53 protein-coding genes and 1 pseudogene (1 of these 54 running past the window's edge) are annotated in these 55,271 nt (G+C 73.3%); 28 read left to right on the top strand and 26 right to left on the bottom strand.

The genetic code is table 11. The annotated features are described in order from the left end of the window. Positions 1-183: 183 nt before the first annotated feature. The gene (locus tag ACWEMJ_RS17315; protein ID WP_452137899.1) at positions 184-1,323 is read right to left on the bottom strand and encodes an LCP family protein; all 1,140 of its coding nucleotides are present in this window, start codon (positions 1,321-1,323) and stop codon (positions 184-186) included. A 139-nt stretch (positions 1,324-1,462) separates the two neighbouring features. On the opposite strand from ACWEMJ_RS17315, the gene ACWEMJ_RS17320 reads away from it, so the two are divergent. Together ACWEMJ_RS17320 and ACWEMJ_RS17325 are read left to right on the top strand one after the other, a co-directional pair. After that, positions 1,463-2,806: a UDP-glucose dehydrogenase family protein gene (locus ACWEMJ_RS17320; RefSeq protein WP_452137900.1), complete on the top strand. Its 1,344-nt coding sequence runs from the start codon at positions 1,463-1,465 to the stop codon at positions 2,804-2,806. Positions 2,807-2,834: 28 nt separating this feature from the next. After that, on the top strand, positions 2,835-3,242 hold the full coding sequence (locus ACWEMJ_RS17325) for a CoA-binding protein (RefSeq protein ID WP_452137901.1): 408 nt from the start codon (positions 2,835-2,837) through the stop codon (positions 3,240-3,242). A 7-nt stretch (positions 3,243-3,249) separates the two neighbouring features. On the opposite strand, the gene ACWEMJ_RS17330 is transcribed toward ACWEMJ_RS17325, so the two are convergent. The 3 genes from ACWEMJ_RS17330 to purE are packed head-to-tail and all read right to left on the bottom strand — an operon-like array spanning position 3,250 to position 5,865. Beyond that, positions 3,250-4,074, bottom strand: a complete 825-nt coding sequence (locus ACWEMJ_RS17330; protein ID WP_452137902.1) for a MerR family transcriptional regulator — start codon at positions 4,072-4,074, stop codon at positions 3,250-3,252. 47 nt (positions 4,075-4,121) lie between these two features. After that, entirely contained in the window at positions 4,122-5,315 is a 1,194-nt protein-coding gene (locus ACWEMJ_RS17335; RefSeq protein ID WP_452137903.1) for a dipeptidase, read from the bottom strand. A 19-nt stretch (positions 5,316-5,334) separates the two neighbouring features. Next, positions 5,335-5,865 carry a 5-(carboxyamino)imidazole ribonucleotide mutase gene (purE, locus tag ACWEMJ_RS17340; RefSeq protein ID WP_452137904.1) on the bottom strand — a complete coding sequence of 177 codons (531 nt, stop codon included), beginning with the start codon at positions 5,863-5,865 and terminating at the stop codon, positions 5,335-5,337. 58 nt (positions 5,866-5,923) lie between these two features. On the opposite strand from purE, the gene ACWEMJ_RS17345 reads away from it, so the two are divergent. Beyond that, on the top strand, positions 5,924-7,216 hold the full coding sequence (locus tag ACWEMJ_RS17345) for an RNA-guided endonuclease InsQ/TnpB family protein (protein WP_452137905.1): 1,293 nt from the start codon (positions 5,924-5,926) through the stop codon (positions 7,214-7,216). Here ACWEMJ_RS17345 and ACWEMJ_RS17350 read toward each other — a convergent pair. Continuing rightward, positions 7,206-8,363: a 5-(carboxyamino)imidazole ribonucleotide synthase gene (locus tag ACWEMJ_RS17350; protein ID WP_452137906.1), complete on the bottom strand. Its 1,158-nt coding sequence runs from the start codon at positions 8,361-8,363 to the stop codon at positions 7,206-7,208. The two genes, ACWEMJ_RS17345 and ACWEMJ_RS17350, sit on opposite strands and share 11 nt — an antisense overlap. Before the next feature lie 163 nt (positions 8,364-8,526). On the opposite strand from ACWEMJ_RS17350, the gene ACWEMJ_RS17355 reads away from it, so the two are divergent. Further along, positions 8,527-9,048 (top strand): GtrA family protein, encoded by a 522-nt coding sequence (locus ACWEMJ_RS17355; protein WP_452137907.1) that lies wholly within the window; start codon positions 8,527-8,529, stop codon positions 9,046-9,048. Between the two features lies 1 nt (position 9,049). On the opposite strand, the gene ACWEMJ_RS17360 is transcribed toward ACWEMJ_RS17355, so the two are convergent. Further along, positions 9,050-10,288 (bottom strand): ATP-binding protein, encoded by a 1,239-nt coding sequence (locus ACWEMJ_RS17360; RefSeq protein WP_452137908.1) that lies wholly within the window; start codon positions 10,286-10,288, stop codon positions 9,050-9,052. Positions 10,289-10,301: 13 nt separating this feature from the next. Then, entirely contained in the window at positions 10,302-10,976 is a 675-nt protein-coding gene (locus tag ACWEMJ_RS17365; protein WP_285740005.1) for a response regulator transcription factor, read from the bottom strand. 317 nt (positions 10,977-11,293) lie between these two features. Here ACWEMJ_RS17365 and ACWEMJ_RS17370 point away from each other — a divergent pair, with 317 nt between their 5' ends. Next, positions 11,294-12,802 (top strand): peptide MFS transporter, encoded by a 1,509-nt coding sequence (locus ACWEMJ_RS17370; RefSeq protein ID WP_452137909.1) that lies wholly within the window; start codon positions 11,294-11,296, stop codon positions 12,800-12,802. Here the strand turns inward: ACWEMJ_RS17370 and hutI are convergent. The 9 genes from hutI to hutH all read right to left on the bottom strand — a co-directional run bounded on the left by hutI (position 12,799) and on the right by hutH (position 22,434). Then, positions 12,799-13,965, bottom strand: a complete 1,167-nt coding sequence (hutI, locus tag ACWEMJ_RS17375; RefSeq protein ID WP_452137910.1) for an imidazolonepropionase — start codon at positions 13,963-13,965, stop codon at positions 12,799-12,801. The two genes, ACWEMJ_RS17370 and hutI, sit on opposite strands and share 4 nt — an antisense overlap. Before the next feature lie 83 nt (positions 13,966-14,048). After that, the gene (locus ACWEMJ_RS17380) at positions 14,049-15,401 is read right to left on the bottom strand and encodes a formimidoylglutamate deiminase (RefSeq protein WP_452137911.1); all 1,353 of its coding nucleotides are present in this window, start codon (positions 15,399-15,401) and stop codon (positions 14,049-14,051) included. Further along, entirely contained in the window at positions 15,386-16,573 is a 1,188-nt protein-coding gene (locus ACWEMJ_RS17385; RefSeq protein WP_452137954.1) for an allantoate amidohydrolase, read from the bottom strand. Before ACWEMJ_RS17385 ends, ACWEMJ_RS17380 begins: the two co-directional genes overlap by 16 nt. A 17-nt stretch (positions 16,574-16,590) precedes the next feature. Next, positions 16,591-18,258, bottom strand: a complete 1,668-nt coding sequence (gene hutU, locus ACWEMJ_RS17390) for a urocanate hydratase (RefSeq protein ID WP_452137912.1) — start codon at positions 18,256-18,258, stop codon at positions 16,591-16,593. Between the two features lie 107 nt (positions 18,259-18,365). Then, positions 18,366-18,683 (bottom strand): SHOCT domain-containing protein, encoded by a 318-nt coding sequence (locus ACWEMJ_RS17395; protein ID WP_452137913.1) that lies wholly within the window; start codon positions 18,681-18,683, stop codon positions 18,366-18,368. Between the two features lie 80 nt (positions 18,684-18,763). Then, entirely contained in the window at positions 18,764-19,351 is a 588-nt protein-coding gene (locus ACWEMJ_RS17400) for a hypothetical protein (RefSeq protein ID WP_452137914.1), read from the bottom strand. A 47-nt stretch (positions 19,352-19,398) separates the two neighbouring features. Beyond that, positions 19,399-19,740, bottom strand: a complete 342-nt coding sequence (locus tag ACWEMJ_RS17405; RefSeq protein ID WP_452137915.1) for a hypothetical protein — start codon at positions 19,738-19,740, stop codon at positions 19,399-19,401. A gap of 104 nt (positions 19,741-19,844) precedes the next feature. After that, positions 19,845-20,717 (bottom strand): MurR/RpiR family transcriptional regulator, encoded by an 873-nt coding sequence (locus ACWEMJ_RS17410; RefSeq protein WP_452137916.1) that lies wholly within the window; start codon positions 20,715-20,717, stop codon positions 19,845-19,847. A 148-nt stretch (positions 20,718-20,865) separates the two neighbouring features. After that, positions 20,866-22,434, bottom strand: coding sequence for a histidine ammonia-lyase (gene hutH, locus ACWEMJ_RS17415; RefSeq protein ID WP_452137917.1), 1,569 nt, complete (start codon positions 22,432-22,434; stop codon positions 20,866-20,868). Positions 22,435-22,528: 94 nt separating this feature from the next. Between hutH and ACWEMJ_RS17420 the strand changes: the two genes are divergently transcribed. Together ACWEMJ_RS17420 and fdhD are read left to right on the top strand one after the other, a co-directional pair. Continuing rightward, on the top strand, positions 22,529-22,972 hold the full coding sequence (locus ACWEMJ_RS17420) for a hypothetical protein (protein WP_452137918.1): 444 nt from the start codon (positions 22,529-22,531) through the stop codon (positions 22,970-22,972). Between the two features lie 28 nt (positions 22,973-23,000). Continuing rightward, entirely contained in the window at positions 23,001-23,831 is an 831-nt protein-coding gene (gene fdhD, locus ACWEMJ_RS17425) for a formate dehydrogenase accessory sulfurtransferase FdhD (RefSeq protein ID WP_452137919.1), read from the top strand. A 5-nt stretch (positions 23,832-23,836) separates the two neighbouring features. Here fdhD and ACWEMJ_RS17430 read toward each other — a convergent pair whose 3' ends face one another. Continuing rightward, positions 23,837-24,037, bottom strand: a complete 201-nt coding sequence (locus tag ACWEMJ_RS17430; protein WP_452137920.1) for an acyl-CoA carboxylase subunit epsilon — start codon at positions 24,035-24,037, stop codon at positions 23,837-23,839. A gap of 20 nt (positions 24,038-24,057) precedes the next feature. After that, positions 24,058-25,647, bottom strand: coding sequence for an acyl-CoA carboxylase subunit beta (locus ACWEMJ_RS17435; RefSeq protein ID WP_452137921.1), 1,590 nt, complete (start codon positions 25,645-25,647; stop codon positions 24,058-24,060). 229 nt (positions 25,648-25,876) lie between these two features. On the opposite strand from ACWEMJ_RS17435, the gene ACWEMJ_RS17440 reads away from it, so the two are divergent. The 4 genes and pseudogenes from ACWEMJ_RS17440 to ACWEMJ_RS17455 form a co-directional block, all read left to right on the top strand. After that, positions 25,877-26,254 carry a nuclear transport factor 2 family protein gene (locus ACWEMJ_RS17440; RefSeq protein ID WP_452137922.1) on the top strand — a complete coding sequence of 126 codons (378 nt, stop codon included), beginning with the start codon at positions 25,877-25,879 and terminating at the stop codon, positions 26,252-26,254. 55 nt (positions 26,255-26,309) lie between these two features. Next, positions 26,310-27,206 carry a biotin--[acetyl-CoA-carboxylase] ligase gene (locus tag ACWEMJ_RS17445; RefSeq protein ID WP_452137923.1) on the top strand — a complete coding sequence of 299 codons (897 nt, stop codon included), beginning with the start codon at positions 26,310-26,312 and terminating at the stop codon, positions 27,204-27,206. A gap of 184 nt (positions 27,207-27,390) precedes the next feature. Then, the gene (locus tag ACWEMJ_RS17450) at positions 27,391-28,491 is read left to right on the top strand and encodes an adenylate/guanylate cyclase domain-containing protein (protein ID WP_452137924.1); all 1,101 of its coding nucleotides are present in this window, start codon (positions 27,391-27,393) and stop codon (positions 28,489-28,491) included. 250 nt (positions 28,492-28,741) lie between these two features. Continuing rightward, positions 28,742-29,932: pseudogene (locus ACWEMJ_RS17455) on the top strand (diguanylate cyclase domain-containing protein); the annotation flags it as partial. 627 nt (positions 29,933-30,559) lie between these two features. Here ACWEMJ_RS17455 and ACWEMJ_RS17460 read toward each other — a convergent pair. After that, complete coding sequence (locus ACWEMJ_RS17460) at positions 30,560-30,988, bottom strand: DoxX family protein (RefSeq protein ID WP_452137925.1); 429 nt, start codon at positions 30,986-30,988, stop codon at positions 30,560-30,562. A 246-nt stretch (positions 30,989-31,234) separates the two neighbouring features. Here ACWEMJ_RS17460 and mmpB point away from each other — a divergent pair, with 246 nt between their 5' ends. Continuing rightward, on the top strand, positions 31,235-31,360 hold the full coding sequence (gene mmpB / locus ACWEMJ_RS17465) for a morphogenic membrane protein MmpB (protein ID WP_452137926.1): 126 nt from the start codon (positions 31,235-31,237) through the stop codon (positions 31,358-31,360). A gap of 19 nt (positions 31,361-31,379) precedes the next feature. After that, positions 31,380-31,991 carry a Maf family protein gene (locus tag ACWEMJ_RS17470; RefSeq protein ID WP_452137927.1) on the top strand — a complete coding sequence of 204 codons (612 nt, stop codon included), beginning with the start codon at positions 31,380-31,382 and terminating at the stop codon, positions 31,989-31,991. 7 nt (positions 31,992-31,998) lie between these two features. Here the strand turns inward: ACWEMJ_RS17470 and ACWEMJ_RS17475 are convergent, their stop codons facing one another. Continuing rightward, a complete protein-coding gene (locus tag ACWEMJ_RS17475) occupies positions 31,999-32,760 on the bottom strand; it encodes an alpha/beta hydrolase family protein (RefSeq protein WP_452137928.1) in 762 nt (253 codons plus the stop codon). A 257-nt stretch (positions 32,761-33,017) separates the two neighbouring features. Between ACWEMJ_RS17475 and ACWEMJ_RS17480 the strand changes: the two genes are divergently transcribed. Both ACWEMJ_RS17480 and ACWEMJ_RS17485 read left to right on the top strand, forming a co-directional pair. Next, entirely contained in the window at positions 33,018-33,770 is a 753-nt protein-coding gene (locus ACWEMJ_RS17480; protein WP_452137929.1) for a hypothetical protein, read from the top strand. A 218-nt stretch (positions 33,771-33,988) separates the two neighbouring features. Next, positions 33,989-35,764 (top strand): acetyl/propionyl/methylcrotonyl-CoA carboxylase subunit alpha, encoded by a 1,776-nt coding sequence (locus ACWEMJ_RS17485; RefSeq protein ID WP_452137930.1) that lies wholly within the window; start codon positions 33,989-33,991, stop codon positions 35,762-35,764. Between the two features lie 49 nt (positions 35,765-35,813). Here ACWEMJ_RS17485 and ACWEMJ_RS17490 read toward each other — a convergent pair whose 3' ends face one another. From ACWEMJ_RS17490 to ACWEMJ_RS17500, 3 genes are all read right to left on the bottom strand, one after another. Continuing rightward, the gene (locus tag ACWEMJ_RS17490) at positions 35,814-37,166 is read right to left on the bottom strand and encodes a condensation domain-containing protein (protein WP_452137931.1); all 1,353 of its coding nucleotides are present in this window, start codon (positions 37,164-37,166) and stop codon (positions 35,814-35,816) included. 67 nt (positions 37,167-37,233) lie between these two features. Then, positions 37,234-38,148 carry a DeoR/GlpR family DNA-binding transcription regulator gene (locus ACWEMJ_RS17495; RefSeq protein WP_452137955.1) on the bottom strand — a complete coding sequence of 305 codons (915 nt, stop codon included), beginning with the start codon at positions 38,146-38,148 and terminating at the stop codon, positions 37,234-37,236. Positions 38,149-38,334: 186 nt separating this feature from the next. Further along, entirely contained in the window at positions 38,335-39,789 is a 1,455-nt protein-coding gene (locus ACWEMJ_RS17500; RefSeq protein WP_452137932.1) for an NAD(P)H-quinone dehydrogenase, read from the bottom strand. Positions 39,790-39,907: 118 nt separating this feature from the next. Between ACWEMJ_RS17500 and ACWEMJ_RS17505 the strand changes: the two genes are divergently transcribed. The 3 genes from ACWEMJ_RS17505 (at position 39,908) to ACWEMJ_RS17515 (ending at position 43,192) form a co-directional block, all read left to right on the top strand. Continuing rightward, positions 39,908-40,345 (top strand): gamma-glutamylcyclotransferase, encoded by a 438-nt coding sequence (locus tag ACWEMJ_RS17505; protein WP_452137933.1) that lies wholly within the window; start codon positions 39,908-39,910, stop codon positions 40,343-40,345. Positions 40,346-40,502: 157 nt separating this feature from the next. Continuing rightward, entirely contained in the window at positions 40,503-41,333 is an 831-nt protein-coding gene (locus ACWEMJ_RS17510) for a purine-nucleoside phosphorylase (protein ID WP_452137934.1), read from the top strand. A 161-nt stretch (positions 41,334-41,494) separates the two neighbouring features. Beyond that, complete coding sequence (locus ACWEMJ_RS17515; RefSeq protein ID WP_452137935.1) at positions 41,495-43,192, top strand: phospho-sugar mutase; 1,698 nt, start codon at positions 41,495-41,497, stop codon at positions 43,190-43,192. 57 nt (positions 43,193-43,249) lie between these two features. Here ACWEMJ_RS17515 and ACWEMJ_RS17520 read toward each other — a convergent pair whose 3' ends face one another. Next, positions 43,250-43,915 carry a PH domain-containing protein gene (locus tag ACWEMJ_RS17520; protein ID WP_452137936.1) on the bottom strand — a complete coding sequence of 222 codons (666 nt, stop codon included), beginning with the start codon at positions 43,913-43,915 and terminating at the stop codon, positions 43,250-43,252. A gap of 206 nt (positions 43,916-44,121) precedes the next feature. On the opposite strand from ACWEMJ_RS17520, the gene ACWEMJ_RS17525 reads away from it, so the two are divergent. From ACWEMJ_RS17525 to ACWEMJ_RS17560, 8 genes are all read left to right on the top strand, one after another. Continuing rightward, positions 44,122-44,619, top strand: a complete 498-nt coding sequence (locus tag ACWEMJ_RS17525; RefSeq protein ID WP_452137937.1) for a SigE family RNA polymerase sigma factor — start codon at positions 44,122-44,124, stop codon at positions 44,617-44,619. Continuing rightward, positions 44,616-44,987: a hypothetical protein gene (locus ACWEMJ_RS17530; RefSeq protein ID WP_452137938.1), complete on the top strand. Its 372-nt coding sequence runs from the start codon at positions 44,616-44,618 to the stop codon at positions 44,985-44,987. The genes ACWEMJ_RS17525 and ACWEMJ_RS17530 overlap by 4 nt, the downstream gene beginning before the upstream one ends. 23 nt (positions 44,988-45,010) lie before the next feature. Beyond that, positions 45,011-46,222 carry a hypothetical protein gene (locus ACWEMJ_RS17535; protein ID WP_452137939.1) on the top strand — a complete coding sequence of 404 codons (1,212 nt, stop codon included), beginning with the start codon at positions 45,011-45,013 and terminating at the stop codon, positions 46,220-46,222. Positions 46,223-46,404: 182 nt separating this feature from the next. Further along, positions 46,405-48,108 (top strand): methionine--tRNA ligase, encoded by a 1,704-nt coding sequence (gene metG / locus ACWEMJ_RS17540; protein ID WP_452137940.1) that lies wholly within the window; start codon positions 46,405-46,407, stop codon positions 48,106-48,108. A gap of 135 nt (positions 48,109-48,243) precedes the next feature. Further along, a complete protein-coding gene (deoC, locus tag ACWEMJ_RS17545) occupies positions 48,244-49,230 on the top strand; it encodes a deoxyribose-phosphate aldolase (RefSeq protein ID WP_452137941.1) in 987 nt (328 codons plus the stop codon). A gap of 5 nt (positions 49,231-49,235) precedes the next feature. After that, on the top strand, positions 49,236-50,729 hold the full coding sequence (locus ACWEMJ_RS17550) for an aldehyde dehydrogenase family protein (protein ID WP_452137942.1): 1,494 nt from the start codon (positions 49,236-49,238) through the stop codon (positions 50,727-50,729). Next, entirely contained in the window at positions 50,722-51,624 is a 903-nt protein-coding gene (locus ACWEMJ_RS17555) for an aldehyde dehydrogenase family protein (protein ID WP_452137943.1), read from the top strand. The genes ACWEMJ_RS17550 and ACWEMJ_RS17555 overlap by 8 nt, the downstream gene beginning before the upstream one ends. Positions 51,625-51,839: 215 nt before the next feature. After that, entirely contained in the window at positions 51,840-52,475 is a 636-nt protein-coding gene (locus tag ACWEMJ_RS17560; protein ID WP_452137944.1) for an ATP-binding protein, read from the top strand. Between the two features lie 25 nt (positions 52,476-52,500). On the opposite strand, the gene ACWEMJ_RS17565 is transcribed toward ACWEMJ_RS17560, so the two are convergent. Both ACWEMJ_RS17565 and ACWEMJ_RS17570 read right to left on the bottom strand, forming a co-directional pair. Next, positions 52,501-52,974, bottom strand: coding sequence for a DUF6328 family protein (locus tag ACWEMJ_RS17565; protein ID WP_452137945.1), 474 nt, complete (start codon positions 52,972-52,974; stop codon positions 52,501-52,503). A 187-nt stretch (positions 52,975-53,161) separates the two neighbouring features. Next, the gene (locus ACWEMJ_RS17570) at positions 53,162-53,980 is read right to left on the bottom strand and encodes a SigE family RNA polymerase sigma factor (RefSeq protein WP_452137946.1); all 819 of its coding nucleotides are present in this window, start codon (positions 53,978-53,980) and stop codon (positions 53,162-53,164) included. Between the two features lie 270 nt (positions 53,981-54,250). Here ACWEMJ_RS17570 and ACWEMJ_RS17575 point away from each other — a divergent pair, with 270 nt between their 5' ends. Then, a complete protein-coding gene (locus tag ACWEMJ_RS17575; protein WP_100587346.1) occupies positions 54,251-54,928 on the top strand; it encodes a response regulator transcription factor in 678 nt (225 codons plus the stop codon). A gap of 28 nt (positions 54,929-54,956) precedes the next feature. Continuing rightward, on the top strand, positions 54,957-55,271 hold the start of the coding sequence (locus ACWEMJ_RS17580) for an ATP-binding protein (RefSeq protein WP_452137947.1). 1,188 nt of this gene lie beyond the right edge of the window; the window shows 315 of its 1,503 coding nt (coding positions 1-315); its start codon is at positions 54,957-54,959; its stop codon lies beyond the right edge, outside the window.

Raw genomic sequence — 55,271 nt, forward strand, 5'->3', positions numbered from 1 at the left:
CCGCCGCGAACGGGGCGATCTTCGCCTCCGCCAGCGAACGCACCGACTCACGGAGCATCTCGTGCTCCTCGCCCAGCCGGTAGAGGTCGAAGTCCGCTCCGGAGTTGCCCGCCATCTGCTCTGCCCCTTGCGCTAGTTACCGCCGAGTAATGAACCGGGGCCATCCTAGGCTCGCGGGGCCCGTCAGTCGACGCTGTCGCCGAGGGTGTCCGCGCTGGTGCGGTGCTGGGCGAGGTACTCGTCCATCCGGTCGCCGCGCATCGCGTCCCAGAGCAGGCCGGCCGCGCCGCTGTCCATCCGGACCACGGACTGGCCGTCGACGGAGTCGAAGCCGCCGAACGGGGCGTTCAGGAAGTGGACGCCGTCGGGGCGCACCCCGCGCAGGCTCCAGGCGAGGTCGTAGAGGTCGGTGTTGCTGAGCCGGTCGTCGACCGAGACCACGTCGCCGACGGTGCCGAGCAGGCCGGTGAGCCTGCCGGGGCTGGAGAGGGTGCCGGAGTCCATGGTGCGCAGCATCAGCGCGCGCAGGAAGTTCTGCTGGCGCTTGGTGCGGTCGAGGTCGCCGTTGGGCAGGCCGTGGCGTTCGCGGACGTAGAGCAGGGCCTCGGCGCCGTCCATGTGGTGGGTGCCGGCCAGCCACTCGCGGGCGTCGCCCTTGGCCTCGATGGTGCGCGGGATCGTGATGTCGACGCCGCCGACGGCGTCGGTGAGGGCGCGGAAGCCGTTCCAGTCGATCACCGCGACGTGGTCGATCCGGATGTGGGTGAGGTCCTGGACGGTCTGCACCATCAGTGCGGGCCCGCCCCAGGAGTAGGCGGCGTTGATCTTCGCGTTGCCGTGCCCGGGGACGGGCACCCAGGTGTCGCGCGGGATGGACACCACCGAGACCGACTTCCGGTCGGCGGAGATGTGCATCAGCATCATGGTGTCGCTGCGCTGCGCGCCGAGCTGCCAGGCCGGGGCCTTCGCGCCCTGCCCGGTGGTGGCCTGGTCGGCGCGGGCGTCCAGGCCGACCAGCAGGAAGGTCTGGCCGGTGTGCGGGACGGCGGTGGGCTGCCCGGCGGCGCCGGTGGGGAAGGCGTTCGGGATCCGTTCCACCGAGGACGCGTAGTGGTCGGCCGTCCACGCCAGGACGCCCAGGCCGCCGCCGAACAGCACCAGCAGCACGGCGAGGGTCCACAGCAGCAGCCGGCGGCCCCGGCGGCGGCGCGGCGCGGTGTCGGCGTCCGGCCCGGTCTCGTCGAAGGAATCGTCGTCGCGGTCGAAGATGCTGAGCGGTGCCTGGTCCTCGTCGGCCCGGTCCGGCCGGTCCTCGGCAGTCATGCGCGCATTGTGAACCTTTCGTACGGGCTTTCGGGCGGAAACCGTGAAATCGGCGGATCCGGCAGGTGACAGCGGTACCGATACCATCTGTGCGTGCGGCCGTCGCACTGCCTGAACGGCCCGAACGAAGGGAACGCCCGTGGCTCCGCGCATCACGGTGATCGGTACCGGCTACCTGGGCGCCACGCATGCCGCGTGCATGGCCGAGCTCGGCTTCGAGGTCCTCGGGCTGGACATCGACCGCGACAAGCTGACGGCGCTGGCCGCCGGCCGGGTGCCGATGTTCGAACCCGGGCTGTCCGAGCTGCTGCTCAAGCACGTGGCGGGGCACGAGGGCTCGACCGGGCGGCTGCGGTTCACCGACTCCTGGGAGGAGGTGGCGGCCTTCGGCGACGTGCACTTCGTCTGCGTGAACACCCCGCAGCGCAAGGGCGAGTTCGCGGCCGACATGAGCTACGTGGACAGCGCGGTGGACTCGCTGGCCCCGCACCTGGACCGGCCCGCCCTGGTGGTCGGCAAGTCCACCGTGCCGGTGGGCTCGGCGAACCGGCTGGCGGAGCGCCTGGCGGCGCTGGCCCCGGCCGGCGAGCAGGTCGAGCTGGCGTGGAACCCGGAGTTCCTGCGCGAGGGCTTCGCGGTCGGCGACACCCTGCACCCGGACCGCCTGGTGGTGGGCGTGCGCAGCGAGCGCGCCGAGCAGGTGCTGCGCGAGGTGTACGCGGGCCCGATCGCGGACGGCGTGCCGTTCGTGGTGACCGACTTCGCGACCGCCGAGCTGGTGAAGGCCGCCGCGAACTCCTTCCTGGCCACCAAGATCTCGTTCATCAACGCGATGGCCGAGGTCTGCGAGAGCGCCGGCGCGGACGTGGTGCAGCTGTCCAAGGCGCTGTCCTACGACGCCCGGATCGGCGGCAAGTTCCTGAACGCCGGGCTCGGCTTCGGCGGCGGCTGCCTGCCCAAGGACATCCGGGCGTTCATGGCCCGGGCCGGGGAGCTGGGCGCCGACCAGGCGCTGACCTTCCTGCGCGAGGTCGACTCGATCAACATGCGGCGCCGCTCCCGGATGGTGGAGCTGGCCCGCGAGCAGTGCGGCGGCGGCTTCCTGGGCCGCCGGGTCGCGGTGCTGGGCGCGGCGTTCAAGCCGAACTCGGACGACATCCGGGACTCGCCGGCGCTGAACGTCGCCGGGCAGATCCAGCTGCAGGGCGCCCAGGTGACGGTGTACGACCCGAAGGCGATGGACAACGCCCGCAAGATGTTCCCCAGCCTGTCGTACGCGTCCTCCGCGCTGGAGGCCGTGCAGGGCGCGCACGTGGTGCTGCACCTGACCGAGTGGCAGGAGTTCCGCGAGCTGGACCCGGCGGAGGTCGGTGCGCTGGTCGCCGAGCGCCGCCTGCTGGACGGCCGCAACGTGCTGGACGGCGAGGCCTGGCGGGCCGCCGGCTGGACGTACCGGGCGATGGGCCGGCCGTTCGCGGAATGACCGCTCCGGTGGCGTCGTTGGCCCTGGCATGAGCTACGGAGACGACGCCACCGTCCGGAAGATCCTCACCTCCTCGGGCGACACCTGGGCCGTGGTCGGCCTGTCCACCAACACCGGGCGCGCCGCGTACGGGGTGGCCCGGGTGCTCCAGCAGGCCGGCAAGCGGATCGTGCCGGTGCACCCGAAGGCCGAGACGGTGCTCGGCGAGCAGGGCTACGCCTCGCTCGCCGAGATCCCGTTCCCGGTCGACGTGGTGGACGTGTTCGTCAACTCCGAGCTGGCCGGCGAGGTCGCCGACCAGGCGGTGGCGAAGGGTGCCAAGGCCGTCTGGTTCCAGCTCGGGGTGGTCGACGAGGCCGCCTTCGACCGCACCCGGGCCGCCGGGCTGGACATGGTGATGGACCGCTGCCCGGCGATCGAGCTGCCCCGCCTGTAGCGGTGCGTCAGGCGCCGACGGGGAAGGCGATGTCGCAGACCTCGTCGGCGGGGGCGGCGCTCGCCCAGTCGGCGAAGTACACCTCGCGGCCCGGGCCGGTGCGCCGGGTGCCCGCCTGCTCCATCCAGGCGCACACCGCGTCGTAGGCGGACAGGATCTGCGGGTACTCCACCTGGGCCTTGGTGATGGTGGTGTACGCCTCCCGGTGCGCCGGCTCGATCCGGTGCGCGGCGGTCAGGCCCTCCGCGCGGGCCGGGTCGATCGGGACGCAGACCTCGACCGGGCCGTCGTTGTCCTCGTCGACCTGGCCGTGGTAGATCACGAACGGCGCGGCGGCGACACCGCCGTGGGCCGCCGCGATCGCCGCCAGCCGCTCGGTCGCCTCCGGGATGAAGGCGTCCAGCTCCTGGGGCTTGGCCCGGCGCTGCTCGGTGAGCACCAACTGCTCGGGCACGTCACGCTGTTCGATGCGGTACATCTCGTCGATTCCTTCCAGACCGCTGAGTTGGACGCGGAGGTGATCGGCCAGCGCCCGCTGCGAGACGGTGCGCCGTTCCACGGCCGCCCAGTACCCGGCGACCCGCTCGGCCGCCGCGGGGCCCGGCAGGGCGAGCACCTCGGCGACCGTGGCGAGCGGCATGTCCAGCCCGCGCAGCCGGACGATCAGCCGCGCGGTGGCCAGCCGGCCGGCCCGGTAGTACCGGTAGCCGGTGTCCGGGTCGACCCGGTCCGGCGGCAGCAGGCCCTGCCGGTCGTACAGTCGCAGCGCCTTCGGCGACAGCAGGCCCCGGCGGGCGAACTCGCCGGTGGTGAGCAGCCGTTCTTCCTCCACGCCGGTCAGCGTGGGGTCTGCCCCAGGGGCAGGGTCAAGCCGGTGGTTCACGCGCCGTCCAGCTGCTCCCGGGTGGCGATCGACGGCCCGCGTTCGGCCCGCAGCCGGCCGGCCACCGTCTCGGCGTCGCGCAGCACCCGGACGGCGTTGTGCCAGGTGAGCTTGGCGAGGTCGGCCTCGGACCAGCCGCGGTGCAGGAGTTCGGCGAGCAGCGCCGGGTAGCCGGCCACGTCGTCCAGGCCGGCGGGGGTGAACGGGGTGCCGTCGAAGTCGCCGCCGATGCCGAGGTGGTCGATGCCGGCGACCTCGCGCATGTGGTCGAGGTGGTCGGCGACGTGCGCGACGGTGGCGATCGGGCGCGGGCGGGTCTCGGCGAAGGCCCGCTGCACGGCCCGGCCCTCCGGGGAGGTGTCGAACGGGCTGAAGCCGTGCGCGGTCATGTTGGCGTCGGCGGCGTACGTCCACTCGATCGCGTCGGCCAGCACGAACATCGGCACGAAGGTGACCATCGCGACGCCGCCGTTGCCGGGCAGCGCGGCGAGCACGTCGTCGGGGATGTTGCGCGGGTGGTCGCAGACCGCGCGGGAGGAGGAGTGCGAGAACAGCACGGGGGCCTCGGAGACCCGCAGCGCGTCGCGCATGGTGTCGGGCGAGACGTGCGACAGGTCGACCAGCATGCCGAGCCGGTTCATCTCCCGGACCACCTCCTCGCCGAACCTGGTGAGGCCGTTGTGCACGGGCTTGTCGGTGGCCGAATCGGCCCACGGCACATTGGAGTTGTGGGTCAGCGTCAGGTAGCGCACGCCGAGCTCGTACAGCGCCCGCAGGGTGGCCAGCGAGGAGTTGACGGAGTGCCCGCCCTCGGCGCCCATCAGCGAGGCGATCCGGCCCTCGGCGCGGGCGGCCTCCAGGTCGTCGGCGGTCAGCGCGAGCCGCAGCTCCGCCGGGTGGCGCTCGGTCATCGCCCGGACGAAGTCGATCTGCTCCAGGGTCGCGCTGACGGCGCCGTCCCCGGCCAGCTCGGCGGGCACGAACACCGACCAGAACTGCGCACCGACCCCGCCCGCGCGCAGGCGGCCGAAGTCGGTGTGCAGCCGGTGGCTCTGATCGGCCGCCAGGTCGACGGCGTCCATGTCGTAGCCGGCGATGGCGCGCATCGCCCACGGCAGGTCGTTGTGGCCGTCCACCACGGGGGCGGTGCGGAGGACGGCCCTGGCACGCTCGATCAGTTCGGGAGTCATCCTCCCGTTCTACTACGTACTACTGCTTGCCGAAGCCGAACGATTCGTTTCCCGCCACCTTGGCCCGGAGCTTGCGGCCCTTCTCGGTCGCCTGGCTGTTCAGCTCGGCCTGGAACTCGACCATCTTCTCGGCCAGTTCGGCGTCGAACGCGGCCAGCATCCGCACCGCGAGCAGCCCCGCGTTGCGCGCCCCGGCCACCGAGACCGTCGCCACCGGCACCCCGGCCGGCATCTGCACGATCGACAGCAGGCTGTCCATCCCGTCCAGGTACCGCAGCGGCACCGGCACCCCGATCACCGGCAGCGGCGTCACCGACGCCAGCATCCCGGGCAGGTGCGCCGCCCCGCCGGCCCCGGCGATGATCGCCTTCAGCCCGCGCCCGTGCGCCCGCTCCCCGTACGCCACCATCTCCCGCGGCATCCGGTGCGCCGACACCACGTCGACCTCGTACGGAATCTCGAACTCGTCGAGCGCCTGCGCGGCAGCCTCCATCACGGGCCAGTCGGAGTCCGAGCCCATCACGATGCCGACAAGGGGTGCCTGGGTCATAACAGTCCTTTCATGGGTGCCCACGGCATCGGCCGGGGCGAGGACGCCACCTGACGCAGTGTCAGTGGCGGGTTCTAACGTGTGGGTCGTGAGTGCCGTTCACGTCAAGCGGGCGTTCCGGTTCCGCTTCTACCCGACCGATGCGCAGGCGGCCGAGCTGCTGCGCACGTTCGGATGCGTGCGTCTCGTCTACAACCGGGCGCTGGCGGCCCGCTCCGAAGCCTGGACGGCTCGCGGCGAGCGGGTGGGCTACGGCGCGACGTCGGCGATGCTGACGGCCTGGAAGCGGACCGAGGAACTGTCGTTCCTCACCGAGGTGTCCTCCGTTCCCCTGCAGCAGGCCCTGCGGCACTTGCAGGCGGCGTTCACCAACTTCTGGCAGAGGCGGGCGAATCACCCCCGGTTCAAGTCGAAGAAGCGGTCTCGTGACAGTGCCGAGTACACCCGCTCCGCATTCCGCTACCGGGACGGACGGCTGACGCTGGCGAAGATGGCCGGGCCGCTCGACATCGCCTGGTCGCGGCCACTGCCCGAGGGCGCCGCCCCGTCCACCGTGACCGTCTCGCGGGACGCGGCGGACCGGTGGTTCGTGTCGATGCTGTGCGACGACCCGGGCGTCCGACCGCTGCCGGCGGTGGACACGGCTGTGGGACTGGATCTCGGCGTCACGTCCCTGGTGACTCTCTCCACCGGCGAGAAGATCCCCAATCCCGGGCACGAACGCGGCGCCCGGAAACGGCTGGCCAGAGCCCAGCGAGCGCTCGCACGCAAGGCGCCGGGATCGGCGAACCGGGAGAAGGCACGACGCAGGGTGGCCCGCCTCCACGCGCAGATCGCCGACCGCCGCCGGGACCACCTGCACAAGCTCACCACTCGACTCGTCCGCGAGAACCAAACGGTCGTGGTCGAGGACCTGCCGGTCCGCAGCCTGCTCAGGAACCGGCGGCTCTCCCGCGCGGTCGCGGACTGCGCCTGGAGCGAGCTGCGGGCCATGTTGGCGTACAAGTGCGCCTGGTACGGCCGCGAGCTGATCACCGTCGACCGGTGGTTCCCCAGCTCCAGGCTGTGCGGCGGGTGCGGAAGCGTCCGCGCCTCCCTGCCCCTGAACGTCCGCGACTGGACGTGCGACTGCGGTGCGGTCCACGACCGGGACGTCAACGCGGCACGCAACATCCTGGCCGCCGGGCCGGCGGCAGCAGCCTGTGGAGACGGCGTAGGACCTCAACGGAGCACTCCGGGCGGGCAGTCGTCGATGAAGCAGGAAGTCGTCCCACCGCCGCGCTCACGCGCGGCGGCTCGGTCGCGAGGCCGAGGGACCCCCTCCGAGGAGGAGGGGAAGGTCAATCGGTGATCGTTCCTCGCAGGTAGGCGGCCGCGTGGCGGGCGCGTTCGCGGGTGTCTTCGAGGGATTCCCCGGAGACGTTGACGTGGCCGACCTTGCGGCCGGGCTTCACGTCCTTTCCGTACATGTGGATCTTGAGGCCGGGGTCGCGGGCCATGCAGTGCAGGAAGGGGTGGTACATGTCGGGGTAGTCGCCGCCGAGGACGTTGACCATGACGGTCCACTTGGCGCGGGGGCGGGGGTCGCCGAGGGGGAGGTCGAGGACGGCGCGGAGGTGGTTCTCGAACTGGGAGGTGACGGCGCCGTCCTGGGTCCAGTGGCCGGAGTTGTGCGGGCGCATGGCGAGTTCGTTGACCAGGATGCGGCCGTCGCGGGTCTGGAAGAGCTCGACGGCGAGGTGGCCGGTGATGTCGAGTTCGCCGGCGATCCGGAGGGCGAGCTGCTGGGCCTCGTCGGAGAGGGCGGGGTCGAGGTCGGGCGCGGGGGCGGTGACCTCGGCGCAGATGCCGTTCTCCTGGACGGACTCGACGACCGGGTAGGCGACGGCCTGCCCGCTGGGCGAGCGCACCACGTTGGCGGCGAGTTCGCGGACGAAGTCGACCTTCTCCTCGGCGAGGACGGGAACGCCCGCGAGGAACGGGGCGGCGGCCCCGGCCTCGTCCTCGACGACCCAGACGCCCTTGCCGTCGTAGCCGCCGCGCACGGTCTTCAGGACGACGGGGTAGCCGTCGCCCTCGGCGGCGAACGCGGTGACGTCGGCCGGGTCGGCGACGATCCGGTGCCGGGGGCAGGGGACGCCGATGGAGTCGAGCTTGGCCCGCATGACGCCCTTGTCCTGGGCGTTGACGAGCGCCTCGGGGCCGGGCCGGACGGCGACGCCCTCGGCCTGCAGGGCGCGCAGGTGCTCGGTGGGCACGTGCTCGTGGTCGAAGGTGATGACGTCGCAGCCGGCGGCGAAGGCCCGCAGCACGTCGAGGTCGCGGTAGTCGCCGTACTCGGTGGTGCCGACCACCTGCGCGGCCGACTCCTGGGGAGTGTCGGCGAGGAGCTTGAAGCGGATGCCCAGCGGGATGCCCGCCTGGTGCATCATGCGGGCGAGCTGCCCGCCGCCGATGACTCCGACCACTGGAAAGTTCGCATTGCCCGCTACAGTCACGCGCTCCAGGATATCGGGGCCGGTCAGCGGCCCGACACCGGCGTGCGCGGGGGGCTCACGCACCGGGCGTGGCACGGAGCACTCTGTAGGTGCGGGTAGCCTGGTGCGCCGGATCGCACGTCGCGACTTAATCCGATCATGTGAAGCATACGGAGCAGCCCGGATGACGAGCACTACAGAAGCGCGCCCCTCGTTGAACCAGCGGCTGCGCGGCCTGTCCCTGGAAGCGGTCGGCTTCGCGGTGATCGGCGCCTCGGGCGTGGTGGTCAACTTCGCCCTGTTCTGGATCCTCAACAACGTCATCGGCCTGGCCTCGCTGCGCTCCAACATCGCGGCCACCCTGGTGGCGATCTGCACCAACTACCTGGGCTACCGGTACTGGCTGTACAAGGACCGCGACGCGGCCTCCCGCAAGCGCGAGATCACGCTGTTCCTGCTGTTCAGCGGCATCGGCATGCTGATCGAGACCGGCACCCTCGGCTTCACCCAGTACGTGCTGGGCCTGGACACCCCGTTCGAGAAGCTGGGCGGCAAGTTCCTGGGCCTGGTGATCGCCACCGTCTTCCGCTTCATCTCCTACCGCACCTGGGTGTTCAAGGCGATGCCGGAGCTGGAGGACCCCGAGGTGGTGCAGGAGGCCGAGCTGCTGCTGGCCGCCGAGGAGAACCGCTCGCTCAGCAAGTGACCTACTCGCCCGCGTGGGCGAGGAACAGCGCGAACACCGGCGGCCGCAGCGACAGCAGTTCGAGGCGGCCGCCGTCGGCTTCCGCGAGGTCGCGGGCGACGGCGAGCCCGATGCCGGTGGAGTTGCGGCCGCTGACGGCCCGTTCGAAGACCCGGTTGCCGAGTTCGCGGGGCACGCCCGGCCCCTCGTCCTGGACCTCGACGACCACCGAGCTGCCGGAGCGCCGGGCCCGCAGGGTGATGGTGCCGGCGCCGTGCATCAGCGAGTTCTCGATCAGCGTGGCCAGCACCTGGGAGACGGTGCCGGGGGTGCCGATGACGCGGACGTCGCGCAGGCCCTCGACGACCAGTTGGCGTCCGCTGTCGCGGAGCGTCGGGCCCCACTCCTCGACCTGCTGCTTGAGCACCTCGTCCAGGCAGAAGCTCACGGCGGTGGGGTTGTTGGGGTCGCGCTGGTTGGTGAGCAGCCGCTGCACCACGTCGGTGAGCCGTTCGACCTGCTGGAGGCCGATGGTGGCCTCCTCGCGGACGGTGTCGGGGTCCTCGGCGAGGGTGGTGATCTCCTCCAGCCGCATGGACAGCGCGGTGAGCGGGGTGCGCAGCTGGTGCGAGGCGTCGGCGGCGAGCCGGCGTTCGGCGGTGAGCATCCGGGCGATGCGTTCCGCGCTGGTGTCCAACACCTCGGCGATCCGGTCGAGTTCGGGCACGCCGTAGCGGCGGCCCTGCGGCCGGGGGTCGCCCGAGCCGAGCCGTTCGGCGGTCTCGGCGAGTTCGGTGAGCGGCCGGGCGAGGCGTTTGGCCTGCCAGACGGCGAGCGCCACCGCGGCCTGGACGGCCAGCAGCGCGACCACGCCGAGCAGCAGCAGCATGTTGCCGATCTCGTGGTCGAGCGCGGTGCGGGACTGGACGACGGTGACTCTCTCGCCGCTGGCCCCGGTCTCGGTGGCGGTCAGCGCCGGCCCGTGGATCGGGCGGCCGAGGACGATCTGCGGCTGCGCGGGGATGTCCACGGTGACGTAGAAGTTCTCGGTCACCACGGCGGCGAACTTCTCGCCGCTGACCGGCTCGCCCGCGGCGAGCCGGCTCTCGACCAGTCCGAGCACCCGGACCGTCTCCGCGTCCACCCGGTCGTTGGCGGCGTTGACGATGGACTGCTTCTCGATCAGGGCCAGCGGCACGCAGAACACCGCGACCACCACCAGGACGACGCCCAGCAGTGAGTTGATCATCCTGCGCTTCACGCCGGGTGGTCCTTCAGTTCTTCTCGAAGCGGAAGCCGACGCCGCGCACGGTGGCGATGTAGCGCGGGTTGGCGGCGTCGTCGCCGAGCTTCTTGCGCAGCCAGGAGATGTGCATGTCCAGGGTCTTGGTGGAGGTCCACCAGGTGGTGTCCCAGACCTGGCGCATGATCTCCTCGCGGGTGACCACCCGCCCGGCGTCCCGGACCAGCACCCGGAGCAGCTCGAACTCCTTGGCGGAGAGGGTGAGTTCCTCCTCGCCGAGCCAGGCGCGGTGCGACTCGATGTCGATCTTCACGCCGTGCGCGCCGGTGGTCAGCTGGTCGACGTTGCCGCGCCGGAGCAGGGCACGGACGCGGGCCAGCAGCTCGGCGAGCCGGAACGGCTTGGTGACGTAGTCGTCGGCGCCGGCGTCCAGGCCGACGACGGTGTCCACCTCGTCGGCGCGGGCGGTGAGCACCAGGACCGGGAAGCTCTTGCCGTCGGCGCGCAGCCGCCGGCACACCTCCAGGCCGTCCATCTCGGGGAGCCCGAGGTCCAGCACGATCAGGTCGACGTCCTCGCCGAGACCGGCGCCCAGGGCGGCCGGTCCGTCTTCGCGGACGAGTACCTCGTAGCCCTCGCGGCGCAGGGCGCGGGCCAGCGGTTCGGAGATTGCCGGGTCGTCCTCGGCCAGCAGCACACAGGTCATAGGGGCGATGGTAGACCGCTCCGGGACGCCCGATCAGGGGGTCGCGAGGGCTTTCGACGCGCCCGGGCGGGGCGCTGTGAACACTGTCACAGGGCGTGATCGACTTGCGTTCGCGGGCATTTTCTGCAGCAACTGCACTTACATGGACATTCTTCGCACCGGCCTTGTCATCGCAGGCAATTCTCCCGCCAGAGCATCGAAAGGCACGGTGCCGGGGCGCTCTTCTTTACCTTCCGAATACCATTCACGCTCCGCAGTCGGCCGAACTCGCGACTTACAGTGGTGGAGAACCCGAGCAAGACAGGCAAGGAATCAGCATGGCTTCGAGCACCCTGGAGTCCGAGGTAGGGTCCTCCCCCTCCAACGGCCGGACCTTCTTCGGCCACCCCCGCGGCCTCGCGACCCTCTTCATGACGGAGACCTGGGAGCGCTTCAGCTTCTACGGCATGAAGGCCCTGCTGTACGTCTACATGACCACCGACAAGGCCCACGGCGGCCTGGAGCTGGGCATCGCCACCTCGGCGGCGGTGGTCTCGGTCTACACCGCGATGGTCTACCTGCTGGCGCTGCCCGGCGGCTGGCTCGCCGACCGCGTCCTGGGCGCCCGGCGCACCGTCATGGTCGGCGGCCTGACCGTCATCCTCGGACACTTCATGCTCGCGGTGCCCGGCACCGCCATGTTCTTCCTCGGACTGGTGCCGATCGCGATCGGCTCCGGCCTGATCAAGTCCAACATCTCGACCATGGTCGGCCACCTCTACGACGGGCCCAACGACCCGCGCCGGGACGGCGGCTTCACGATCTTCTACATGGGCATCAACCTCGGCTCGTTCTTCGCGCCGCTGGTGATCGGCACCATCGGCCAGAAGGTCAACTGGCACCTGGGCTTCGCGATGGCCGGCGTCGGCATGGCCCTCGGCCTGATCCAGTACCTGCTGGGCAGCCGGCACCTCAGCCCGCGTTCGAACGTGGTCTGCGCCCCGCTCGGCGCCGCCGAGCGCCGCACGCTGCTGCGCCGGGCCGGCCTCTGGCTGGCCGTCGCCGCGCTGTTCTACGGCAGCCTGGTGGGCACCGGGCACTTCACCTCCGGCTGGCTGATCTGGCCGCTGTCGCTGGCCGGCATCGCCATCCCCGTCGTGGTGTTCGCCCGGATCCGCCGGGACAAGGAGCTGACCGGCCAGGAGCGCTCCCGGATCAACGGCTACGTGTGGTTCTTCGTCGCCGCCGCGATCTTCTGGATGATCTACGACCAGTCCGCCTCGACGCTCACGCTGTTCGCCGAGCGGCACACCGACAAGGACCTGTTCGGCTTCTCGTTCCCGTCCAGCTGGTTCCAGTCGCTGAACCCGCTGTACATCATGGCGCTGGCCCCGGTCTTCGCCTGGCTGTGGAACGCCGCCGCCCGGCGGAACCGCAACCCCTCCACCACCGCCAAGTTCGCCTTCGGCCTGCTGATGATAGGCGCGTCGTTCCTGGTGATGATGCTGGCGATGGCCTCCGCGAGCGGCGACACCCGGGTCACCCCGCTGTGGCTGGCCGTGGTCTACCTGATCCAGACCGTCGGCGAGCTGACCCTCTCCCCCGTCGGCCTGTCCGTCACCACCAAGCTGGCACCCGCCAAGTACGCCAGCCAGATGATGGGCATCTGGTTCCTCGCCGTCACCGCCGGCGACTGCGTGGCGGCGATCGCCCAGCTGCTGCTCGGCGACCAGGTGGTCGGCTCCACCTGGTACTTCGCCGTCCAGGGCCTGCTGGCCGTCGCCGCGGGCATCGGCCTGTTCTCGGCCCGCGGCCGGGTCGGCGCGCTGATGGGCGACGTGCGCTAGATCCGGCGGACGCCGCCCTGCCAGACGGCGGCGGTGAGCGGGACGCCCGGGCGGTAGGCGAGGTGGACGTGGGAGGGGGCGTCCAGCAGCTGGAGGTCGGCGCGGGCGCCCGGGGCGATCCGGCCGACGTCGGTGCGGCGCAGGGCCAGCGCGCCGCCCGCGGTGGCGGCGTGCACGGCCTCGTCGGGGGTCATGCCCATCTCGCGCACCGCGACGGCGACGCAGAACGGCATCGAACTGGTGAAGCTGGAGCCGGGGTTGCAGTCCGTGGACAGCGCGACCCGCACCCCGGCGTCCAGCAGCCGCCGCGCGTCCGGGTAGGGCGCCCGGGTGGAGAACTCCGCGCCCGGCAGCAGCGTCGCCACGGTGTCGCCGTCGGCCAGCGCCGCCACGTCCTGGTCGGTCAGGTGGGTGCAGTGGTCGGCGGACGCCGCTCCCAGCTCCACCGCGAGCTGCACGCCCGGGCCGAAGGTCAGCTGGTTGGCGTGCACCCGGGGCCGCAGCCCCTTCGCCATCCCGGCCGTCAGCACCGCCCGCGCCTGGTCGCCGTCGAACGCGCCGCGCTCGCAGAACACGTCCACCCAGCGGGCGAACGGGGCGCAGGCCTCCAGCATCTCGCCGGTCACCAGCTCGACGTAGCCCGCCGGGTCGTCCGCGTACTCGGGGCCGACCACGTGCGCCCCGAGGTACGTCGTCTCCTCGGTGTGCCCGGCCGCGATCCGCAGCGAGCGGGCCTCGTCGGCGGTGCTCAGCCCGTAGCCCGACTTCACCTCGACCGTGGTGGTGCCCTGCCGCAGCATCTCGGCCAGGAACCGGGTCAGGTTGGCGTTCAGCTCGGCGTCGGAGGCGGCCCGGGTCGCCGCCACGGTGGTCCGGATGCCGCCGGCCGAGTACGCCCGGCCCTCCATCCGCGCGTTGAACTCGGCAGTGCGGTCGCCGGCGAACACCAGGTGCGAGTGGCTGTCCACGAACCCGGGCAGCAGCGCCCGCCCGGCCGCGTCCACCCGCTCGTCGGCGGCGGGGGCGTCGGCGGCGGGGCCCGCCCACGCCACCCGGTCGCCCTCGACGACCACGGCGGCGTCGGCGAGCAGGCCGAGCGGGCCTTCGCCGAGCGTCGGGTCGTTGGTGACCAGCGACCCGATATTGCTGATCAGCGTGCTCATGAAGCTGCCCTTCGTCGGTTGTCTGTGTCCTCGCCCCGTCGGGGGCGCGGGGAACTGCGCGAAACGGGCCCGGGAGGTCCGCCCTACCGCAGTGCGCCCACCGCCGACGCCATCGCCCGCGCGGGTTCCGGCACCAGCCGGTGCACCCCGTCCTCGACGATGTGCCGCCCGCCGACCACCACGTGCCGGACGTCCGCCGCGCCCGCCGCGAACACCGCGGTCTCCGCGCCCAGTTCCGGCGGCGGACCGGCCGTCCGGATGCTGTCCAGGGCGATCACACAGAAGTCGGCCAGGAAGCCGGCCTCCAGCCGCCCCGCCCCGTCCCAGCCGAGCGACGCGTGCCCGTCCTCGGTGCCCGCCCTGAGCAGCGCGTTCGCCGTCCAGTGGCCCCGGGTGCGGGTGCGCAGCCGTTCGTCGAGCTCCAGCGCCCGGGCCTCCTCGAACGGGTCGATGACGGCGTGGCTGTCGCTGCCGAGGGTGATCGGGCAGCCCGCGGCGGCCAGCCGCCGGGCGGGGCCGATGCCGTCGGCGAGGTCGCGTTCGGTGGTGGGGCACATGCAGACGGCGGTCGTGCTGTCGGACAGCAGCCGGACGTCCTCGTCCGTCAGGTGCGTCGCGTGCACCGCCGAGGTGCGCGGCCCGAGCACGCCGTGGTCGGCGAGCAGCCGGGTGGGGGTGACGCCGTGCGCGGCGAGGCAGGCGTCGTTCTCGGCGGGCTGCTCGGAGAGGTGGACGTGCAGCGGGGCCTTGCGCATCGCGGCCCAGTGCGCGACGGTGCCCAGCTGCCCGGCGGGGACGGCCCGCACGGAGTGCACGGCGGCGCCGATCCGGGCGTGCTCGGCGGCCGTCAGCGCGGAGGCCCGCTCGGCCCAGGCGTCCGCGGTGCCGTCGGAGAACCGCAGCTGTTCCCGGGTCGGCTCGGCGCCGAAGCCGGACGACAGGTAGCAGGTGTCGAGCAGGGTGATCCGGATGCCGGCCCGGGCGGCGGCCTCGATCAGCGCCCCGCCCATCGCGTTCGGGTCGTCGTACCGGACGCCGCCGGGCGCGTGGTGCAGGTAGTGGAACTCGCCGACGGCGGTGATGCCGGCCAGGGCCATCTCGGCGTACACGGCGGTGGCGAGCGCCAGGTAGCTGTCGGGGTCGAGCGCGGCGGCGACCCGGTACATGGTGTCGCGCCAGGTCCAGAACGTCCCGGAGCCGACCTGGACGGTGCCGCGCAGCGCCCGGTGGAAGGCGTGCGAGTGGGCGTTGGCGTGCCCGGGCAGGGCGAGGCCGGCCAGCCGGACGGCCCCGGGCGGGCAGGGGCCGCTGTCCGGGGTGACCTTGGCGATCCGCCCGCCGGGGCCGACGGCGATCAGCACCTCGCGCCCGACCGCGGGGCCGTCGGGGCCCGGCAGCCAGGCGTGTTCGGCCCAGTACGTCACGACGGGCGACATGCGAGGTCCTCCAGTACGTCGGCGAGGGCGGCGACTCCGGCGTGGCAGTCGGCCCGCTCGGCGTGTTCGGCCGGGGAGTGCGAGACCCCGCTGGGGTTGCGCACGAACAGCATGGCGGTCGGGACGGCGGACGCCAGGATGCCCGCGTCGTGTCCCGCCCCGGTGGGCAGCACGGGGGCGCCGAGCAGGCCGGCCAGGCGGTCGCGCAGCGGGCCGTCGAAGTCGACCACCGGCGTGTACGACTCGCGGGTCAACTCGACCCGCACGCCGTCGCGTTCGCCCCGCTCGACCGCCGACTTCCCGATCGCGTCGACCACGTCGCCCAGCGTCTGCTCGTCGGCGGCCCGGGAGTCGAGCCAGCCGCGCACCAGGGAGGCGATCGCGTTGGTGCCGTTGGGCTCGACCGCGACCTTGCCGAAGGTGGCGAGCGCCCCGGCGAGGCGGGCCTTCTTGCGGGCGGCGAGGACGGTGGTGGCGTAGGTGAGCATCGGGTCGCGGCGGTCGGCCAGCCGGGTGGTGCCGGCGTGGTTGGCCTCGCCGTGGAAGTCGAACCGCCAACGGCCGTGCGGCCAGATCGCGCTGGCCACGCCGACCGGCTGCTCGTCCGTCAGGTAGCGGCCCTGTTCGACGTGCAGCTCCACGAACGCGCCGATCCGGCCCAGCAGTTCGGGGTCGGCGCCCATCCGGGCCGGGTCGTGCCCGGCCCGGGTCATCGCGTCGGCCAGCCAGACCCCGTCGGCGTCGCGCAGCCGGTAGGCGGCGTCCCGGTCGAGGACGCCGGTGGCGAGCCGGGAGCCGACGCAGGCGACGCCGAACCGGGCGCCCTCCTCGTCGCCGAAGTTGGCGACGGCCAGCGGCCGGGTGAACTCGGCTCCGCGCGAACGGAGTTCGTCGAGCGCGGCGAAGGAGGAGATGACGCCGAGCGGGCCGTCGTAGGCGCCGCCGTCGGGGACGGAGTCCAGGTGCGAGCCGGTGACGACCGCGTCCCCGGCGGCCGGGTCGCCGAGCCAGGCCCACTGGTTGCCGTTGCGGTCCGTCTCGTAGCGCAGGCCGCGGGCCCGGGCCTGCTCCTCGAACCAGGCCCGGCATTCGGCGTCGGCGGAGTTCCAGGCGTGCCGGCGGTAGCCGCCGGTGGCGGCGGAGCGGCCCACGGGGAGCAGCTCCGCCCACATCGCGTCGAAGCCCTCGGTCACAGCTCCGCCATGGGAACGCGCACGCCACGCTCCTGGGCCACCTCGGCCGCCCGGTCGTACCCGGCGTCGACGTGCCGGATGACGCCCATGCCGGGGTCGTTGGTGAGGACGCGGCGGATCTTCTCGCCGGCCAGCGGGGTGCCGTCGGCGACGGTGACCTGCCCGGCGTGGATGGAGCGGCCGATGCCGACGCCGCCGCCGTGGTGGATGGACACCCAGGACGCGCCGGAGGCGACGTTGACCATGGCGTTCAGCAGCGGCCAGTCGGCGATCGCGTCGGAGCCGTCGAGCATCGCCTCGGTCTCCCGGTACGGGGAGGCGACGGAGCCGCAGTCGAGGTGGTCGCGGCCGATCACGATCGGCGCGGACAGCTCGCCGGAGGCGACCATGTCGTTGAACCGCTCGCCGGCCTTGTCGCGCTCGCCGTAGCCGAGCCAGCAGATCCGCGCGGGCAGGCCCTGGAAGTGCACCTTCTCCTGGGCCATCCTGATCCAGCGGTGCAGCGACTCGTTCTCCGGGAACAGGTCGAGGACGGCCTTGTCGGTCTTGTGGATGTCCTTCGGGTCGCCGGACAGCGCGGCCCAGCGGAACGGGCCCCGGCCCTCGCAGAACAGCGGCCGGATGTACGCGGGGACGAAGCCGGGGAAGGCGAACGCCCGGTCGTACCCGGCGAGTTGGGCCTCGCCGCGGATGGAGTTGCCGTAGTCGAAGACCTCCGCGCCGCGGTCCTGGAAGCCGACCATGGCCTCCACGTGCCGGGCCATCGACTCGCGGGCGCGCAGGGTGAACTCGGCGGGCTTCTCGGCCGCGTAGGTCGCCATGTCCTCGAAGGCGACGCCGGTCGGCAGGTAGGCCAGCGGGTCGTGGGCGCTGGTCTGGTCGGTGACGATGTCGATCGGGGCGTCCATCGCGAGCAGCTGCGGCAGCAGGTCGGCGGCGTTGCCGAGCAGGCCGATGGAGAGCGGCTGCCGCTTGTCGCGGGCCTCGGTGGCGAGCTGCAGCGCGTGGTCGAGGTTCGATGCCTCGACGTCGAGGTAGCGGTGCTCGATCCGGCGGGCGATCCGGGACGGGTCGCAGTCGACGCAGATCGCGACGCCGCCGTTCATGGTGACGGCCAGCGGCTGGGCGCCGCCCATGCCGCCGAGGCCGGCGGTGAGGGTGATGGTGCCTTCCAGCGTGCCGCCGAAGCGCTTGTCGGCGACGGCCGCGAAGGTCTCGTAGGTGCCCTGCAGGATGCCCTGGGTGCCGATGTAGATCCACGAACCGGCGGTCATCTGGCCGTACATGGTGAGGCCGAGCGACTCCAGGCGGCGGAACTCCTCCCAGTTCGCCCAGTCGCCGACCAGGTTGGAGTTGGCGATCAGCACGCGCGGCGCCCACTCGTGGGTCTGCATCACGCCGACCGGCCGGCCCGACTGGACCAGCATGGTCTCGTCCTGCTTGAGGCCCTGGAGGGTCCGCACCATGGCGTCGAAGGAGCGCCAGTCGCGGGCGGCCTTGCCGGTGCCGCCGTAGACCACCAGCTTGGACGGGTGCTCGGCGACCTCCGGGTCGAGGTTGTTCATCAGCATCCGCAGGGCGGCCTCCTGCTGCCAGCCCTGCGTGCTCAGCCCGGTGCCCCGCGCCGCGCGCACCTCGCGCGGGCCGCTCGCCTGCTCTGCCATGGACCAGCCTCCTTGCGGATGGATTCATTCACGATCAAGCAGAGTGAATATATCCAAACAGCCTGGGGCTGACCAGAGTTTCGGACGCCCGCGTCGACGCCCCTTCGTCAGCTCTTCCCCGGATCCCCCGGCCCACTCGGCGGCCCGTCCTCACCGCGCAGCGCCGCCAGCCGGTGCCGGTACTCCTCGACGTCGATCTCGCCCCGGGCCAGCCGCTCGGCCAGCACCCGCTCCGCCTCCGGGGCCGGGCCCTGCGGCGGACTCCCCCACCGCGGCCCGTCCGGCCACCCGCCCGCCCGGTGCGTCGCGGACGCGCGCCACAGCGCGGCCAGCACGACGATCACCAGCAGCACGACCAGCATGAACGTGATCCCGGGCAGCACCCACGACCAGCCGCCGTGGTGGTACCCGTGGTGCCAATACATGACCATCACCCGCCACCGCGCACCCGAACAGTGCGCCGCTTCCAGTCTGCGCCCCACCCGGCGGGCGGCGCTCGGCGGTGTCAGGCGGGGGTGGTGGACAGCAGCACGGGGGCGCCGCCGGAGACGTCGTAGACCTGGACGTCGGCGTCGGTGGTGACGACGATCCGGTCGGGGCCGTCCCAGGTCGCAGCCGTGAACAGGCCGTCGCCGGGCCACTTCCCGGCCTGGGCGTAGACCTGCCACCGCCGGGCCGACCAGCCGGAGCCGTCCTCCACCTCGACGGACCAGCCCTGGGACTCCGTCTCCAGGCCGATGCCCTGGTGCAGCACCCGCAGCACCCGCTCCGCGCCGCCGGGCGCGGCCTCGCGGTGCGCCACGGTGCGGTCGGGGCCGCCGTGGAACAGCGCCGGGGCGCAGGCCAGCACGCCCAGCATCCCGACCCGCACCAGCGTCACCGGCCACCCGGCGCGGTCGCTGCCGCTCCGGCGCAGCGCCGCCGACGCCGCCAGGAACAGCGCCGCGGCCGCCAGGCACAGCGTGACCGGCCGGCCGAGCAGGTCGGCCACCGCCGTCCGGCCGCCGGACCGGCCCTCCCACACGCCCCACCACGCGGCGGCCGCCGCCAGCACACCCCCGGCCGCGAACAGCCCGCCCAGCCACCTGCGCATCGGTCCCCCTCCCCCGGTCATCCTAGGGCCGGCCGGCCGACCCGCCGTCAGGCGGCCGCGTCGCCGTCCCAGTCGATGCCGATCTCGGCGAGCCAGCGGCGGTCCTCCGCGTCGGGTTGCGGGGTCGGCTCGCCGGGGCGGGGCGCGGGGCGCGGGATGTGCTGGACGGGGCCGACGCCGTAGCGGGCGGCGGCCTCTTCGGCGGCGGGGTCGCCGGGTTCCAGGACGCCGATGTGCACGGCTTCCTCGTCGCCCGGGTCGAGCACGGTGAGTTCGGGGTGCGGCGGGCGGCGCAGCGCGATGCGCCGGCCGCACTGCGGGCAGGACCATTCGTCGGCGCCGGAGCCGAGCCGGCCGGTGAGTCGCATCTGGTGGATCGGTGGTGGCATTGGACTTCCCCCGTCCAAAGCTGTCTTCGTCCCTAGGGGGAAGATGCCCGCCCGCGGCCGCTCGTCAACCCGGCGCAGGGGGGTCATTGGGCGAACAACCGGTGTCAGTCCAGGAACAGTTGACGGGCGGTCGCGGACTGCTCGATGGCTTCGAGCCGGGCCTCCGCGCCGGGGATCTCGTCGCACATGGCCTGCAGCAGGACCCGGCCGAGCACCATCGGGGCGCAGGCGGTGTCGAAGACCAGGCCGGTGCCGACGGCGGCGGGCAGCATCACGTCGGAGAGCTTGGCGACGGGCGAGAAGGCGGAGTCGGCGACGGTGAGGACGGTCAGGCCGCAGTCGCGGGCTACGGCGAGGGCGTCCATCAGCTCGCGCGGGTAGCGGGGCAGCGCGAAGCACAGCAGGGCGCTCGCTCCGGCGGAGACGGCCTGTTCGAGGCGGTCGGCGAGCATCGAGCCGCCCTCGTCGAGCAGCCGGATGTCGGGGTGGACCTTGGCGGCGAAGTAGGAGAAGCCGCGGGCCTGGGCGGAGGCGGCGCGCAGGCCGAGCACGGGCAGCGGGCGGGAGGCGGCGAGGAGCCGGGCGGCGCGGACGATCGGCGCGGGGTCGGCGAGCAACTCGGCGAGGTGCCGCAGGTGTTCGATCTCGGCGAGGACGGCCTGCTGGTGCTCGTTGCGGACCACGTCGTGGTGGCTCTCGGGCGCGCCGGCCTCGCCGACGCCGAGTTCGCGCAGCTGCCTGCGCAGCGCGGGGTAGCCGTCGTAGCCGAGCGCGACGGCGAACCGGGTGACGGACGGCTGGCTGACGCCGGCGAGTTCGGCGACCTCGACGCTGGACAGGAACGGCGCCTCGGTGGCGTGCCGGACCAGCGAGTGGGCGATCCGCCGCTGCGTGGGCGTCAGCCGGTGGCCCTCGAAGAGCTGGAGCAGCCGGGCGGAGGGACCGCTGCTCGTTCCGGTGTCGTCCAGGGCGGTCATCTCGGGTACCTCCACGCTCGGTTGGGCGGTCGCCGGTGGCTTCGGCGGTGGGACGACTGTGGCGCAGTCCCGGCAGGTGGGCAATGGCGTATCGCCAGCCGGGACGGGCGCGTTCGGACAGTAGTCCGCCGCGCCCGTCCCGTGTCGCCTACGCCAGCGGGCCGGTGACCTGCTGGACCGCCTCGATCAGCGCGCCGGAGGCGACCAGCGCGGCGGCGGCCTCCAGGTCCGGGGAGAGGAAGCGGTCGCGGCCGGGCCCGCCGACGCCGGCCCCCCGGGCGGCGGCGACGGCGGCGGCGGTCGCCGGGGCGAGCGCGCCGGGCTGCTCGGCGGCCTGCTCCCGGATCTCCAACGCCCGTGCGGAGGCGACGAGTTCGACGGCCAGGACGCGGCCGAGGTTGGCCACGGCCTGGCGCAGCTTGCGGGCGGCGGACCAGCCCATCGAGACGTGGTCCTCCTGCATCGCCGAGGACGGGATGGAGTCGACCGAGGCGGGCACGGCGAGCCGCTTGTTCTCGCTGACCAGCGCGGCCTGGGTGTACTGGGCGATCATCAGGCCGGAGTCCACGCCCGGGTCGTCGGCGAGGAACGCGGGCAGGCCGTGCGAGCGGGCCTTGTCGAGCAGCCGGTCGGTGCGGCGCTCGGAGATCGAGGCGAGGTCGGCGGCGGCGATCGCCAGGAAGTCCAGCACGTAGGCGACGGGCGCGCCGTGGAAGTTGCCGTTGGACTCGACCCGGCCGTCGGGCAGCACCACCGGGTTGTCGACGGACGCGGCGAGTTCGCGGTCGGCGACCAGCGCGGCGTGCGCCAGGGTGTCGCGGCCGGCGCCGGCCACCTGCGGGGCGCAGCGGATCGAGTAGGCGTCCTGGACGCGCGGGGCGTCGTCCTGGTGGTGGCCGGTGAGGCCGGAGCCGCGCAGCACGGCCAGCATGTTGGCGGCGGCGGCGGCCTGGCCGGGGTGCGGGCGGATCGGGGCGTGCAGGTCGGGCGCGAGCACCTTGTCGGTGCCGAGCAGCGCCTCCAGCGTCATCGCGGCGGTGATGTCGGCGGTGGTGTACAGGCGGCGGAGGTCGGCGAGGGCCATCACCAGCATGCCGAGCATGCCGTCGGTGCCGTTGATGAGGGCCAGGCCCTCCTTCTCCAGCAGTTCGACGGGTTCGATGCCGGCGGCGGCGAGCAGTTCGGCGGCGTCCTTCTCGACGCCGTCGGGGCCGAACGCGGTGCCCTCGCCCATCAGGACGAGCGCGCAGTGCGACAGCGGGGCGAGGTCGCCGGAGCAGCCGAGCGAGCCGAACTCCCTTACGGCGGGCGTGATGCGGGCGTTCAGCAGGGCGGCCATCGTCTCGGCGACCAGCGGGCGGACGCCGGTGCGGCCGGAGGCGAGCGTCTTCATCCGCAGGAACATCAGCGCCCGGACCACCTCGGTCTCCACCACCGGGCCCATGCCGGCGGCGTGCGAGCGCACCAGCGAGCGCTGCAGCTGGGCGCGCAGCTCGGGGCTGATGTGCCGCACGGCCAGCGCGCCGAACCCGGTGGAGACCCCGTACACCGGCCGCGGCTCGGCGGCGAGCGCGTCGATCCGGGCCCGCGCGGCCGCCATCTCGGCGAGCGCGTCCGCCCCGATCTCCACCCGGGCCCCGCCCCGGGCGACGGCGAGGACATCCTCGGCGCTGACGTCGGCCTTGCCGACCTGGACGACGACACTGTGCATATCCATATGCACATTCTCACCAGGTGAATTGGGATATGACAAGGTTCGGCCGGAAGCCGCGCCGCTGTGCTGCACCGACATCCGCGCCCGGGGGGACACGATGAACAGCCGAAGCAGCACGCTCCTGGTCAGAGCGGCCGGCTCCCGCACGAGGGAGGCCTGGAGCCGCGGCGAGCGCCGCCCGCGGCGCGCCCGCTACCGGGTGGACGCCGACGGCGCCGCCCTCGGCCTCGCCGAGCTCGACGAGGACACGCCCTTCGACCTCACCCCCGGCACCCACCGGATCCAGGTCCGGCTCGACCTGCCCTTCCCCGTCCGCCCGATCGTCCCGCTCCGCTCCGACGCCCTCGACGTCGACTTCCCCGCCGGCGGGCGGGTGGAGCTCGGCGTCCGCGTCACCCCGGCCGTGGCGGCCGTGGTGATACCCCCGGCGCTGTTCGTGATCACCGGCTCGCTCTGGGCGATGACCTCGATGGTCCCGCTCTTCGTCCTGCTGTTCTGCGTCCCGGGCACCCTGTTCAGGCTGCGCGCCGCCGCGCTCTGATTGACTGGCCCGCGGAGGTGCGAGACGGATGGCGCGGGCGACGGTGCGGCGGCGGGTGGTGCGGCTGGACGGCGGGGGGCGGGTGGTGCGGCCGGACAGTCTGGCGGCGGAGGAGCCGCTGGAGATCCGGGTCGGCGGGGAGGCGCTGACCGTCACCATGCGCACGCCCGGCCAGGACTTCGACCTGGTGGCGGGCTTCCTGGTCGGCGAGGGCCTGATCGGCGCCACCGAGGAGCTCGCCGCGCTGCGCTACTGCGCGGGCGCCGACGAGGACGGCGCCAACACCTACAACGTGGTGGACGCGACCGTCCGCACCGGCCGCCCGGCGCTGTCCGCGCACCGCAACCTGCTGACCACCAGCGCCTGCGGCCTGTGCGGGCGCGACACCGTGGACGCGGTGCGCACCCGCAGCCGCTGGGACGTCTCGGCCGACCCGCTGGTGCTCGACCCGGAGGTGCTGTACGCCCTGCCGGAGCGGCTGCGCGCCGCGCAGCGCACCTTCGAGTCCACCGGCGGCCTGCACGCGGCCGCGCTGTTCGCCGCCGACGGCGCCCTGCTGTGCGCGCGCGAGGACGTCGGCCGGCACAACGCGGTCGACAAGGTGGTCGGCTGGGCGCTGCGCGAGGGCCTGCTGCCGCTGCGCGGGCACGTACTGCTGGTCTCCGGCCGGGCGTCGTTCGAGCTGACCCAGAAGGCCGCGCTGGCCGGCCTGCCCGTGCTGGCGGCGGTCTCCGCGCCGTCCTCGCTGGCCGTGGACCTCGCGGAGGAGCTCGGCCTCACCCTGGTGGGCTTCCTGCGCGGGCGCACCGCGAACGTCTACACCCGTGCGGACCGGCTCGTCGCCGACCCGCACGGGTGAATTCCTCAGCGCGGCCAGAGGCTGGTGCGCCAGGCGTGCGGGCCGGGCGCGGGGACGGGACGGGGGGTGCGGTCGGTCCACGCGGTGGCCGGGCCGCTCGCGGGGGCCGCCTGGGCCCCGGCGGCGGCCCGGGCTTGGACCACCGCCAGGACGGTGGCCAGCTCCTCGGGGGTCGGCTGCCCGTGCAGCACCTGGATGGGAGTCATGTGCGGGGTCAACCCTTCTGCTACAGCGGGATGTTGCCGTGCTTCTTCGGCGGCAGCGCCTCCCGCTTGCCGCGCAGCGCCCGCAGCCCGCGGACGATGTGCCGGCGGGTCTCGCTGGGCGCGATGACCGCGTCGACGTAGCCGCGCTCGGCGGCCAGGTACGGGTTGAGCAGGGTGTCCTCGTACGAGGCGAGCAGCTCGGCCCGGCGCTCCTCGCCGCGTCCCTCGGCCTCGGCGGCGGCGATCTCCCGGCGGTGCAGGATGTTGACGGCGCCCTGCGCGCCCATCACCGCGATCTGCGCGGTCGGCCAGGCCAGGTTGATGTCCGCGCCGAGGTGCTTGGAGCCCATCACGTCGTACGCGCCGCCGAACGCCTTGCGGGTGATCACGGTGATCAGCGGGACGGTGGCCTCCGCGTAGGCGAAGATCAGCTTCGCGCCGCGCCGGATGATGCCGTCCCACTCCTGGCCGGTGCCGGGCAGGAAGCCGGGCACGTCGACGAAGGTCAGCACCGGGATGTTGAACGCGTCGCAGGTGCGCACGAAGCGGGCGGCCTTCTCGCTGGCCGCGATGTCCAGGCAGCCGGCCAGGTCCATCGGCTGGTTGCCGACCACGCCCACCGGGTGGCCCTCGACCCGGCCGAAGCCGACCACGATGTTGCCCGCGTACAGCGGCTGGACCTCCAGGAAGTCCCCGTCGTCCAGCACGTGCTCGATCACCCGGCGGATGTCGTACGGCTGGTTCGCCGAGTCCGGGACGATGCCGTCGAGTTCGAGGTCCTCGTCGGTGATCGTCAGGTCGGCCTGCTCGGGGTAGGCCGGCGGGTCGGAGAGGTTGTTGGACGGCAGGTACGACAGCAGGCTCTTGACGTACTCGATGGCCTCCTTCTCGTCGGCGGCCAGGTAGTGCGCGTTGCCGGACTTGGTGTTGTGGGTGCGGGCGCCGCCCAGCTCCTCCATGTCCACGGTCTCGCCGGTGACGGTCTTGATCACGTCGGGGCCGGTGATGAACATGTGCGAGGTCCTGTCGGCCATCACCACGAAGTCGGTGACCGCCGGCGAGTACACCGCGCCGCCCGCGCACGGGCCCATGATCAGCGAGATCTGCGGGATCACGCCCGAGGCGTGCACGTTGCGGCGGAAGATCTCGCCGTACAGGCCGAGCGAGACCACGCCCTCCTGGATCCGCGCGCCGCCGGAGTCGTTGATGCCGATCATCGGGCAGCCGGTCTTCAGCGCGAAGTCCATCACCTTGACGATCTTCTCGCCGAACACCTCGCCCAGCGAACCGCCGAACACCGTGAAGTCCTGTGCGAACACCGCGACCTGACGGCCGTCCACGGTGCCGTAGCCGGTGACCACGCCGTCGCCGTACGGGCGGTTCTTCTCCTGCCCGAAGTTGGTGGAGCGGTGCCGGGCGAACTCGTCGAACTCCACGAACGAGTCCTCGTCCAGCAGTTCCAGGATCCGCTCGCGGGCCGTCAGCTTGCCCTTGGCGTGCTGCTTCTCGACCGCCGCGGCGGAACCGGAGTGCACCGCCTCGTCGATCCGCCGCCGCAGGTCGGCGAGCTTTCCGGCGGTGGTGTGCGGGTCGTGCGGTGCGTCGGCCATTGCGGCGGCTCTCCCTGCGTCCTCGGCCGCCGGCCCGGCGCGTGGAGGGTTGCGGGCAGGGCGGCGCTGCGGTCTACCGTTGCGTAGCGTAGCCAGCGCGGGGGCGTCCGCGGCTATGGCCATCGACACATCGTGCCACTGCCCGGTTTGCGGGACGATGATGCGGAGTGCGGCCGTCGGGTCCCCCGACCGGGACCGACGCGCGGGCAGCGGCTGGTATTACTGGGTCATGGAGGAAGAGACGGCACGCGCCGCGATCGACACGTTCATCTCCGCGTTCAACGCCTCGGACGACAGCTACGTGACGGCCCTGCTCTCCCAGGCCCTCACCTCGGACGTGGTCTTCTGGGGCCCGCTGGGCCGCAGCGAGGGGATCGCGGCGGTCGAACGGTTCGTGCTGGACATCCGGCACCACCCGGCGGGCACCGGCACCATGACGCGCTGCTCGGCGGTGGACATGCCCGGCGAATGGGCCCGCTACCAGTGGGCCTTCAGCACGCCGGACGGCGGCCCCCGGCTGACCGGGACGGACGTCGTCCACCTGCGGCGCAGCCTGATCGACCAGGTCATCGTCTTCGCGGGCGAGATCGGGCCCCCGGCGCCCTGAGCCGCCACCCGTCGACCCGGCGGTGTCGGACGGGCGCCGCACTAGGGTGGTCCGGGTGAGCACTCCCGAGAGCCCCCGCCCCCGCCGCTCCGGACTGCGCGGCTTCGGCCACGGCGGCCCGTCCCCGTGGACCGATCTCGACCGGCCGCCGCTCGACGAGGCGGCGCTGCGGCTCGACCTGCTGCGCCCCGGCGCGCTGTGGACCTCACTCGATGTGGTGACCGAGACCGGCTCCACCAACTCCGACCTCGCCGCCCGCGCCAAGGACGGCGCGCCCGAGGGCGCCGTGCTGGTCGCCGAGTCGCAGCACGCCGCCCGCGGCCGGCTCGACCGCCGCTGGAGCGCCCCGCCCCGCTCCGGGCTCTTCCTGTCGATGCTGCTGCGCCCCCAGGGCGTGCCGATGGAACGCTACGGCTGGCTGCCGATCCTGATCGGCACCGCCGTCTCCGCCACCCTCGACCGGATCGCCGACGTCCGCACCGGCCTGAAGTGGCCCAACGACCTGCAGGCCGAGGTCGACGGGCAGGAACGCAAGCTCGGCGGCATCCTCACCGAACTCTCCGGCGGCGCCGTGATCGCCGGCGTCGGCCTCAACGTCACCCTCCGGCAGGCCGAACTGCCCGTCCCCACCGCCACCTCGCTGGCGCTGGCCGGCGCCGGGACCACCGACCGGGCCACCCTGCTGCGCGCCCTGCTCCGCGAGTTCGCCGAACTCTACGGCGAGTGGACGGCCGCCGCCGGCGACCCGCACGCCAGCGGGCTGCTCCCCGCCTACACCGCCCGCTGCACCACCCTGAACCGCCCCGTCAAGGTCCAACTCCCCGGCGAGCGCGAACTGTTGGGCGACGCGGTGGCCGTGGACGGCGACGGCCGGCTGGTGGTCCGCACCCCCGACGGCACCCGGCACGCCGTCGCCGCCGGCGACGTGGTGCACGTCCGCCCGCAGGGCTGACCGGGCCGGTCTCACCCACCGGGACCCTCGGACCGGCTGCCGGGCGGATGCCCCGGATTACGCGATTCCGTGCGAACATTCCACCTGGCAGCGGTGTGAGGCTCGCCACTACCCCCGCGGTGGTCGCGTACCCGAACCCCGAGGACGGCAAGACACAAGTGCTCGAACGCACGGGGACGGACCGGTGACAGACAACGGCGGCGCCACCACGGGCTCCGGCAACGGCGGCACTCCCGCCGAGAACGGCCACGGGAACGGACACGCGGACGAGAACACCGTCGCGTCCGACCTGGAGCGGCTGATCCTCGACGCGCCGCGCAAGTACACCCCGTACCAGGCCGCCCGCGCCGCCGAAGTCCCGATGGACCTCGCCACCCGCTTCTGGCGCGCCATGGGCTTCCCCGACATCGGCCAGTCCCGCGCCCTCAACGACAACGACGTCATCGCGCTGCGCCGCCTCGCCGGGCTGATCGAGTCCGGGCTGCTCAGCGAGCCCATGGCGATCCAGGTCGCCCGCTCCACCGGCCAGACCACCGCGCGGCTGGCCGGCTGGCAGATGGACACCTTCCTCGACAACCTCACCCAGCCCGTCGAACCCGGCCTGACCCGCTCCGACGTCGCCTACCCGCTGGTCGAACTGCTCCTCCCCGAGCTCGAACAGTTCCTCGTCTACGTCTGGCGCCGCCAACTCGCCGCCGTCACCGGCCGCGTGGTCCAGGCCGCCGAGGACCACGAGACCACCTCCGGCCGCCTCGCGGTCGCCTTCGCCGACCTGGTCGGCTTCACCCGGCTCTCCCGCCGCCTCGAAGAGGAGGAACTCGGCGAGCTCGTCGAAGGCTTCGAGAACACCTGCTCCGACCTGATCGCCGGCCAGGGCGGACGGGTCGTCAAGACCCTCGGCGACGAGATCCTGTTCGTCTCCGAGGACCCCGCCACCGTCGCCGAGATCGCGCTCTCCCTGGTCGAGACCCTCGCCAAGGAGGACAACATGCCCGCCCTCCGCGTCGGCATGGCCTTCGGCACCGTCACCTCCCGCATGGGCGACGTCTTCGGCACCACCGTCAACCTGGCCTCCCGGCTCACCTCGATCGCGCCCAAGGACGCCGTCCTGGTGGACGGGGAGCTGGCGGCGGCGCTCGAACACAACGGCACCGCCAGTTTTCCCGAGGGGACCCCTGCCCCCACCCACCGCTTCCACCTCCAACCCATGTGGCGCCGCCCGGTCCGCGGCCTCGGCCTGGTCGAACCCTGGCTCCTCACCCGCACACCCGCCGCCAACGGGTAAGAGGGCGCGGGAGGGAGCGCGAAACCGGGGGCGCGGGGAACTGCGCGAAGCGGAAGGCACCCACCAGCAAGATCGCGACCACGGACAATGACCTGCACTTGATCGCGACCTTACGGACGCGGTTGGCGCTTGTCGCGCAGTTCCCCGCGCCCCCGGTTTCGCGCCCACCCGCTCACGCTCCTATCCCTGGCAAATCGGCCAAACCCCCCTAGGCTGGACGAAACGGCCCGCGGGAGGGAATGTGGCGACGATGACTGAGCAGGCGGCGGCGCCTGACCTGCGGCTGCAGGCGGTGGTGGAGCTCGCGCAGGCGATGGCGGGGGCGATGACGCCGCTGGAGGCGGTGCGGGCGGCGGCGGCGCGGGCCACGTCCGCGTTGGGGGCGACGATGGCGGCGGTCTCGGTGTGGGACCGCGAGTCGGGCCGGCTGCGGGTGCTGGTGAACCACGGGGAGCTCGCGCCCGGCGAGGAGGAACTGCCGGAGGACGAGTCGTACCCGGTCGCGGACTTCCCGGAGATCGTCACGTACCTGGAGGAGCACTGGACGACCGGCCGGCTCCCCCGGGCGTGGGTGCAGACGGCGGAGGACCTGGGCCCGCACGCCGGGCATCCGCTCCCGGCCGACGGCGCGTTCTGCCGCTCGCGCGCCGCAGGCCTGCGGCGGCGCGGCCGCGGCTGCTGCCTGGTCGCGCCGATCGTGCTGCACGGCCAGGCGTGGGGCGAGCTGTACCTGGCGCGGGGTCTCGGCATGCGGGTGTTCACCGACGCCGACGCCGACTACGCGACGCTGCTCGCCGCGCAGATCTCGGCCGGCCTCGCCCAGACCGAGCGCGTCGCGGACCTGCGCCGGCTGGCGTTCACGGACGCGCTGACGGGCCTGGCGAACCGTCGCGCGGTGGACGCCCGCCTGGAGGAGGCGTTGAAGGCGCACACCCGCGACGGCGTCGTGGTCTCACTGGTGGTGTGCGACGTGAACGGGTTGAAGCGGGTCAACGACCAGCTGGGCCACGAGATGGGCGACCGGCTGCTGGAACGTTTCGCGCACCAGCTGTCGCTGGCGGCCGCGAAGCTGCCGGGCAGCCTCGCGGCGCGCCTGGGCGGCGACGAGTTCTGCCTGCTCGCGGAGGGCCGTTCCGCCGACGAGGTGGTCGCGGTGGCGGAGGAACTGTGCGCCCGGGCACTGGAGTTGACGGACGGCGAGGGCGTCGCCTGCGGCATCGCGTCCACCGGGGACTCGATCGGTCCGGTGACCACCGCGGACCGGCTGTTCCGGTTGGCGGACGCCGCGCAGTACCGGGCGAAGGCGGCCCGGGCGGCGCACCCGGTGGTGGCGGGGCGGGCCCACGGCCCGGGGTTCGAGCCGGACCCGGTGGTGCAGCTCGCGGACAGCCGGCGCGCCCCGGCCGGGCGGCCGAACGGCGACCGGCGGCGCTTCCGCGGCTCGGCGCACAGCGCGGACCCGGGGCAACTGCTGGCGGCGGTGCTGGCGGCGCTGGACCAGGGCGGGGTGCAGGGCGCGGTGACGCACCCGGCGGACACCCTGGGGCGGCTGTCGGTGGTGGCGGAGACGGCGTCCCGGCTGCTCGACGCGGTGGGCTGGTGGGTGTCGTACGTGCCGCCGGGCTCGCCGCTGATGCGCACCGCGCGGCATGCCGTGTACCGGATGACGGGCGGCCCGGGGTCGGCCCGGGCGCGGACCCAGCGGGCGCAGATCGAGGCCCCGGACGCGGTGTTCGACCTGCGGCACTACCCGTTGACGAGCCGGGCGGTGGCCGGCGGGGCGTTCGCGCTGCGGGTGGGCGCGCCGGGCAACGAGGCCTCGGAGGAGGCGGTGATGGTGGTGTCCGGCTACCGGGCGATGGTCGCGGCGGGCGGCGCGAACCCGGCGGGCGGCTGGCTGCTGGAGCTGTTCGCGGACGAGTCCACGCTGCCGCTCGGGCAGGTCGCACCGGCCCTGCGGGCGCTGGTGGCGGTGGCCCTGTCGGGGCCGTGCTCCCCGCCGCCGTCCTGAAAATTTCGCGGCGACGGCGGGGGGGCGGGGCGGGGCAGGGCGGGGCGGGGGCGGGGCTCAGCGGCCGTCGCGGCCGAAGCGTCCGCCGAGCGCGAAGCTGCCGGGGCCGACGGCGGCGATCAGCAGGAACGCCCAGCAGAACAGCACGGCGGGTTCGCCGCCGTTCTGCAGCGGGAACAGCGCGTTCTCCTGGTGGACGCTGAAGTAGGCGTACGCCATCGAGCCGGAGGCGATCAGGGCGGCGGCCCGGGTGCCGAGGCCGAGCAGCACGAGGGCGCCGCAGACCAGCTGGATGACGGCGGCGTACCAGCCGGGCCAGCTGCCGGTCGGGACGGTGCCGCCGCCGTGCGCCCCGCCGAGGACGCCGAACAGCGAGGCGGCGCCGTGGCAGGCGAACAGCAGGCCGGTGACGACCCGGTAGAGCGCGACGAGATGGGGGCGGGCCGCGTCGGTGGCGGTCCGTGCGGTGGTGACAAGGTCGGACATGGGGAACTCCTCAGCCGGAACCAGTGGGGTGGTCTGCCGTGCTTGCCCTGACCGGGTTGTCGACCTGCCGTCGGCCCTGGGGGAACCGGCTCCCCGCACGGAGCCGATCATGGACCGGACAAGTCAGTGGGACCATTGGAGGGGGACGGCGGCCCGACGTCAAGCAGGCGTCCGAACCATCGCCCGCGCCGGTTCTGAGTACGGATACTCAGGCGCCGCGCCGCCCGCGCGTTGCAGGCTGATCCGATGCTCTGGTCAGACCCCCGCGACGAGCCGTCCCCCGAGGCCCGCGAAGTGCAGCGCAGGCTGCGCCGCACGGCGGTGGTGATGGCGGTGCTGGTGATGATCGCGACGGCCCTGGTGCTGGTGTAGCCCCGCTAGGCTTGGCGGCATGACCGCTCGCCGTCCGCTCGTCCTCGCGTCCGCCTCCCCCGCCCGACTGGGCCTGCTGCGGCAGGCGGGGCTGGATCCGCAGGTGCGGGTGAGCGGGGTGGACGAGGACGCGCTGTCCGCGCCCACCCCCGGCGAGCTCGCGCTGGTGCTGGCGGTGGCGAAGGCCGAGAAGATCGCCGGCGAGTTGGCCGCCGAGCCCGGCGAGCCGCCGCTGGTGATCGGCTGCGACTCGGTGCTCGAACTGGACGGCCGGGCCCTCGGCAAGCCCGCCGACGCCGACGAGGCGGTGCGCCGCTGGCAGTCGATGCGCGGCCGCTCGGGCGTGCTGCGCACCGGCCACTGCGTGATCGACACCGCCACCGGCCGGCAGGCCCGGGCCACCGCCTCCACCACCGTCCGCTTCGGCACCCCGGACGACGCCGAGATCGCCGCCTACGTCGCCTCCGGCGAACCGCTGCACGTGGCCGGGGCGTTCACCCTGGACGGCCGCTCGGCGCCGTTCGTGGAGGGGATCGACGGCGACCCCGGCAACGTGATCGGCCTGTCGCTGCCGCTGCTGCGCCGCCTGCTCGCCGAGCTGGACGTGCGCATCACCGACCTGTGGGCCTGACGGCGGCTCAGCCCGTCGCGGGGGCGTGCTTGGCCAGGTAGGCCTTGACGTCGGGCAGCGCGCCGTCCTTGAGCAGCGGCGCGCCGTGGTTGACGCCCGGGTAGATCTTCAGCTGCTTGTCCTCGGCCACCGAGGCGTCGTACAGCGTCTTGGCGTTGGCGTTGAACGGCGCGTCCTTCTCCTCGGCGGCGAAGTAGCTGGGGATCTTCACCGACTTGACCGCCAGCTCGGCGTTGTACTGCGGGAACACGTCGGGCGAGCTGAGCGAGACGACGGCCTTGATCGGCAGCGGGCTGTCCAGCTTGGCGGCGACCAGCGAGGCGGCGGCGCCCTTGGACGCCCCGATCAGCGCGACGCCGGTGACGCCCTTCGCCTTGAGGCGGGCGGCGGCGGCCTTGATGCCCTCGGTGACGTCGCCCTCGGAGGTGAAGGCCAGCACCGCGTACCCGGCCTTGGTGAACTCGTCGAACACCGGTGCCCATTCGCACAGCGAGCCGCTCGACTGGTGCGAGAAGATGATCGCGGTCTTCGCCCCGCCGGCGTCCGAGTCCCGCTGGTAGGCCTCCAGGGCAGTGCCGCCGGTGGTGCCCGCGTCGAGGGTGAACGCGCCCTTGTCGGCCTGCTCCTTGGTGAGGCACCCGTAGGTCAGCGGGGTGAGCGAGCGGGACGGCTCGGCCTGCGCCGACTTGGGCGAACTCCCGCCGCTGGAGCAGGCGGTGAGCAGCAGTGCGGTCGCGGCTAGCGCGACGGGCAGCGTGGATCGCTTCACGATTCCCCCGTGAATTCTCCGGATGTGTGTGGTGACCGCGACGCTAGGGAGCACCGCCGATTCCGGTCAATGGTCTGAACCATTCCGTTATGCCGGAGCCGGGAAGAGGGGCAGCGGGTTCCGGTTCGCCGGGTTCGGCAAGGTGCGGAATCGGACAGAACCGGGGCCGTACATCTGTTGCACAGTTCCACCCCTTCGGCCGATGGCCGCCACTAGGCTGGCGAACCGGACCGGAAAGGGGCGACGGGAAGCGGAAGATGACCGATGGTGTGCTGAACGTCGTGCTGGGACTGGTCGCTTCGGCGATCAGCGCCGGCCTCGGCTGGCTCGCGCAGACGCTGCGCAGGCGGCGCAGGCTGGGGCGGGAGCGCGCGTTCTTCGGACTGCCGGCCGACGGCGAGGCGCTGCTGGTCGCCAACCGGCACGCGAGCTCGCCCGATCCGCACAGCGTGGCCCGTGACGACGTGTACGCGCTGATGGAACTGGCCGCGCTGGTCCGCGAGTGCGGCGCCCGCGCGGTGCTGACCTCGCACGACGAGGTGCGCCAGGGCCTGGGCGACAAGACCGAGTTCTGCGTCGGCGGTCCGCAGAGCAACGAGCGGACGGCCGCGCACTTGGCGTCCTGGCTGCCCGGCGCGGCGTTCCTCGCCCCGCCGGACGGGGCCGGGCACGAGGTGCGCTCGCTGCTGGTCGGGGAGCGGGAGTTCGCCTTCCGGACCTCCGCCGAGCAGCCCGGCGGGACGGCGTACGTCCTGCTGGCCCGGATACACCTGCGGCCCGGCAGCCGCCCGGTGTTCCTGATCGCCGGGCAGACCGCGGTCTCCAACCACGCGGCGGTGCGCCACCTGGCCGCCCACCACCGGTCGCTGGCCCGCCGGTACGGCCCGGACGGGGCGTTCGCGGTGGTGCTGCGGGTGGTCAACGCCCGGGCGTACGGCCCGGACGTGGTCGAGTTCGAGGCGGACGTGACCGCCGGGGCGACCGCCCCGCCGCAGCCGGCGGCCGCTTGAGCCGACGCCCGGTGTGGCGAAGGCCACCCGGTCCGCCCGTCCTCGTGCACACCCTCGGCGCGGGTCACCGCCCGCCCGCGGCCTGCGGCGCGTCGCCAACCGCCGCCTCCCGCACGGAAGTCGGGACACGAGCGTGTGAGCACGCTCACCACCAGGGACTACTCGCCGGTAGCGCCCTCCAATCCATAGACTCGACGAGGTTCGAGAAGGGAGCCACAGTGCGCAAGGTGCTCATCGCCAATCGCGGCGAAATCGCTGTCCGCGTCGCCCGGGCGTGCCGGGATGCCGGTATCGCGAGTGTCGCCGTGTACGCCGAGCCGGACCGGGACGCGCTGCACGTGCGGGCGGCCGACGAGGCGTACGCGCTGGGCGGCGACACCCCCGCGAGCAGCTACCTGGACATCGCGAAGGTCCTGAAGGCGGCCGCCGACTCGGGTGCGGACGCGATCCACCCCGGCTACGGCTTCCTCTCCGAGAACGCCGACTTCGCGCAGGCCGTGATCGACGCCGGCCTGACCTGGATCGGCCCGCCGCCGCAGGCCATCCGCGACCTGGGCGACAAGGTCACCGCCCGGCACGTGGCGCAGCGCGCCGGCGCCCCGCTGGTGGCCGGCACCGCCGACCCGGTGTCGGGCGCCGACGAGGTCGTCGCGTTCGCCTCCGAGCACGGCCTGCCGGTCGCCATCAAGGCGGCGTTCGGCGGCGGCGGCCGCGGCCTGAAGGTCGCCCGCACGCTGGAGGAGATCCCGGAGCTGTACGAGTCGGCGGTGCGCGAGGCGGTGGCCGCGTTCGGCCGCGGCGAGTGCTTCGTCGAGCAGTACCTGGACAAGCCGCGGCACGTGGAGACCCAGTGCCTGGCGGACCAGCACGGCAACGTGGTGGTCGTCTCCACCCGTGACTGCTCGCTGCAGCGCCGCCACCAGAAGCTGGTCGAGGAGGCCCCCGCGCCGTTCCTGACGGCCGAGCAGAACGCCGAGCTGTACCGGGCGTCCAAGGCGATCCTGCGCGAGGCGGGCTACGTCGGCGCCGGCACCTGCGAGTTCCTGGTCTCCCAGGACGGTCTGATCTCCTTCCTGGAGGTCAACACCCGTCTGCAGGTGGAGCACCCGGTCTCCGAGGAGGTCACCGGCCTCGACCTGGTCCGCGAGATGTTCCGGATCGCCGACGGCGAGGAGCTCGGCTACGACGACCCGGAGGTCCGCGGCCACTCCTTCGAGTTCCGGATCAACGGCGAGGACCCGGGCCGGGGCTTCCTGCCCGCGCCCGGCACCGTGACGCTGTTCGCCCCGCCGTCCGGCCCGGGTGTCCGGCTGGACGCCGGCGTGGAGTCCGGCTCGGTGATCGGCCCCGCCTGGGACTCGCTGCTCGCCAAGCTGATCGTCACCGGCGCCGACCGCAAGCAGGCCCTGCAGCGCGCCAAGCGCGCCCTGGAGGAGTTCAAGGTGGAGGGCATGGCCACCGCCATCCCGTTCCACCAGGTCGTGGTCACCGACCCGGCGTTCGCCCCCGAGGTGCACGGCTCCGAGGGCCCGTTCCAGGTCTTCACCCGCTGGATCGAGACCGAGTTCGACAACACCATCCCGGCGTTCGCCGGTGCGGGCGGCGACGGCGAGGAGCCCGAGGGCCGCGAGACCGTGGTGGTCGAGGTCGGCGGCAAGCGCATCGAGGTGTCGCTGCCGTCCTCGCTGGGCGTCGCCTCGGCCCCGGCCGCGGGCGCGTCGGCGGGCAAGGCGAAGCGCCGGGTGGGCGCCAAGAAGGCCGCCTCCGCGGTCTCCGGCGACACGCTGGCCTCGCCGATGCAGGGCACCATCGTCAAGGTCGCCGTCGAGGAGGGCCAGGTCGTCGCCGAGGGCGAGCTGATCGTGGTCCTGGAGGCGATGAAGATGGAGCAGCCGCTGAACGCCCACAAGGCGGGCACCGTGGTCGGCCTGAAGGCCGAGGTCGGCCAGTCGGTCTCCAGCGGCGCCGCGCTCTGCGAGATCAAGGACGTCTGATCCGTCCGCAAGGGCGGCGGGAGCCTGTGGGCTCCCGCCGCCCTTGCGTTCATCCGACCGCGGCCAGCACCGACTGCTCGATGCCGCACAGGAACCGCGCCATCCGCTCGCGGTCCAGCAGCGCTCCGTCGGCGACCATCAGCAGCTCGATCGCGCCGGGGACGGCCACCACGTCCACCGCGAGGGACACCCCGGGGCGGGCCGGGAAGTCGCCGGGGAAGCTCAACTCCCGCTCCGCCTGCGGGACTTCGCCCATGCCGTCGGGCATCGACGCGGCCAGCGGGTCGCGGGTGTCGTTCCAGATCACCGAGTGGTCGGCGAGCTCCGAGCCGCCGGCCCGCAGGGCCGCCAGGTCGGCGTCCAACCGCGGCTTGCAGTAGCCCGCGTGGCGGTAGGCGGCGAGCGCCGGGCCCTGGCAGCGGCGGACGGTCTCCGCGAACTCCCCGGCCAGTTCCGGGAGATGGAACAGGCCCTCCTGGGCGAGCGTGGTGACGGCCGCCGCGGCCTGCTCGGTGAACCGGTTGCCGACCACCACCTGGAGCAGCACCTCGCGCCGCCCGCCGAGCCGCCCCAGCTCGGTGGCGGCGGCGGCCAGCAGCACCGTGGCGTCGCTGGTGCGCAGCCGGGCCGCGGCCGACGGCAGCGCGGCGGCCAGCAGCGGGGAGCGCAGCAGCACCGACGGGAAGCGCCGATCCGGGTCCGACTCCCCGTCCGGGTAGGGCAGTTGGACGCGCGGGCCGACGCTCAGCTTGTCCCGCCAGTGCCGGCGGGCGGCGGCGTCCCGGCGGCGGCCGCGCGGCGAGTCCTGCTCGGCGGCCTCCTCCAGCGGCTGCGCGAAGGCCCGTTCGGCGCGCAGCTCGGCGGCGCTGCGCCCGCCGGCCAGCAGCGTCAGGTCGCGGACCGCGCGGCGCATCCCCCAGCCGTCCGAGGCGGTGTGCGACAGCACCAGCACCACCTGCCGGACCAGGCCGTCCACCAGCACCAGGCCGAGCCGCACCGGCCACTCGCGCGGCAGGTCGAACGGCCGGGCGGCGAACGCGGCGAGCAGCTCGGCGGCGGCCCCGGCGGCCTGCTCGGCGTCGTCGCGGTGCAGCACCGCGACCGGCAGCTCGCCGTCCGCGTCCACCTCCTGGAGCAGGTCGCCGTCCTGCTCGACCAGCCGGGTGCGCAACGCGTCGTGCAGGTGCAGCAGTTCGGTGAAGGCCCGCAGCGCGTCCCGGGGCGGCAGGCCCGGTTCGACGGGCGCCGCCGTCCGCAGGTTGTACCGGGGCGCGTCCGGGCCGAGGCCGGCCAGCGCGGTGTGGATGGCGCGCTGGCCCCAGGTCGCGGGGCCGCGCCCACCGCGCGCCGAACGGATCGTCAACTTCGCGGTGTCGTCCGGTCGTTCACTCGCTGCGTCCATGGGGCCGAACGCTACAAGCGGGCCGGGCGGGGCGGCCAGAGGGCGGTGGCCGCCGGTCCGGAACCGGTCAGCGGATCCGCTCGGCGAGCCGCGGGGCGACCGGCAGCGCGCCGGCGTGCGGGGCGGGGCGGCGCTGCCCGGGCAGCGGGGTGCCGGGGGCCAGGCCGGCCGGCGGGACGGGGCGGCGCGGCGCGGCGGCGGACGGCTGCGGGTGTGCCGGGGCGTCGGCGGGCAGGCCGAGCGGGGCGACCGCGATCTGCACCCCGCAGTCGGCGAGCGCGTCGAGTTCGCGGGCCGTCGGGTCCTCGGCCGCGGTGTGCTCGTCGGTGACCAGCCGGGTGATCGCCTCGGTGGCGACGGTCTGGAACATGCTGTCCGCGCCGAGCTTGGTGTGGTCGGCGAGGACGATCACCTCGCTGGCGGACTGCACCAGCGCCCGGTCCACGCTCGCCGAGAGCATGTTGGCGGTGGACAGGCCGCGGGCGGCGGTCAGGCCGCTGCCGGAGATGAAGGCCTTGGTGACCCGCAGCCCGGCCAGCGACTGCTCGGCGCCGCTGCCGACCAGCGCGTAGTTGGAGCCGCGCAGGGTGCCGCCCGTCATCACCACCTCGACCCGGTTGGCGTGCGCCAGCGCCTGGGCGACCAGCAGCGAGTTGGTGACCACCGTCAGCCCGGGCACCCGGGCCAGCCGGCGGGCCAGCTCCTGGGTGGTGGTGCCCGCCCCGACCACGATGGCGTCGCCCTCCTCGACCAGGCCCGCGGCGAGATCGGCGATGGCGCTCTTCTCGGCGGCGGCGAGATGGGTTTTCTGCGGGTAGCCGGGCTCCCGGCTGAAGCCGCCGGGGAGCACCGCGCCGCCGTGGCGGCGGTCGAGCAGCCCTTCGGCCTCCAGCGCCCGGACGTCCCTGCGGACGGTGACTTCGGAGGTCTGGACGACGCGGGCCAGCTCTCGGAGCGACACGGCTCCGTTGGCGCGCACCATCTCGAGGATCAACTGGCGACGTTCTGCAGCAAACACAGAACCGACGGTAACCCGAGTGACCGTCTGCTTTCAGGCGTTTGCACCTGGTAACTGGATTTGCTCACCTGGGAGCGGCGCACGACCGTACAATGCGCGCTCCGCCGGGCGGGTGAGCCGGGCGGCGTGCGCCCGGCTCCGCCCCGGCGATCAGGAACCCGCGCCCTCGCGCTTGCGAATGTGCAGCTGGCGGGCCGCCTCGGCGGTGGAGCCGGACAGCGACGGGTAGACGGTGAAGGCGCTGGCCACCTGTTCGACCGTCAGGTTGTTGTCCACCGCGAGCGAGATGGAGTGGATCAGTTCGGAGGCGCGCGGCGCGACCACCACGCCGCCCACCACGATGCCGGTGCCGGGGCGGGCGAACAGCTTCACGAAGCCGTCCCGGATGCCCTGCATCTTGGCCCGCGGGTTGCCGCGCAGCGGGAGCTTGACCTCGACCGCGTCCATCTTTCCGCAGGTCACGTCGGCGTGGGTGTAGCCGACGGTGGCGATCTCCGGGTCGGTGAACACGTTGGACGCCACGGTCTTCAGGTTCAGCGGCTGCACCGCGTCGCCGAGCGCGTGGTACATCGCGATCCGGCCCTGCATGGCGGCCACCGAGGCCAGCATGAAGACGCCGGTGCAGTCGCCGGCCGCGTACACGCCGGGGGCGGAGGTCCGGGAGACCCGGTCGACCTTGATCTGGCCCCAGTCGTTGACCGCGACGCCGGCCTCCTCCAGGCCCAGGTCCGCGGTGTTGGGGATGGAGCCGACCGCCATCAGGCAGTGCGTGCCGGTGATCACCTTGCCGTCGGCGAGGGTGACCTCGACCCGGTCGCCGATCCGCTTGGCGCTCTCCGCCCGGGAGCGGCTCATCACGTTCATGCCGCGGCGGCGGAACACGTCCTCCAGCACCTCGGCGGCGTCCGGGTCCTCGCCCGGCAGCACCCGGTCGCGCGAGGAGACCAGCGTGACGTTCGAGCCCAGCGCCTGGTACGCGCCGGCGAACTCGGCGCCGGTGACGCCGGAGCCGACCACGATCAGCTCGCGCGGCAGCTCCTCCAGGTCGTACACCTGCGTCCAGGCCAGGATCCGCTCGCCGTCCGGCTGCGCGTCGGGGAGCTCGCGCGGGCGCACGCCGGTGGCGATCAGCACCGCGTCGGCCCGCAGCGACTCCGTACGGCCGTCCGTGTGGTCGACCAGCACCTCGCGGGAGCCGTCCAGCCCCTGACCGCCCGCGCCGAGCCGGCCGCGGCCGCGCAGCACCGTCACGCCCGCCCGGGTGACCGCCTGGGTGATGTCGTGCGACTGGGCGATCGCCAGCCGCTTCACCCGTCGGTTCACCTTGCCGAGGTCCACCCCGACCACCCGGGCCGGGTCGTCGGCGTCCGGCGTGCCGTCCGCGACCAGGATGCCGAGTTCCTCGTAGGAGCTGTCGAAGGTAGTCATCACCTCGGCGGTGGCGATCAGCGTCTTGGACGGCACGCAGTCCGTCAGCACCGCCGATCCGCCCAGACCGTCGCGGTCGACGACGGTCACCTCCGCGCCGAGCTGGGCGGCCACGAGGGCCGCCTCGTATCCGCCTGGTCCGCCACCGATGATCACGATCCGAGTCACGTGCTCCATTGTCCCGCACCCCGGAACGGATTCCACGCCGGGGCCGTTGTTGTGGACCCTTGCTCCCGGCCGTGCGCGCGACGAGGGCCGGGGGCCGCCGACGGGCCGCTCCCGTAGGCTGGCGGACATGTCGCTCTATGCCGCCTACGCCACCAACCTCGACGCCCGGCAGATGAGCCGGCGTGCCCCGCACTCCCCGCTGCGCGGCTCGGGCTGGCTGGTGGGCTGGCGGCTGACCTTCGGCGGCGAACACCTGGGCTGGGAGGGCTCGCTGGCCACCGTGGTGGAGGACGAGAAGGAGCAGGTCTTCGTCTCGCTCTACGACGTCGCCCCGATGGACGAGGACGGCCTGGACCGCTGGGAGGGCGTGCAGCTCGGCATCTACCGCAAGGTGAAGCTGCGCGCGCAGACCCTGGACGGTGAAGTCCCGGTGTGGACGTACGTGCTGAACGACTACGAGGGCGGCCTGCCCGCCGCCCGCTACCTCGGCCTGATCGCGGACGCCGCGGAGAGCGCCGGCGCCCCCGACGACTACGTGCTGGACCTGCGCCGCCGCCCCTGCTGATCACCGCCTTCTCGCCTGCGCGGGACGGGAGTTCGGGCCCGGACGGGCCCGCTCCGGTGGGACGAATGACGGCGTTCCACACATTCCGGGTAACGATCCGGCATGGCTCTGCCCAGTTGTCTACGCGCGTAGGAATCTTTGACCTATCCTCGACCGTGTGAACGCATCTCCTCAGACGGTCGTCTCCGCCGACCCCTACGCCGCCGCCCGGGAAGCCGCCGACCGGCTGCGCGAACTCACCGGCAGCGAGCGCCACGACGTCGCCCTGGTGATGGGCTCCGGCTGGGTGCCGGCCGCCGACGCGCTCGGCGAGACCCTCGCGGAATTCCCGGTCACCGAACTGCCCGGCTTCCCCGCCCCGGCGGTGGCCGGCCACGCGGGCACCATCCGCTCGGTCCGGATGCCCGGCGAGGGCGACCGCCGCGCGCTGGTCTTCCTCGGCCGCAACCACTACTACGAGGGCCACGGCGTGGCCACCGTGGTGCACGGCGTGCGCACCGCCGCCGCCGCGGGCTGCCGCACCATCGTGCTCACCAACGGCTGCGGGGGCCTGCGCCAGGGCTGGGCGCCCGGCCAGCCGGTGCTGATCAGCGACCACATCAACCTGACCGCGGACTCCCCGATCGTCGGCGCCAACTTCGTCGACCTCACCGACCTGTACTCCAAGCGGCTGCGCGCGCTGTGCCGCGAGGTCGACCCGTCCCTCGACGAGGCCGTGTACGTGCAGTTCCGCGGCCCGCACTACGAGACCCCGGCCGAGGTCAACATGGCCCGGGTGATCGGCGGCGAACTGGTCGGCATGTCCACCTCGCTGGAGGCCATCGCCGCCCGCGAGGCCGGCGCCGAGGTGCTCGGCATCTCGCTGGTCACCAACCTGGCCGCGGGCATCACCGGCGAGCCGCTCAACCACGCCGAGGTGCTGGAGGCCGGCAAGGCCTCCGCCGAGCGGATGGGCGCCCTGCTGGCGAAGGTCCTGGAGCGGATCTGACACCCCGCCCGGGAGGCGACTCCCGGGCAGCGCAGCACCTCTGACAGAGAATCGGACAGAGAATCGGCGCGCAGGACGGCGGTCATCGGCGGGTTCGGTGGCCGCCGTCGTTCCGTTCGCCGCACTCATCTCCTTCAACCCACGCACAGGGAGCGGGCCGCATGCCGAAGGCACCCACCACCGACCTCCTCGACCGGGCCCGCGCCTGGCTGGCCGAGGACCCCGACCCGCAGACCCGCGAGGAGCTCGCCGCCCTGCTGGCCGCCGCCGAGGGCCCCGAGGCCGAGTCCGAGGAGCGCATCGCCTGGTCGCGACTGGCCGAACGGTTCGACGGGCGGCTCCAGTTCGGCACCGCCGGCCTGCGCGGCGAACTCGGCGCCGGCCCGATGCGGATGAACCGCGCCGTGGTGATCCGCGCCGCCGCCGGCCTCGCCGCGTACGTCCGCGACAACCCCGCGCTCGGCGACCTGGTCGTGATCGGCTACGACGCCCGCCACAAGTCGCACGACTTCGCCCTCGACACCGCCGCCGTGGTGGTCGGCGCCGGCCTGCGCGCCGCGATCCTGCCCCGGCCGCTGCCCACCCCCGTCCTCGCGTACGCCATCCGCCACCTGGGCGCGGCCGCCGGCGTGGTCGTCACCGCCAGCCACAACCCGCCGCAGGACAACGGCTACAAGGTCTACCTCGGCGACGGCTCGCAGATCGTCCCGCCCGCCGACGCCGACATCGCCGCCGAGATCGACGCGCTCGGCGCGCTCGCCGACATCCCGCGCGCCTTCGAGGGCTGGGAGGTCCTCGGCGACGACGTCCTGGACGCCTACCTGGCCCGCGCCGCCGCCGTGCTGGACGCCGACGGGCCGCGCGAACTCGCCACCGTCTACACCCCGTTGCACGGCGTCGGCCGCGACGTGCTGCTCGCCGCCTTCGAACGGGCCGGCTTCCCCGCGCCCACCGTGGTCGCCGAACAGGCCGAGCCCGACCCGGACTTCCCCACCGTCGCCTTCCCCAACCCGGAAGAGCCCGGCGCGATGGACCTCGCCTTCGCCGCCGCCCGCGCAGCCCGCCCCGACCTGGTCATCGCCAACGACCCGGACGCCGACCGCTGCGCCGTCGCCGTCCCCACCCCCGACGGCGACTGGCGGATGCTGCGCGGCGACGAGGTCGGCGCGCTGCTCGGCGCGGCCCTCGCCGCCAAGGGCGCGCGCGGCGTCTTCGCCACCACCATCGTCTCCTCCACCCTGCTCGGCAAGATCGCCGCCGCGGCCGGCCTCGGCTACGCGGAGACCCTCACCGGCTTCAAGTGGATCTCCCGCGCGGACGGCATCCGCTACGGCTACGAGGAGGCCCTCGGCTACTGCGTCGACCCCGACGGCGTCCGCGACAAGGACGGCATCACCGCCGCCCTCCGGATCGCCGAACTCGCCGCCGACCTCAAGCGCCACGGCCGCACCCTCACCGACCTCCTGGACGACCTGGCGCTCGCGCACGGCCTGCACGCCACCGACCAGCTGTCGGTCCGCGTCGACGACCTCGCCGTCATCGCCGACGCCATGGCCCGCCTCCGCGACAAGCCCCCCGTCGAGCTGGCCGGCCTCACCGTCACCCGGGCCGACGACCTCACCGCCGGCACCCCCGACCTCCCGCCCACCGACGGCCTGCGCTACTACCTCACCGGCCCCACCGTCACCTCGGCCCGCATCGTGGTCCGCCCCTCCGGCACCGAGCCCAAGCTCAAGTGCTACCTGGAGGCCGTCCTCCCGGCCGCCGGCCACGACACCCTCCCCGCCACCCGCGAACAGGCCCGCGCGCTCCTCGACGCCATCAAGCGCGACCTGGCCACCGCCGCCGGCCTCATCTGAACGCCGAAGGGGCCCCGGGCGGAATCCCGGGGCCCCTTCGCGTGGGTGTGCGGCGGCTCAGGTCGCCGCGACGACCGAGATCAGGGCGATCAGGCCGGCCAGGGTGGGGGCGATGACCCACCAGCACCAGGTGGTGGTGACCTCGCCGGTGGCGCCGGGGTTGGCGGCGTTGCGTTCGGCCTGGTCCTTGAGGGCGGCGACGACGGCGTCGGACCAGGCGCGGGTGGGGTCGAGGCGGTCGTGGCCCGGCTGCTGCTTGGTGCGGGACGGCGGCAGGTTCGGGTCGCCGGAGGCGGCGGCCTTGGCGGCGCGGCGGGTGGCCTTCTTGCGCTGGCGCAGCGAGACGGGGACCGCCCAGACCTGGAACTTGCGTCCGCCGGCGAAGAGTTCGACCGAGTAGCCGGCCCGCAGCCCCTCCACGGTGGCCCACGGCGCGACGACGGTGCGCAGCGGGTTGCGCACCAGCAGCCGCTGGTCGTTGGACTTCACCACGGGCCGCAGCGTGTACGCGGCCACCGGGAAGCCGAAGACGGGCGCGGCGGCGAGCGCGACCCAGGGGGTGGCGCCGGTGCCGGAGACGACCGCGTCGATGATCAGCCAGGCGGCGACGCCGAGCAGCATGACGCCGGCGATGACGCCGGGAACGGAGCGGTAGACGCGGTCGGCGTACTTGGGCCCGTCGGCGGCGGACCCCTGGTCGGGTGTCCGGTCGGATTCGGTCATGGCGTCGATTCTGCCCCAGGGGCACGGCCCTCCCCAATGGCGACGGGGGCACGGGTCGGTCACGAATGATCCCTCCCGTGACCTGGGGCGTTCCGGCCGCACGGCCGCCGCGGATCGAACACGTGAGCTGCGTCACGCCCGTCAACCGGAGGGCCGCGCCGTTCGTAGCCACAAGTAAGGATTCGAAAACCTGCGAGGAGCCGACGATGACCGAGGAGGAGTTCACCGAGTTCTACAGCCACTCGGTCCGCCGGCTCACCGGCCAGCTGTACGTCGTCACCGGCGACCTGCACGAGGCGCAGGACGTGGTCCAGGAGGCGTTCGTCCGCGCCTGGGACCACCGCCGCTCGCTGGACCGCGACCACGCGCCCGAGGCCTGGGTGCGCACGGTGGCCGGCCGGCTGGCGATCAGCCGCTGGCGGCGGGCCCGGACGGCCGCCCGGGCGTGGCGGCGGCACGGCGACCCCGGCGACGTGGCGGGCCCGGACGCGGCGTCCGTCGATCTGGCCGCCGCGCTGCGCCGGCTGTCGGAGCGGCAGCGGCTGTGCGCCGCCCTGTTCTACGTCTGCGACCTGCCGTTGGACCGGATCGCCGCCGAGACCGGGATGGCCCCGGGCACCGTCAAGGCCCACCTGTCCCGGGCCCGGGCCGCCCTCGCGCTGCACCTCGACACACCCTCCGAGGCCGAGGAGAACCACCCATGAGCTCCCTTGACGCGCGCCTGTCCGGCGCGCTGCGGACGGCGGCCGACGCCGCCTCCGCCCGCACCACCGCCCCGCCCGCCCGGCAGGTCGTCGCCCGCGGGCGCCGGCGCCGCCGGGTCCGGGTCGGCGCGACCGTGACGGTGACGGCCTGCCTGGCGATCGCGGTGGGCGTCGCGTTCGACTCCGGCCGCCGGCCGCGCCCGGTCGGCCCGGCCGACGCGCCGGCGCTGACCGGGGTGCCCGGCCAGTCCGTGGTGCCCGGCCCGAGCGCCTCGACCACCCCGGGTCCGAGCGCCTCGCAGTCGCCGCCCACCATGGCCACTACCACCGCTCCGCCCGTGCCCAGCGACACTCCCGCCTGGCCCTGAGCCCCGACCGACCAGGACCCCCGATGCCCAGTACTCCGTTGACCGACCGTCCGCCGTCGTCCACCGCCCTGCCGGCCCCGCGCCCGCCGGCGGACGAACCCGACCGCCGGGACCTGCCGGCCCGGCTGTGGCACGCCGCCGGCCCGGCCGTCGCGGTGTACGCCGGTGCGCTGGTGCTGCACCTGGTGCTGCTGTCCGCGATGATCACCCGGCCGGGCGTCACGCTGACCGACCGGCTGACCTCCTGGGACGGCCGGCACTTCCTGGAGATAGCCTCCGGCGGCTACCCGGACAGCTACACCTACACCCCGCAGGGCGAGCTGACCGGCAACAACCTGGCGTTCTTCCCGCTGTTCCCGTGGCTGGTCCGGCTGGTGCACGCGGTGACGCCGCTGGGCTGGTCGGTGTCCGGCATCGTGGCGGCCCAACTGGCGCTGCTGGCGGCCCTGGTGCTGATCCACCAGCTGGTGGGCCGGCTGTACTCCCGGCGGACGGCGACGGTCGTCCTGGTGCTGCTGGCCGCGGCGCAGCCGATGTCGCTGGTGTTCTTCATGGCGTACAGCGAGTCGCTGCTGCTGGCCACCGCCGCCGGCACGCTGCTGGCCGCGCACCGCCGCGCCTGGGCGGCCGCCGGGGTGTGCGCCTTCCTGGCGGGCCTGACCCGCCCGGCGGGCATCGCGGTGATCGCCGCGCTCGGCGTCGCCGCGCTGATCGAGATGGTCCGCGAGCGCCGGGTGCTGGCCGGCCCGCTGGCCGCCACCGCGCTGGCCTGCGTCAGCACTCCGCTGTACCTGTGGTGGGTCGCCGCGCGGCTGGGCAGCGCCGACGCCTGGTTCACCGTTCAGCGGGCCGGCTGGAACACCCAGTGGGACTGGGGCAGCTCGCTCTGGGACTTCCTGATCCGCACCCTGCAGACCGGCGAGGGCTGGGTGCCGGTCTCGATAGCCGTCCTGGTGATCGCCCACCTGCTCGGCACCGCGCTGACCGTCCGCCGCACCACCTGGCCGCCGCTGCTGGTGTACGGCGCGATCGTGGTGGTGCTGACGCTCGCGCAGAGCAACTACTACCACTGCAAGCCGCGCCTGCTGGCCCCCGCGCTGATCTTCCTGCTGCCGGTCGCCGGCGCCCTCGCCCGGGCCCGCCGCTCCACCCGGATCGCCGTGCTGGCGGGCGCGGCGCTGTTCGGCTGCTGGTACGGCGCCTACATGGTCACCGCCTGGCCGTACGCGATCTGATCCCGCGTCGGCCGGGCCCGTCCGCGGGCTTGACAGCCCGCCGATAAGCGGTACGGCGGCACCGGGCCGGTTCGGTACGATTGCGGCGGCCGGGCGGCTGCTCAGAACGCGTCGCGAACCGGCCTCGACACCCGCCGCGGGCGCCGCCAGGCTCCCGCCGGAGAGCATCGGAGTTCCCCAGGATGACTCGGCAGTTGATCACCAGCGCGCTTCCCTACATCAACGGGATCAAGCACCTGGGCAACATGGTCGGGTCGATGCTCCCGGCGGACGTGTACTCCCGCTACCTGCGCCAGCGCGGCCACGAGGTGCTGTACATCTGCGCCACCGACGAGCACGGCACCCCGGCCGAGCTGGCCGCCCAGGAGGCCGGGCTGCCGGTCGCCGAGTTCTGCGCCCGGGCGCACGACCAGCAGAAGGCGATCTACGACGGCTTCCAGCTGTCCTTCGACTGGTTCGGCCGCTCGTCCTCGCCGCAGAACCGGGAGATCACCCAGGAGATCGCCCGCGAGCTGCACGCCAACGGCTTCATCGAGGAGCGGGCGATCCGCCAGGTCTACTCGATCGCGGACGGCCGCTTCCTGCCCGACCGCTACATCGTCGGCACCTGCCCGCACTGCGGCTACGACAAGGCCCGCGGCGACCAGTGCGAGAACTGCACCCGCGTCCTCGACCCGACCGACCTGATCGACCCGCGCTCGGCGATCAGCGGCAGCTCCGAGCTGGAGGTCCGGGAGACCAAGCACCTGTTCCTGCTGCAGTCCAAGCTCACCGACGAGGTCGAGGCCTGGATCGACGCGCACGGCGACAGCTGGCCGGTGCTGGCCTCCTCGATCGCCCGCAAGTGGCTGACCGAGGGCCTGCAGGACCGCGCCATCACCCGCGACCTGGAGTGGGGCGTCCCCGTCCCCGCCGACACCTGGCCCGAGCTGGCCGCCGAGGGCAAGGTCTTCTACGTCTGGTTCGACGCCCCGATCGAGTACATCGGCGCCACCAAGGAGTGGGCCGACGCGACCGGCGGCGACTGGCGCTCCTGGTGGTACGAGGCCGACGACACCGTCCGCTACACCGAGTTCATGGCCAAGGACAACGTCCCGTTCCACACGGTGATGTTCCCGGCCACCATCCTGGGCTCGCGCAAGCCCTGGAAGAAGGTCGACTACGTCAAGGCCTTCAACTGGCTGACGTACTACGGCGGCAAGTTCTCGACCAGCCAGAAGCGCGGCATCTTCACCGACGTCGCGCTGGAACTGCTGCCCGCCGACTACTGGCGCTACTACCTGATGGCGAACGCCCCGGAGTCCGACGACTCCAGCTTCACCTGGGACCTGTTCGCGGCCACCGTCAACAAGGACCTCGCCGACACCCTCGGCAACTTCGTCAACCGGGTGCTGTCGTTCAGCCGCAAGCGCTTCGGCGACGAGGTGCCGGCCGGCGCGGAGAACGGCGAGGCCGAGACGGCGCTGGGCGCGCAGATCGCCGAGCTGCTCGCCGAGTACGAGGCGCAGCTGGACGCGCTGAACTTCCGCAAGGCCGCGCAGGCGCTGCGCGCGCTCTGGTCGGCCGGCAACGCGTACCTCGACGTCACCGCGCCGTGGACGCAGATCAAGACCGACCCGGAGGCCGCGGCCCGCACCCTGCGCACCGCGATCAACCTGATCCACCTGTACGCGGTGCTCTCCGAGCCGTTCATCCCGGCGGCGGCCCGCACCGTCCGCGAGTCCTTCACGCTGGCCGACGACACCCGCACCTGGTTCACCGCCGACGAGGCCCGCGCCCTCGCGCACGTCCCGGCGGGCACGCCGCTCACCGTGCCGCCGGTGCTCTTCGCCAAGATCACCGACGAGGACCTGGCCACCTGGACGGAGCGCTTCGGCGGCGAGTGAGGTTTCTGCGGTAGCGGACAGGGCCCGGGGGAACGGGTGGGCCACCGTTCCCCCGGGCCCCTGTTTTCCGTCCTCCTGCTTTCCGGCCCCCGCCTATCATTCGCCTACGCGCGTAGATATGCTGCTCTGGTGACTATGTCCACTCTTGCAGCCAACGCCCCCGGCGCCACGGGCGGCGGCCTCGCGGACGTCGCGGCGTCCGAGGCCACCTTGCGCCGTTTCCTGCACGGCCTGCCCGGGGTCGACCAGGTGGGCCTGGAGGCGCGCGCAGCGACTCTCGGCACCCGGTCGATCAAGACCACCGCCAAGGCCTTCGCCATCGATCTCGCCATCTCGATGATCGACCTGACCACGCTGGAGGGCGCGGACACGGTCGGCAAGGTCCGCTCGCTGTGCGCGAAGGGCCTGAACCCCGACCCGACCGACCGCACCGCCCCGCGCGTCGCGGCGATCTGCGTGTACCCGGACATGGTCGCCACCGCGAAGGACGCGCTGCGCGGCAGCGACATCCAGGTCGCGTCGGTGGCCACCGCGTTCCCGTCCGGCCGGGCCGGGATGCCGGTCAAGCTGGCGGACACCGCCGAGGCGGTCGCCGCGGGCGCCGACGAGATCGACATGGTGATCGACCGGGGCGCCTTCCTCTCCGGCCGCTACCTGGAGGTCTTCGAGGAGATCCGCGCCGTCAAGGAGGCGTGCCGACGCGCCGACGGCAGCTCGGCCCACCTGAAGGTGATCTTCGAGACCGGCGAGCTGCAGACCTACGACAACGTCCGCCGGGCGTCCTGGCTGGCGATGATCGCGGGCGCGGACTTCATCAAGACCTCCACCGGCAAGGTGGCGGTGAACGCCACTCCCCCGGTGACCCTGCTGATGCTGGAGGCGGTGCGGGACTTCCGCGCGGCCACCGGCACCCAGGTCGGCGTGAAGCCGGCCGGCGGCATCCGCACCACCAAGGACGCCATGAAGTACCTGGTGATGGTGAACGAGACGCTGGGCGACGACTGGCTGAGCCCGCACTGGTTCCGCTTCGGCGCGTCCAGCCTGCTGAACGACCTGCTGATGCAGCGCCAGAAGCTGAGCACCGGCCGGTACTCCGGTCCCGACTACGTGACGGTGGACTGATCACGATGGCGAAGACCAACAAGAAGACCGAGCAGCCCGTGAAGCCCTCGGGCCTGTTCGGCTACGCCCCGGCCCCGGAGTCCCCGGCCGCCGCGGGCGAGATCGCGACGTCCTACGGCCACTTCATCGGCGGCCGGTTCGTCGACTCCTCCGGCTCGGAGGCGCTCAAGACCGTCAACCCGGCCACCGAGCAGGTCCTCGCGGAGTTCGCGCAGGGCACCGAGGAGGACGTGGACCGCGCGGTGGCGGCCGCCCGCAAGGCGTTCGCCGACTGGTCCGCGCTGCCGGGCAGCGAGCGCGCCAAGTACCTGTTCCGGATCGCCCGGATCGTCCAGGAGCGCAGCCGCGAGCTGGCCGTCCTGGAGTCGATCGACAACGGCAAGCCGATCCGGGAGACCCGCGACGTCGACCTGCCACTGGTCGCCGCGCACTTCTTCTACTACGCGGGCTGGGCCGACAAGCTGGACTACGCCGGCTTCGGTCCGAACCCGCGCCCGCTGGGCGTCGCCGCGCAGGTGATCCCGTGGAACTTCCCGCTGCTGATGCTGGCGTGGAAGGTTGCCCCGGCGCTGGCCACCGGCAACACGGTGGTGCTGAAGCCCGCCGAGACCACCCCGCTGACCGCGCTGCGCTTCGCCGAGATCTGCCGCCAGGCCGGCCTGCCGGACGGCGTGGTCAACATCGTCACCGGCGACGGCCGCACCGGCGCCGCGCTGACCGCGCACCCGGACGTCAACAAGGTGGCGTTCACCGGCTCGACCCCGGTCGGCCGGGCGATCGCCAGGCAGATCGCCGGCACGGACAAGAAGCTCTCGCTGGAGCTCGGCGGCAAGGCCGCGAACATCGTGTTCGACGACGCGCCGATCGACCAGGCCGTCGAGGGCATCGTCAACGGCATCTTCTTCAACCAGGGCCACGTGTGCTGCGCGGGCAGCCGCCTGCTGGTGCAGGAGTCGGTCCAGGACGAGGTGCTGGACGCGCTGAAGCGCCGGATGGGCACGCTGCGGGTCGGCAACCCGCTGGACAAGAACACCGACATCGGCGCGATCAACTCGGCCGCGCAGCTGGCCCGGATCACCGAGCTGGCCGCGGCGGGCGAGCAGGAGGGCGCCGAGCGCTGGGCGCCGGAGTGCGAACTGCCGGGCGCGGGCTACTGGTTCCGCCCGACGCTGTTCACCGGCGTCTCGCAGGCGCACCGGATCGCCCGCGAGGAGATCTTCGGCCCGGTGCTGTCGGTGCTGACCTTCCGCACCCCCGCCGAGGCGGTGGAGAAGGCCAACAACACCCCCTTCGGGCTGTCCGCGGGCATCTGGACCGAGAAGGGCTCGCGCATCCTGTGGATGGCGAACCGCCTGCGCGCGGGCGTGATCTGGGCGAACACCTTCAACAAGTTCGACCCGACCTCGCCGTTCGGCGGGTACAAGGAGTCCGGTTACGGCCGCGAGGGCGGCCGCCACGGTCTGGAGCCCTACCTGAATGTCGAGGCCCTCGATGTCTGAGCCCACTGTCCGTCTCGAAGTCTTCAAGACCTACAAGCTGTACGTCGGCGGGAAGTTCCCGCGCTCGGAGAGCGGGCGGGTGTACGAGGTGACTGACGCCAAGGACCAGTGGCTGGCCAACGCCCCGCTGGGCACCCGCAAGGATGCCCGGGACGCCGTGGTCGCGGCCCGCGCCGCCGTGAAGGGCTGGTCGGGCACCACCGCGTACAACCGCGGCCAGGTGCTGTACCGGGTGGCGGAGATGCTGCAGGGCCGCCGCGAGCAGTTCACCGCCGAGGTGTCCGCCGCGGAGGGCCTGGGCGGCAAGAAGGCGGCGGCGCTGGTGGACGCGGCGATCGACCGCTGGGTCTGGTACGCGGGCTGGACCGACAAGGTCGCGCAGATCGCGGGCGGCGCCAACCCGGTGGCCGGGCCGTTCTTCAACCTGTCCACCCCGGAGCCGACCGGCGTGGTCGGCGTCGTCGCCCCGCGGGCCGGCCACGGCTTCTCGCTGCTCGGCCTGGTGTCGGTGGTCGCCCCGGCGATCGCCACCGGCAACACCGTGGTGGTGGCGGCCGCCGAGCAGGCCCCGCTGCCGGCGCTGTCGCTGGGCGAGGTGCTCGCCACCTCCGACGTGCCGGGCGGCGTGGTCAACCTGATCTCCGGCCGCACCGCGGACATCGCGCCCACGCTGGCCTCCCACCAGGACGTCAACGCCCTCGACCTGGCGGGCGCGATCGACCGGGACGGCCCCGGCGCGGCGGCCGCCCTGGAGGCGGCGGCGGCCGATACATTGAAGCGAGTGGTCCGACCGGCCGCCGACCCGTCCGCCGTGGACTGGACGGCCGCTCCCGGCACCGGGCGACTGCTCTCCTTCCTGGAGACCAAGACGGTCTGGCACCCGATGGGCATCTAGCCCGGCCCGACCGGCCAACTCCACACAGACCGGCCGCCCTCAGCGCCCCTACCCCCCCGGGGGCCCGGGCGGCCGCGACGGGCCCGCACTTCTCCCCCCCTGGTGCGGGCCCGTCCTCATGCCCTCCCGCGGGCCGTCCCGCGGGCCCTCCCGCCCGAATCGGGGCCGAACGGCGGGTTACCAGCAACCCGCCGGATGCCTCAGACTGGTATCTCGTGAGTGACTCCCCGCTGAACCGCCGCCCGATATCCCGCGTCATCCTGCTGTCGGGCCCCTCGGGGTCGGGAAAGTCCTCGCTGGCCGAGCGCAGCGGCCTGCCGGTGCTGCAGCTCGACGACTTCTACAAGGACGGCGACGACCCGTCGCTGCCCCAACTCCCGGACGGCGGCGGCCCGGACTGGGACTCGCCGGACTCCTGGCACGGCGACCAGGCGCTGGCGGCGATCCGGGCCCTGGCCTTCGACGGGAAGGCCGAGGTGCCGGTCTACTCGATCCCCGCGAACGGCCGCTCCGGCAGCCACGCCCTCGTCCTGGACGGCGCGGCCGCGTTCGTCGCCGAGGGCATCTTCGCGGCCGAGCTGGTCCGCCGCTGCCAGGCGGAGGGCCTGCTCGGCGACGCCCTGTGCCTGCGCAACAAGCCCTCCACCACGGCCTGGCGCCGTTTCCGCCGCGACGTCCGCGAGGGCCGCAAGTCCATCCCCTATCTGCTCCGCCGCGGCCTGCGCCTGATGCACGCCGAGCGCGGCATCGTCGCCCGTCAGGTCGAACTCGGCTCCTACGCCTGCTCCGGCATCGAGGCGGGCCGCCGGATCGCCGCGGTGGCCCGGCAGTTGCCCGCCGAACTGGTCTGAGCGGCGGCGGACGGGCCCGGGGCCGTCACTCCCCGCCCGGGAGGTGGCGGCGGACCGCCCGGGGCAGGACGAACCAGAGGCCGGCGAAGATCAGCCCGACGACGGCGGTGATCGGCACGGCCGCGGGGAAGCCGAGGACCACGGCGAGGACCAGCAGCACGGCGCCGCTGAGGGCCATCGCCAGCAGGATCAGGCCGAGTTGGGCGATCCGGGCGGACACCTTGACGATCCGCTGCCGGTCGGGGTGGTGGGCCAGGCCGCGGTGCAGCGCGACCGGCGTGGCGAGCACGGCGGCGGCCACCACCGCGAGCAGCAGCACCACGACGTAGACGTCCTGCCGGGCGTCGTCGAGGGTGGCGAAGCGCGGGGTGAAGGCGACGCCGAGCAGGAAGGCGAAGACGATCTGCACGCCGGTCTGCAGCACCCGCAGTTCCTGGAGCATCTCGACCAGCCGGCGGTCGGCGCGGGCCTGCGGGGATTCCTCGGTGGGATCGTCCATCCGGTCATTGTCGCGGCCGGCGGGCCCGGAAAGGCCAAAGGCGGGCCCCGGTGCTTGTCTCCCCCGCACCGGGGCCCGCCTTCGTCCGTGGTGCCGGACGGCCCCCGACGGTCGCTCCCCCTGAGCGGCCCGCCGTCGTCCCGCACCTTCCCCACCCACCCGTCCCCCCGGACGGGAGTCCTGTCGGTCAGGCGACCAGCTCGCCGAAGGCGTGCACGGTGTCGCCGGAGCGGTTGAGCTGCTCGTCGTCGCGCATCCGGCGCAGCGCGCGCCAGATGGAGCTCTTCACGGTGCCGACCGAGATGCCGAGGATGTCGGCGATCTCCGGGTCGGTGCGGCCCTCGTAGTAGCGCAGGACCAGCATGGTGCGCTGGTTCTCGGGCAGCTTGGCGAGCGCCTGCCAGAGCACGGTGCGCAGCTCGGTGCCGCCCATCGCGTCGGTGTCGCCGGCGTGCTCGGGGAGTTCCTCGGTCGGGTACTCGTTGACCTTGCGGCGGCGCCAGGCGGAGATGTGCAGGTTGGTCATGGTGCGGCGGAGGTAGCCACCGACCGCGGCCTTGTCGGTGATCCGGCCCCAGGCGCGGTAGGTGGAGAACAGCGCGGACTGCAGCAGGTCCTCGGCCTCGTAGCGGTCGCCGGTGAGGTGGTAGGCGGTGGCGTACAGGGAGGCGCGCCGCTCGCGGACGTACGCGGTGAACTCGGCGATGTCGCGTGCCTCGTCCTTCACGGCGGCCGGGTGCTCCCCCTGCGCGCCTCCCTGTTCGGCCTGCTCCCCCCGGAAGGTCTGCGGCGCGAGCCGCAGCATCCGTCCCGCGGTCGGGTTCCCGGCCCGCCCGTGGGTGGTGTCGCCGCCCCTGGTCCCCACAACCGGGCGGCGGGTTCCGGCGCTGTGCGCGCACCCCCGTACGAGTACGGCGCCGGCGTTCTCCTCCTCGTGACGCGGCCGGTTGGTGCCCAGCACGGCTGCACGCGGCCCGGAGTTTCGGGTCGTCAGCGTTGCGGTCATCGGGCACCCCCATGGTCGGTACGAGCGGTTCCTTGCCGTCGCCGTTCCGGTCCGGAGCCCGGTGTCTTCCGCGGCGACATGGAAAATCCTGCCGGTCGCTCGTCATGGCGGTGTCCGGCGACTGTCACAGGGCTGTCACAAGCGTGCGCGTTTCGGGGCAGTCGTCGGCTCCGAGTTGGCTGACGCCGGAGCGGCCCCGTCCGGTTCCCGGGGGGACCAGGATCACCCGGGTGGGTGTTTCCCGGGTCGGGGTGGGACACAATGACCTCCGTGTCTTACCTGCTTCTGATCGAGGACGACGACGCCATTCGCACCGGCCTCGAACTCGCCCTCACCCGCCAGGGCCACCGGGTCGCCACCGCCGCGTCCGGTGAGGACGGTCTGCGCCTGTTCAAGGAGCAGCGCCCGGATCTGATCGTCCTCGACGTGATGCTGCCCGGCATCGACGGTTTCGAGGTGTGCCGGCGGATCCGGCGCACCGACCAGCTGCCGATCATCCTGTTGACGGCGCGTTCCGACGACATCGACGTGGTGGTGGGCCTGGAGTCCGGGGCCGACGACTACGTGGTGAAGCCGGTGCAGCCCCGGGTGCTGGACGCCCGGATCCGCGCGGTGCTGCGGCGCGGTGAACGGGAGAGTTCGGACTCGGCGGCGTACGGCGGTCTGGTGATCGACCGTTCGGCGATGACCGTGACCAAGGACGGCCAGGACCTCCAGCTGACGCCGACCGAGCTGCGGCTGCTGCTGGAGCTGAGCCGCCGCCCGGGGCAGGCGCTGTCCCGCCAGCAGCTGCTGCGGCTGGTGTGGGAGCACGACTACCTGGGCGACTCCCGCCTGGTGGACGCGTGCGTGCAGCGGCTGCGGGCGAAGGTCGAGGACGTGCCGTCCGCGCCGACGCTGATCCGCACCGTTCGCGGGGTCGGCTACCGTCTGGACCCGCCCGCGTGATCTCTTCCTTCTGCTTGGTGAGCCTTTTTTGACCGATCATCAGTCCGCGCCGCGCCGTCTCCGTTCGGCGTCCTGGCGGCGGCTCAGTTCGCTCAGGGTCCGGCTGATCGCGGTGTTCGCCGCGGTGGCGCTGGTGACCGCCGTGTCCGCGTCCGGGATCGCCTACTGGCTGAACCGGGACGCGGTGCTCAGGCGTGCCCAGAACGCCTCGCTGAACGACTTCCGCGGTTCGCTGACCCGCAACGTCTCGCAGCTGCCGCTGCACCCGACCTGCCAGGACCTCTCCAACCTGGCCGTGCAGGTGGCGAGTTCCGGCCTGGCGTACGACGTGGTGGTGGTCGAC

The sequence above is a fragment of the Kitasatospora sp. NPDC004531 genome, assembly GCF_053602195.1.

Excerpts from the sequence above, each read along its gene's own strand:
- mmpB (WP_452137926.1), top strand. The coding sequence starts at position 31,235 with ATGCTCTGGTCAGACCCCCGCGACGAGCCGTCCCCCGAGGCCCGCGAA.
- ACWEMJ_RS17395 (WP_452137913.1), bottom strand. The coding sequence starts at position 18,683 with ATGTATTGGCACCACGGGTACCACCACGGCGGCTGGTCGTGGGTGCTG.
- ACWEMJ_RS17430 (WP_452137920.1), bottom strand. The coding sequence starts at position 24,037 with ATGACTCCCATCCAGGTGCTGCACGGGCAGCCGACCCCCGAGGAGCTG.
- ACWEMJ_RS17535 (WP_452137939.1), top strand. The coding sequence starts at position 45,011 with ATGCCCAGTACTCCGTTGACCGACCGTCCGCCGTCGTCCACCGCCCTG.
- ACWEMJ_RS17370 (WP_452137909.1), top strand. The coding sequence starts at position 11,294 with ATGGCTTCGAGCACCCTGGAGTCCGAGGTAGGGTCCTCCCCCTCCAAC.
- ACWEMJ_RS17470 (WP_452137927.1), top strand. The coding sequence starts at position 31,380 with ATGACCGCTCGCCGTCCGCTCGTCCTCGCGTCCGCCTCCCCCGCCCGA.
- ACWEMJ_RS17530 (WP_452137938.1), top strand. The coding sequence starts at position 44,616 with ATGAGCTCCCTTGACGCGCGCCTGTCCGGCGCGCTGCGGACGGCGGCC.
- ACWEMJ_RS17420 (WP_452137918.1), top strand. The coding sequence starts at position 22,529 with ATGAACAGCCGAAGCAGCACGCTCCTGGTCAGAGCGGCCGGCTCCCGC.
- ACWEMJ_RS17380 (WP_452137911.1), bottom strand. The coding sequence starts at position 15,401 with ATGTCGCCCGTCGTGACGTACTGGGCCGAACACGCCTGGCTGCCGGGC.
- ACWEMJ_RS17525 (WP_452137937.1), top strand. The coding sequence starts at position 44,122 with ATGACCGAGGAGGAGTTCACCGAGTTCTACAGCCACTCGGTCCGCCGG.
- ACWEMJ_RS17550 (WP_452137942.1), top strand. The coding sequence starts at position 49,236 with ATGGCGAAGACCAACAAGAAGACCGAGCAGCCCGTGAAGCCCTCGGGC.
- ACWEMJ_RS17335 (WP_452137903.1), bottom strand. The coding sequence starts at position 5,315 with ATGACTCCCGAACTGATCGAGCGTGCCAGGGCCGTCCTCCGCACCGCC.
- ACWEMJ_RS17500 (WP_452137932.1), bottom strand. The coding sequence starts at position 39,789 with ATGGAGCACGTGACTCGGATCGTGATCATCGGTGGCGGACCAGGCGGA.
- ACWEMJ_RS17460 (WP_452137925.1), bottom strand. The coding sequence starts at position 30,988 with ATGTCCGACCTTGTCACCACCGCACGGACCGCCACCGACGCGGCCCGC.
- ACWEMJ_RS17565 (WP_452137945.1), bottom strand. The coding sequence starts at position 52,974 with ATGGACGATCCCACCGAGGAATCCCCGCAGGCCCGCGCCGACCGCCGG.
- ACWEMJ_RS17495 (WP_452137955.1), bottom strand. The coding sequence starts at position 38,148 with ATGGTGCGCGCCAACGGAGCCGTGTCGCTCCGAGAGCTGGCCCGCGTC.
- ACWEMJ_RS17365 (WP_285740005.1), bottom strand. The coding sequence starts at position 10,976 with ATGACCTGTGTGCTGCTGGCCGAGGACGACCCGGCAATCTCCGAACCG.
- ACWEMJ_RS17520 (WP_452137936.1), bottom strand. The coding sequence starts at position 43,915 with ATGACCGAATCCGACCGGACACCCGACCAGGGGTCCGCCGCCGACGGG.
- metG (WP_452137940.1), top strand. The coding sequence starts at position 46,405 with ATGACTCGGCAGTTGATCACCAGCGCGCTTCCCTACATCAACGGGATC.
- ACWEMJ_RS17410 (WP_452137916.1), bottom strand. The coding sequence starts at position 20,717 with ATGACCGCCCTGGACGACACCGGAACGAGCAGCGGTCCCTCCGCCCGG.
- ACWEMJ_RS17555 (WP_452137943.1), top strand. The coding sequence starts at position 50,722 with ATGTCTGAGCCCACTGTCCGTCTCGAAGTCTTCAAGACCTACAAGCTG.
- ACWEMJ_RS17315 (WP_452137899.1), bottom strand. The coding sequence starts at position 1,323 with ATGACTGCCGAGGACCGGCCGGACCGGGCCGACGAGGACCAGGCACCG.
- ACWEMJ_RS17325 (WP_452137901.1), top strand. The coding sequence starts at position 2,835 with ATGAGCTACGGAGACGACGCCACCGTCCGGAAGATCCTCACCTCCTCG.
- ACWEMJ_RS17480 (WP_452137929.1), top strand. The coding sequence starts at position 33,018 with ATGACCGATGGTGTGCTGAACGTCGTGCTGGGACTGGTCGCTTCGGCG.
- hutI (WP_452137910.1), bottom strand. The coding sequence starts at position 13,965 with ATGAGCACGCTGATCAGCAATATCGGGTCGCTGGTCACCAACGACCCG.
- fdhD (WP_452137919.1), top strand. The coding sequence starts at position 23,001 with ATGGCGCGGGCGACGGTGCGGCGGCGGGTGGTGCGGCTGGACGGCGGG.
- ACWEMJ_RS17570 (WP_452137946.1), bottom strand. The coding sequence starts at position 53,980 with ATGACCGCAACGCTGACGACCCGAAACTCCGGGCCGCGTGCAGCCGTG.
- ACWEMJ_RS17400 (WP_452137914.1), bottom strand. The coding sequence starts at position 19,351 with ATGCGCAGGTGGCTGGGCGGGCTGTTCGCGGCCGGGGGTGTGCTGGCG.
- ACWEMJ_RS17505 (WP_452137933.1), top strand. The coding sequence starts at position 39,908 with ATGTCGCTCTATGCCGCCTACGCCACCAACCTCGACGCCCGGCAGATG.
- hutH (WP_452137917.1), bottom strand. The coding sequence starts at position 22,434 with ATGGATATGCACAGTGTCGTCGTCCAGGTCGGCAAGGCCGACGTCAGC.
- ACWEMJ_RS17385 (WP_452137954.1), bottom strand. The coding sequence starts at position 16,573 with ATGTGGGCGGAGCTGCTCCCCGTGGGCCGCTCCGCCGCCACCGGCGGC.
- purE (WP_452137904.1), bottom strand. The coding sequence starts at position 5,865 with ATGACCCAGGCACCCCTTGTCGGCATCGTGATGGGCTCGGACTCCGAC.
- ACWEMJ_RS17355 (WP_452137907.1), top strand. The coding sequence starts at position 8,527 with ATGACGAGCACTACAGAAGCGCGCCCCTCGTTGAACCAGCGGCTGCGC.
- deoC (WP_452137941.1), top strand. The coding sequence starts at position 48,244 with ATGTCCACTCTTGCAGCCAACGCCCCCGGCGCCACGGGCGGCGGCCTC.
- ACWEMJ_RS17435 (WP_452137921.1), bottom strand. The coding sequence starts at position 25,647 with ATGGCCGACGCACCGCACGACCCGCACACCACCGCCGGAAAGCTCGCC.
- ACWEMJ_RS17515 (WP_452137935.1), top strand. The coding sequence starts at position 41,495 with ATGCCGAAGGCACCCACCACCGACCTCCTCGACCGGGCCCGCGCCTGG.
- hutU (WP_452137912.1), bottom strand. The coding sequence starts at position 18,258 with ATGGCAGAGCAGGCGAGCGGCCCGCGCGAGGTGCGCGCGGCGCGGGGC.
- ACWEMJ_RS17405 (WP_452137915.1), bottom strand. The coding sequence starts at position 19,740 with ATGCCACCACCGATCCACCAGATGCGACTCACCGGCCGGCTCGGCTCC.
- ACWEMJ_RS17440 (WP_452137922.1), top strand. The coding sequence starts at position 25,877 with ATGGAGGAAGAGACGGCACGCGCCGCGATCGACACGTTCATCTCCGCG.
- ACWEMJ_RS17490 (WP_452137931.1), bottom strand. The coding sequence starts at position 37,166 with ATGGACGCAGCGAGTGAACGACCGGACGACACCGCGAAGTTGACGATC.